This is a genomic window from Faecalicatena sp. (assembly GCF_058819085.1).
This window is the reverse complement of the sequence record NZ_JBZUUL010000049.1, coordinates 1-57671: the sequence shown is the minus strand read 5'-3', so window position 1 is coordinate 57671 and position 57671 is coordinate 1. Positions and strand designations below refer to the sequence as shown.

General features: G+C 47.2%; 50 protein-coding genes (1 of these 50 running past the window's edge). 44 read left to right on the top strand and 6 right to left on the bottom strand.

The window, feature by feature from the left end; translation table 11 throughout:
* The 32 genes from AC4OGX_RS20950 to AC4OGX_RS20795 form a co-directional block, all read left to right on the top strand.
* Positions 1-124 carry the 3' end of a stage III sporulation protein AB gene (locus tag AC4OGX_RS20950; RefSeq protein ID WP_493332802.1) on the top strand. Its footprint begins 395 nt before the window's first position, so only the last 124 of its 519 coding nucleotides appear in the window; its start codon lies beyond the left edge, outside the window; its stop codon occupies positions 122-124.
* Positions 125-165: 41 nt separating this feature from the next.
* Entirely contained in the window at positions 166-360 is a 195-nt protein-coding gene (spoIIIAC, locus tag AC4OGX_RS20945) for a stage III sporulation protein AC (RefSeq protein ID WP_216240776.1), read from the top strand.
* 51 nt (positions 361-411) lie between these two features.
* Positions 412-798: a SpoIIIAC/SpoIIIAD family protein gene (locus AC4OGX_RS20940; RefSeq protein ID WP_493332801.1), complete on the top strand. Its 387-nt coding sequence runs from the start codon at positions 412-414 to the stop codon at positions 796-798.
* Positions 795-2021, top strand: coding sequence for a stage III sporulation protein AE (locus tag AC4OGX_RS20935; protein ID WP_493332799.1), 1227 nt, complete (start codon positions 795-797; stop codon positions 2019-2021). The genes AC4OGX_RS20940 and AC4OGX_RS20935 overlap by 4 nt, the downstream gene beginning before the upstream one ends.
* A 16-nt stretch (positions 2022-2037) precedes the next feature.
* Positions 2038-2403, top strand: a complete 366-nt coding sequence (locus tag AC4OGX_RS20930; protein ID WP_493332798.1) for a stage III sporulation protein AF — start codon at positions 2038-2040, stop codon at positions 2401-2403.
* Positions 2393-3004, top strand: a complete 612-nt coding sequence (locus tag AC4OGX_RS20925) for a SpoIIIAG-related protein (protein WP_493332797.1) — start codon at positions 2393-2395, stop codon at positions 3002-3004. The genes AC4OGX_RS20930 and AC4OGX_RS20925 overlap by 11 nt, the downstream gene beginning before the upstream one ends.
* A gap of 15 nt (positions 3005-3019) precedes the next feature.
* Positions 3020-3640, top strand: coding sequence for a SpoIIIAH-like family protein (locus tag AC4OGX_RS20920; protein ID WP_493332796.1), 621 nt, complete (start codon positions 3020-3022; stop codon positions 3638-3640).
* Positions 3641-3896: 256 nt separating this feature from the next.
* Positions 3897-5489 carry a peptide chain release factor 3 gene (locus tag AC4OGX_RS20915; protein ID WP_493332795.1) on the top strand — a complete coding sequence of 531 codons (1593 nt, stop codon included), beginning with the start codon at positions 3897-3899 and terminating at the stop codon, positions 5487-5489.
* Positions 5490-5575: 86 nt separating this feature from the next.
* Entirely contained in the window at positions 5576-5959 is a 384-nt protein-coding gene (locus AC4OGX_RS20910; RefSeq protein ID WP_493332794.1) for an Asp23/Gls24 family envelope stress response protein, read from the top strand.
* Between the two features lie 444 nt (positions 5960-6403).
* The gene (nusB, locus tag AC4OGX_RS20905; protein WP_493333056.1) at positions 6404-6802 is read left to right on the top strand and encodes a transcription antitermination factor NusB; all 399 of its coding nucleotides are present in this window, start codon (positions 6404-6406) and stop codon (positions 6800-6802) included.
* Positions 6803-6827: 25 nt separating this feature from the next.
* Positions 6828-8042 carry an exodeoxyribonuclease VII large subunit gene (gene xseA / locus AC4OGX_RS20900; RefSeq protein WP_493332793.1) on the top strand — a complete coding sequence of 405 codons (1215 nt, stop codon included), beginning with the start codon at positions 6828-6830 and terminating at the stop codon, positions 8040-8042.
* Entirely contained in the window at positions 8032-8277 is a 246-nt protein-coding gene (xseB, locus tag AC4OGX_RS20895) for an exodeoxyribonuclease VII small subunit (RefSeq protein ID WP_493332792.1), read from the top strand. Before xseA ends, xseB begins: the two co-directional genes overlap by 11 nt.
* On the top strand, positions 8267-9157 hold the full coding sequence (locus AC4OGX_RS20890; protein WP_493332791.1) for a polyprenyl synthetase family protein: 891 nt from the start codon (positions 8267-8269) through the stop codon (positions 9155-9157). Before xseB ends, AC4OGX_RS20890 begins: the two co-directional genes overlap by 11 nt.
* Positions 9158-9180: 23 nt before the next feature.
* Positions 9181-11055: a 1-deoxy-D-xylulose-5-phosphate synthase gene (gene dxs, locus AC4OGX_RS20885; protein ID WP_493332789.1), complete on the top strand. Its 1875-nt coding sequence runs from the start codon at positions 9181-9183 to the stop codon at positions 11053-11055.
* A gap of 2 nt (positions 11056-11057) precedes the next feature.
* Positions 11058-11861, top strand: a complete 804-nt coding sequence (locus AC4OGX_RS20880) for a TlyA family RNA methyltransferase (protein WP_493332787.1) — start codon at positions 11058-11060, stop codon at positions 11859-11861.
* A 10-nt stretch (positions 11862-11871) separates the two neighbouring features.
* Positions 11872-12705 (top strand): NAD(+)/NADH kinase, encoded by an 834-nt coding sequence (locus AC4OGX_RS20875; RefSeq protein ID WP_493333055.1) that lies wholly within the window; start codon positions 11872-11874, stop codon positions 12703-12705.
* Positions 12706-12709: 4 nt separating this feature from the next.
* Complete coding sequence (gene argR / locus AC4OGX_RS20870) at positions 12710-13168, top strand: arginine repressor (protein ID WP_493332786.1); 459 nt, start codon at positions 12710-12712, stop codon at positions 13166-13168.
* Positions 13169-13177: 9 nt separating this feature from the next.
* The gene (recN, locus tag AC4OGX_RS20865; RefSeq protein ID WP_493332785.1) at positions 13178-14854 is read left to right on the top strand and encodes a DNA repair protein RecN; all 1677 of its coding nucleotides are present in this window, start codon (positions 13178-13180) and stop codon (positions 14852-14854) included.
* Between the two features lie 122 nt (positions 14855-14976).
* The gene (gene spoIVB, locus AC4OGX_RS20860; protein WP_493332784.1) at positions 14977-16059 is read left to right on the top strand and encodes a SpoIVB peptidase; all 1083 of its coding nucleotides are present in this window, start codon (positions 14977-14979) and stop codon (positions 16057-16059) included.
* A 93-nt stretch (positions 16060-16152) separates the two neighbouring features.
* Positions 16153-16941, top strand: coding sequence for a sporulation transcription factor Spo0A (spo0A, locus tag AC4OGX_RS20855; RefSeq protein WP_216240791.1), 789 nt, complete (start codon positions 16153-16155; stop codon positions 16939-16941).
* 87 nt (positions 16942-17028) lie between these two features.
* Positions 17029-18477 (top strand): glycogen synthase GlgA, encoded by a 1449-nt coding sequence (glgA, locus tag AC4OGX_RS20850; RefSeq protein ID WP_493332783.1) that lies wholly within the window; start codon positions 17029-17031, stop codon positions 18475-18477.
* Positions 18478-18519: 42 nt separating this feature from the next.
* Entirely contained in the window at positions 18520-19389 is an 870-nt protein-coding gene (metF, locus tag AC4OGX_RS20845) for a methylenetetrahydrofolate reductase [NAD(P)H] (protein ID WP_493332782.1), read from the top strand.
* Between the two features lie 12 nt (positions 19390-19401).
* Complete coding sequence (locus AC4OGX_RS20840; RefSeq protein WP_493332781.1) at positions 19402-20058, top strand: vitamin B12 dependent-methionine synthase activation domain-containing protein; 657 nt, start codon at positions 19402-19404, stop codon at positions 20056-20058.
* Positions 20059-20074: 16 nt separating this feature from the next.
* Entirely contained in the window at positions 20075-22471 is a 2397-nt protein-coding gene (locus AC4OGX_RS20835) for a homocysteine S-methyltransferase family protein (protein WP_493332780.1), read from the top strand.
* 134 nt (positions 22472-22605) lie between these two features.
* On the top strand, positions 22606-24120 hold the full coding sequence (locus tag AC4OGX_RS20830; protein WP_493332778.1) for a 4Fe-4S dicluster domain-containing protein: 1515 nt from the start codon (positions 22606-22608) through the stop codon (positions 24118-24120).
* 234 nt (positions 24121-24354) lie between these two features.
* Positions 24355-26994 carry an alanine--tRNA ligase gene (alaS, locus tag AC4OGX_RS20825; RefSeq protein WP_493332777.1) on the top strand — a complete coding sequence of 880 codons (2640 nt, stop codon included), beginning with the start codon at positions 24355-24357 and terminating at the stop codon, positions 26992-26994.
* A gap of 125 nt (positions 26995-27119) precedes the next feature.
* Complete coding sequence (rpsU, locus tag AC4OGX_RS20820; RefSeq protein WP_004054229.1) at positions 27120-27296, top strand: 30S ribosomal protein S21; 177 nt, start codon at positions 27120-27122, stop codon at positions 27294-27296.
* Between the two features lie 201 nt (positions 27297-27497).
* The gene (locus AC4OGX_RS20815; RefSeq protein WP_493332776.1) at positions 27498-28085 is read left to right on the top strand and encodes a putative ABC transporter permease; all 588 of its coding nucleotides are present in this window, start codon (positions 27498-27500) and stop codon (positions 28083-28085) included.
* Between the two features lie 437 nt (positions 28086-28522).
* Positions 28523-29857 carry an NADP-specific glutamate dehydrogenase gene (gene gdhA, locus AC4OGX_RS20810; RefSeq protein WP_493332775.1) on the top strand — a complete coding sequence of 445 codons (1335 nt, stop codon included), beginning with the start codon at positions 28523-28525 and terminating at the stop codon, positions 29855-29857.
* A 264-nt stretch (positions 29858-30121) separates the two neighbouring features.
* The gene (gene sdaAB, locus AC4OGX_RS20805) at positions 30122-30787 is read left to right on the top strand and encodes an L-serine ammonia-lyase, iron-sulfur-dependent subunit beta (RefSeq protein WP_493332773.1); all 666 of its coding nucleotides are present in this window, start codon (positions 30122-30124) and stop codon (positions 30785-30787) included.
* Position 30788: 1 nt separating this feature from the next.
* The gene (gene sdaAA / locus AC4OGX_RS20800; RefSeq protein ID WP_493332771.1) at positions 30789-31658 is read left to right on the top strand and encodes an L-serine ammonia-lyase, iron-sulfur-dependent, subunit alpha; all 870 of its coding nucleotides are present in this window, start codon (positions 30789-30791) and stop codon (positions 31656-31658) included.
* 277 nt (positions 31659-31935) lie between these two features.
* Positions 31936-34554 (top strand): cation-translocating P-type ATPase, encoded by a 2619-nt coding sequence (locus AC4OGX_RS20795; protein WP_493332769.1) that lies wholly within the window; start codon positions 31936-31938, stop codon positions 34552-34554.
* Positions 34555-34669: 115 nt separating this feature from the next.
* Here AC4OGX_RS20795 and AC4OGX_RS20790 read toward each other — a convergent pair whose 3' ends face one another.
* The 3 genes from AC4OGX_RS20790 to AC4OGX_RS20780 all read right to left on the bottom strand — a co-directional run bounded on the left by AC4OGX_RS20790 (position 34670) and on the right by AC4OGX_RS20780 (position 38498).
* A complete protein-coding gene (locus tag AC4OGX_RS20790; RefSeq protein WP_493332767.1) occupies positions 34670-36088 on the bottom strand; it encodes an APC family permease in 1419 nt (472 codons plus the stop codon).
* Positions 36089-36381: 293 nt separating this feature from the next.
* A complete protein-coding gene (locus AC4OGX_RS20785) occupies positions 36382-37140 on the bottom strand; it encodes a type 1 glutamine amidotransferase (RefSeq protein WP_493332766.1) in 759 nt (252 codons plus the stop codon).
* Positions 37137-38498, bottom strand: coding sequence for a Mur ligase family protein (locus tag AC4OGX_RS20780; protein ID WP_493332765.1), 1362 nt, complete (start codon positions 38496-38498; stop codon positions 37137-37139). Before AC4OGX_RS20780 ends, AC4OGX_RS20785 begins: the two co-directional genes overlap by 4 nt.
* A 234-nt stretch (positions 38499-38732) precedes the next feature.
* Here AC4OGX_RS20780 and AC4OGX_RS20775 point away from each other — a divergent pair, with 234 nt between their 5' ends.
* The gene (locus AC4OGX_RS20775; protein ID WP_493332763.1) at positions 38733-41168 is read left to right on the top strand and encodes a cation-translocating P-type ATPase; all 2436 of its coding nucleotides are present in this window, start codon (positions 38733-38735) and stop codon (positions 41166-41168) included.
* A gap of 76 nt (positions 41169-41244) precedes the next feature.
* Here the strand turns inward: AC4OGX_RS20775 and AC4OGX_RS20770 are convergent, their stop codons facing one another.
* Complete coding sequence (locus AC4OGX_RS20770) at positions 41245-41955, bottom strand: J domain-containing protein (protein ID WP_493332761.1); 711 nt, start codon at positions 41953-41955, stop codon at positions 41245-41247.
* 140 nt (positions 41956-42095) lie between these two features.
* Entirely contained in the window at positions 42096-42275 is a 180-nt protein-coding gene (locus AC4OGX_RS20765; RefSeq protein ID WP_493332759.1) for a hypothetical protein, read from the bottom strand.
* Between the two features lie 204 nt (positions 42276-42479).
* Here AC4OGX_RS20765 and fliB point away from each other — a divergent pair, with 204 nt between their 5' ends.
* From fliB to AC4OGX_RS20715, 10 genes are all read left to right on the top strand, one after another.
* On the top strand, positions 42480-43682 hold the full coding sequence (fliB, locus tag AC4OGX_RS20760) for a flagellin lysine-N-methylase (RefSeq protein ID WP_493332757.1): 1203 nt from the start codon (positions 42480-42482) through the stop codon (positions 43680-43682).
* Between the two features lie 62 nt (positions 43683-43744).
* Entirely contained in the window at positions 43745-44785 is a 1041-nt protein-coding gene (locus AC4OGX_RS20755; protein ID WP_493332755.1) for an alcohol dehydrogenase, read from the top strand.
* 31 nt (positions 44786-44816) lie between these two features.
* Positions 44817-45620 carry a C39 family peptidase gene (locus AC4OGX_RS20750; protein ID WP_493332754.1) on the top strand — a complete coding sequence of 268 codons (804 nt, stop codon included), beginning with the start codon at positions 44817-44819 and terminating at the stop codon, positions 45618-45620.
* Positions 45621-45689: 69 nt separating this feature from the next.
* A complete protein-coding gene (locus tag AC4OGX_RS20745; RefSeq protein WP_493332752.1) occupies positions 45690-46967 on the top strand; it encodes a D-alanyl-D-alanine carboxypeptidase family protein in 1278 nt (425 codons plus the stop codon).
* A 218-nt stretch (positions 46968-47185) separates the two neighbouring features.
* On the top strand, positions 47186-47866 hold the full coding sequence (deoC, locus tag AC4OGX_RS20740) for a deoxyribose-phosphate aldolase (RefSeq protein WP_493332751.1): 681 nt from the start codon (positions 47186-47188) through the stop codon (positions 47864-47866).
* Entirely contained in the window at positions 47859-48749 is an 891-nt protein-coding gene (locus AC4OGX_RS20735) for a metallophosphoesterase (RefSeq protein ID WP_493332749.1), read from the top strand. Before deoC ends, AC4OGX_RS20735 begins: the two co-directional genes overlap by 8 nt.
* A 74-nt stretch (positions 48750-48823) precedes the next feature.
* The gene (locus AC4OGX_RS20730; protein ID WP_493332748.1) at positions 48824-49567 is read left to right on the top strand and encodes a segregation and condensation protein A; all 744 of its coding nucleotides are present in this window, start codon (positions 48824-48826) and stop codon (positions 49565-49567) included.
* A 17-nt stretch (positions 49568-49584) separates the two neighbouring features.
* The gene (gene scpB, locus AC4OGX_RS20725) at positions 49585-50154 is read left to right on the top strand and encodes an SMC-Scp complex subunit ScpB (protein ID WP_493332746.1); all 570 of its coding nucleotides are present in this window, start codon (positions 49585-49587) and stop codon (positions 50152-50154) included.
* Between the two features lie 231 nt (positions 50155-50385).
* A complete protein-coding gene (locus AC4OGX_RS20720; RefSeq protein WP_493332745.1) occupies positions 50386-51585 on the top strand; it encodes a D-alanyl-D-alanine carboxypeptidase family protein in 1200 nt (399 codons plus the stop codon).
* A 114-nt stretch (positions 51586-51699) separates the two neighbouring features.
* Positions 51700-53688, top strand: coding sequence for a 2-isopropylmalate synthase (locus AC4OGX_RS20715; RefSeq protein WP_493332743.1), 1989 nt, complete (start codon positions 51700-51702; stop codon positions 53686-53688).
* Between the two features lie 176 nt (positions 53689-53864).
* Here the strand turns inward: AC4OGX_RS20715 and AC4OGX_RS20710 are convergent, their stop codons facing one another.
* Entirely contained in the window at positions 53865-55208 is a 1344-nt protein-coding gene (locus AC4OGX_RS20710) for a peptide MFS transporter (protein ID WP_493332741.1), read from the bottom strand.
* A gap of 345 nt (positions 55209-55553) precedes the next feature.
* Here AC4OGX_RS20710 and AC4OGX_RS20705 point away from each other — a divergent pair.
* The coding region (locus AC4OGX_RS20705) for a [FeFe] hydrogenase, group A (protein ID WP_493332739.1) at positions 55554-57671 on the top strand (2118 nt) is incomplete at its 3' end.

Genomic DNA, 57671 nt, shown 5'->3' with positions numbered 1-57671 from the left:
GCTTTACTTAAACAGGCTGGAGCTGGAGATTGAAAAAGTGAGGGAAGGGATGGCAGCAAAGAAGAGAATCAGCAACTGTCTTGGAGTGATGGGAGGGATCTTTCTGGTTGTCATACTGTTGTAACGATATAAAATCACAGGAGTGAATAGATACAGGAGGAATCCATGACCATAAATCTGATATTTAAAATTGCGGCAGTCGGGATATTGGTCTCGATCCTAAGCCAGGTACTGAAACACAGTGGGAGAGATGAGCAGGCATTTTTGACAAGCTTTGCGGGGCTGATCCTGGTGTTGTCCTGGGTGCTGCCGTATATCTATGATTTGTTTTCATCTATTAAGCAGCTTTTTTCTCTGTAGGGGGAAGAAGGAATCAGGGAAAGGCTATGTAAGACAAAGGGGAGCATTTTTATGAATATGATCCAGATCGGCGTGATCGGTGTGATCGGGGCACTTCTATCGATCCAGTTTAAAAGTGGAAAATCAGAATATGGGATCTACATGAGCGTGGCGATCAGCATCCTGATCTTTGCATGCATTGTAGACAAGCTGGAGCTGTTTGTGAGAACCGTCTCACAGGTCAGCCAGTATATTAAGATCGATACAAGCTATCTGGCTGCTATGCTCAAAATGATCGGGATCACTTACATCGCGGAGTTTTCATCCAGTGTCTGTAAAGATGCGGGGTATCATTCGATCGCGGTTCAGATCGAGATATTCAGTAAGCTGACGATCCTGGCCCTGGGGCTTCCGGTCCTCTTAGCACTGCTTGAGACCATCAGGGAGTTCCTGGCATGAGAGTAGAGAAGAAAAAAAATTGTCGTCCCCTTTCCTTCCTAATACGAACCCTCCTTTTGGTTTTCTTTCTGGCTTTTTCCGGCTTTTATCCGGGCGCTTCGAAAAGCCTCTTGGTATACGCGGCAGATACGGATACAGACAGCCCGGAAGTGGACTACGAAGCCCTGGAGGATGAGACACAGCAGAAGCTTTTTTCGGAATTTGATTTTACGGAAATAGATGACAGCTTAAAGAAGATTTTCCCTGATAAAAAAATGGGGTTCCAGGAACTGATCTCATCCCTGATCAGCGGTGAAGGGGAAAATGCGGGGCAGATGGTCATGCAGTTTGTGTCAGACCAGCTGAGCTACGAGTTCCGGTATAATAAACAGAATCTTGCTTATATGCTGCTGATCGCGATTATAGCGGCGGTCTTTACAAATTTTTCAAATGCGTTCCAGAACAAACAGGTCTCCGAGATCAGTTTTTATGTCCTTTACATGCTGCTGATCACAATGTGCCTGAATTCATTCAGAATTGCCATGGCAGGGATCGAGGGGCATCTGGAGCTGCTTTTAGATTTTATGCGGGTGCTCTGTCCGAGCTATTTCCTGGCGGTGGCGATCGCATCGGGGAGCAGCAGTTCCCTGATCTTTTATAATATCGTGCTCTTTCTTATTTATGTTGCAGAGACACTGATCTTAAGATTTCTGCTCCCGCTCGTGAATATCTATATCATGGTGCAGGTGATGAATTACCTGGCAGGGGAAGAGTACCTGTCCCAATTCGCTGAGCTTTTAAAGAAACTGATCTCCTGGATCCTAAAAACACTTGTGACCTGTGTGATCGGGATCAATGTGATCCAGGGGATGCTGGCTCCGGCGATCGATGCCCTTAAACGCAGTGCCTTAACGAAAACAGCGGAAGCCATTCCCGGGATAGGGAATGCGATCGGTGGTGTGACTGACGTTGTTTTAGGAACAGCGGTCCTGATCAAAAACGGAATCGGAATGGCTGGTGCAGCGGTATTGATCGCCATCTGTGCGGTCCCCATCCTGCAGATGGCCGTTATGACATTACTGTATAAGCTGGCAGCGGCCCTGGTACAGCCGGTTTCTGATAAAAGGATCACCGGATGTATCGGAAGCGTAAGTGAAGGGTATGAGCTTCTGGTAAAAGTCATCTTTTCAACAGGGGTGCTTTTCCTGCTAACGATCGCGGTCGTGACGGCTTCTACTACATGACAGGAGGGAAGTAAAAGTGTTTGAATTCTTATACGAATGGATCCAGAACCTTGCATTTTATCTGGTCATCATCACAGCTGTGATCCAGATCCTTCCAGGCAGGAGTTACAAGAAGTACATTCAGTTTTTTTCGGGCATGGTTATGATCCTTTTGATGCTGACCCCGATCCTGAAACTGACAGGAATGGAAAGCAGTTTTCACGAGTTATACCACAGCAGGGAATACGAGATGGAAAAGGAGGAGATCCAAAGACAAGAAAGTTATTTCAAGGATTTGGATCTCCTGGATTTTCTGCCGGAAGAATATCAGGCAGAGACCACCGGGGAGCAGGAAGAGGTCCCAAATAAAGTAGAAGTGGAGGAGATACACCTTGGACAATAAGTGGAAGAACCTCTTGGAAAAAATGAAAGAGAAAACTGCACTTCCAAAGAAAAACCAGCTTTTGATCCTTTTGCTGATCGGAATCCTGCTTGTTGTGATCGCGATCCCTGCTCCGGGGAAAAGTAAAAATACAGAGACAGACAGCAGTACGAAAAAGGCATCTGGCCCCTCGGACGGCATTTATCCGGATTCCAGCGAAGAATATGAGGAGTATCTGGAGCAACGCGTTGCCAGGACATTAGAATACGTGGAAGGAGTGGGAAAAGCGGAGGTTATGATCACTTTAAAATCCTCCGGGCAGAAGATCATTGAAAAGGATCAAAAGAACAGCAGCCAGAAGACAAATGAGGAGGACAGCTCGGGCGGGAGCAGGAGTGTGCAGGATAATACTACGGATAAGACCAGTATTTACGAGCAGGGGGCAGACGGTTCACAGTCGCCCTATGTAAGCAAGGAGCTCACGCCGGAGATCGCCGGTGTGGTCGTGATCGCGGAGGGGGGAGATAATGCGGTCGTGGTACAGAATATTACAGAGGCAATTCAGGCATTATTCGGCGTAGAGGCGCATAAAATTAAAATAATGAAAAGGACTGATACATAAAAAGGAGGATTCCAAGTGAAGCGTTTATTTAAGAAGAATCAGATCATCATTACTACTTTGGCAGTTATGATTGCCATTGCCGGATACCTGAATTATTCAGGGCGGCTGTTCGGAGAATCAGACAAAGGTACCACAGAAGCCAATGCAGAGCTGGCAAACAAGGAGCTTTTAGACATTTCGGAGGAGGACATTGAGACAGGAACAAAGGATATCGCCAGCAATGATTCCGATGTGGAAGGCACACCCGGCGAGGCAGTCCTGACAAACAGCGGCGCAGACACCACGGTAGCTCAGGCTAAGGTTGCCAGGGAACAGGTGCGCGCACAGAACAAAGAGACGCTGCAGGCGATCATTGATAACACGAACATCAGTGAAGAGGAAAAATCGGATGCGATCGCTCAGATGGTGAAAATGACAGAGCTTTCCGAGCAGGAGGTGGCGATCGAGACACTGATGGCTTCCAAAGGTTTCTCGGATTCTGTTGTAAGCCTGACGGAGGATTCCGCGGATATCGTGGTGGACAGTGCCGAACTGACGGATGCAAACCGTGCTCAGATCGAAGACATCGTAACGAGAAAATCTGATATTTCTCCGGAAAATATTGTGATCACACCGATCAATGCTACAGCAGAATAGGACGGCTTAAGGGTAGATGGAAATATTTTGCACGATTTGTGGACAGAATACAGGAATGAGTGTAAAAAATCTGGAAATTGGGCAGAATATTTCCAGTAAACAATTGCGGCAGAACCTTACTTATGTTAAAATTATTCAATGTGCCAAGCCAGATACATTTATATAGAAGCATTCCGGCTTAGGACCATAGGATGTATTTTCGGCCGGGACCGTCCGGACCTTTGCTGAAAGTAAGTTAGAGGAGAACAATAAAGCTATGTCAGAGATTACGAATGAAATAAAAAAGAGAAGAACCTTTGCGATCATTTCCCACCCTGATGCGGGAAAGACGACACTGACGGAGAAGTTTCTGCTTTATGGGGGTGCCATTAACCAGGCAGGTTCTGTAAAAGGGAAAGCCACCGCCAGGCATGCAGTCTCAGACTGGATGGAGATTGAGAAGGAGAGAGGTATTTCTGTCACTTCTTCAGTATTGCAGTTTAACTATGGAGGGTACTGTATTAATATCCTGGATACACCGGGACATCAGGATTTCTCGGAGGATACTTACCGTACCTTGATGGCTGCGGATTCCGCAGTCATGGTGATTGATGCCTCAAAGGGTGTCGAGGCACAGACGAGGAAGCTTTTTAAGGTCTGCGTAATGCGCCACATCCCGATCTTTACGTTTATCAATAAGATGGACAGAGAAGCAAGAGACACCTTCGAGCTTCTGGATGAGATCGAGAAGGAGCTGGGGATCGCAACCTGCCCGGTCAACTGGCCGATCGGTTCAGGAAAAGCTTTTAAAGGGGTGTATGACAGGGCACAGAAGGAAGTGGAGCTGTTCTCTGATACAAATAAAGGAACGACCACCGGAGAGGTACGAAAGATCGATGCCAACAACCCGGAACTGGACTGGATCCTGGGAACAGAAGCTAAGATCGCCCTGGAGGATGAGATCGAACTGCTGGACGGTGCATCCGCAGAGTTTGACCAGGACATGGTAAATAAAGGAGAACTGTCACCTGTATTTTTCGGGTCTGCATTAACAAATTTCGGTGTGGAGACATTTTTACAGCATTTCCTAAAAATGACCAGTTCTCCTCTTCCGAGGATGTCAGATCACGGAGAGATCGACCCGATGACGGAACCGGATTTTTCAGCATTTGTATTTAAGATCCAGGCAAATATGAATAAGGCACACAGGGACAGGATCGCATTTATGCGGATCTGCTCCGGGGCTTTTGAGGCCGGGATGTCGGTCTATCATGTGCAGGGGGGCAAAGATGTGCGTCTCTCACAGCCGCAGCAGATGATGGCGAGTGAGAGAAAGATCGTGGAACATGCATACGGCGGAGATATCATCGGTATTTTTGATCCGGGTATATTTTCCATTGGAGATACCCTGACCACCTCCAAAGAAAAATTTGCTTATGAAGGGATCCCGACCTTCGCGCCAGAGCATTTTGCCAGAGTACGCCAGGTGGATACTATGAAGCGGAAGCAGTTCGTAAAAGGGATCAACCAGATCGCACAGGAAGGTGCGATCCAGATCTTCCAGGAGTACAATACAGGGATGGAGGAGATCATTGTCGGGGTAGTCGGTGTGCTGCAGTTTGATGTGCTTAAATACCGTCTGGAAAACGAATACAACGTGGAGATCCGTCTGGAGAACCTGCCGTATGAGCATATCAGATGGATCGAAAATGAAGAGATTAACATGGACAAACTGGTGGGAACCTCCGATATGAAGAAGATCAAGGACTTAAAGGACCGTCCGCTTCTTTTGTTTGTCCACGAGTGGAGCATCCGTATGACGATGGACCGCAACAAAGACCTGATCCTTTCCGAATTTGGCCGTTCCTGATATTTCCCTTTGCAAACATAGGGATATTTGATATAATGGAAAAAGAATAAAACAAAAAGAATTAAACCGACGGGAGGTTTTCACAAATGGCAAAGGATGAAAGAAATACTTATACAATACAGAACGACTCCAGTATGGGAGAGGTTAAGATCGCAGACGAGGTGGTGGCAATCATCGCAGCGCTTGCAGCCACAGAAGTAGAGGGTGTTGCATCTATGGCAGGCAATATCACCAACGAACTGATCAGCAAGCTGGGCATGAAGAATCTTTCCAAAGGCGTAAAGGTGGACGTGCTTGAGGGCGTCGTGACCGTATCTCTTGCGCTGAACCTGAAATATAATTACAGTATCATGGAAATCTCATCCAAGGTACAGGAGAAGGTAAAGAACGCGATCGAGAATATGACCGGACTCGAGGTTGCAGATGTCAACATCAAAGTAGCAGGCGTCGAGATGGAGAGTCAGGAGTAGAAAACGGATTTTCCCAAACCGGAAGCACGCAGCCTGTCATGGAAAAGCCATGCAGGGTGTCAGGGGCGTACCTGCCGGAGCGCAGGCATAATAATGAGCTTAGCAGGACTTTATAAAAATCAGTTGGATCAGCGGAATGAAATTTGTTTTCCAAACAAATTTCAACAAGTGCCAAACTGCGTTTGCATCAGCAAACGGAGTGAATCACTTGGATTTCCGCTGATCCGGCTGATTTTTGTTTAGTCCCGCTTAGCGAATGGTAAGCCGCCGCCCCGGCAGGTACACTCCTGATGCCCTGCATGGCCTTTCTGTCGCAGGCGTACTCTCCCCACCCCCGAAAGTATGTTTTCCAAGAATAGTTGCAAAGAGGTGGGAATTTGTAGTATAATAATCAAAGTCGTAACATGTCCCCGTTTTGAGGAGACATTAATGAAAGGAGCCGATATGGTAAGAAGAGAACTTCGGGAGCACATTTTCAAGATGCTGTTCCAGATTGAATTCAATGATATGAGCGATATGCCGGAGCACTTGATGCTTTATTTTGAAAATTTAGAGAGTGCTACAGATGAAGATAAAGAATACATAAAGAAAAAATTCGAAGCAGCAGCAGAAAAAGTACAGGAGATCGACACTATCCTGAATGAGAAGACCACAGGGTGGAAGACTACAAGAATGAGCAAGGTGGATCTGACGATCCTGCGTCTCGCAGTCTATGAGATGAAGTGGGATGATGATGTGCCGACAGGAGTTGCCATCAATGAGGCTGTGGAGCTGGCGAAGAGATTCAGCGGAGAAGAAGGACCGGCCTTTGTAAACGGAGTGCTTGGAAAGCTGGCAGATTAGATCCGGCTTTTAGGAGGGCACGAAGATGCGTAATGTCTATACGGTAAAGCAGGTCAACACGTATATTAAGAATATGTTCACCCAGGATTTTATGCTGAATCGGATCTATGTGAAGGGTGAGGTATCTAATTGTAAATATCATACGTCAGGTCATATATATTTTTCGCTAAAGGATGAGTCCGGCACGATCGCCTGCGTGATGTTCGCGGGTTCGCGGTCAGGGCTTTCTTTTCGTATGCAGGAGGGCCAGCAGGTTGTCGTATTAGGATCTGTCAGTGTTTACGAAAGAGATGGCAGATATCAGCTCTATGCCCGGGAGATCATCCTGGACGGCGCGGGGCTTCTCTATGAAAAGTTTGAGGCTTTAAAAAGGGAGCTGGAAGAGATGGGGATGTTTGCCAGGGAGTATAAGCAGCCTATTCCTTCCTATGTAAAGACAGTGGGCATCGTGACAGCCCCTACAGGTGCTGCAGTCCGGGATATCATCAATATCGCCTCCCGGCGAAACCCTTATGTGCAGCTGATCCTATATCCGGCATTGGTCCAGGGCGAAGGAGCGGCGGCAAGTATCGTCAGAGGGATCAGGGCGCTTGAGAAAAAGGGCGTGGACGTTATGATCGTGGGACGGGGCGGCGGCTCCATCGAGGACCTCTGGGCTTTTAATGAGGAAGCCGTAGCAAGAGCGATTTTTGAATGCCATGTCCCTGTTATTTCTGCGGTCGGACATGAGACAGATACAACGATCGCGGATTATGTGGCAGACCTCAGGGCGCCTACGCCTTCGGCAGCAGCAGAGCTGGCAGTTTATGAGTATCTGACGGTTGCTGGGGCAGCCAGAGAATACGAGGCCCGCATGAGAAGAAATATGATGCAGCGAATCCAGGCAGAGAGACGCAGATGTGAGCAGGCAGCGCTTAAGCTTAAGCTTTCACACCCCAGACAGAAGCTTCTGGAACAGAGGCAGAGAGCCGTGGATTTGGAACAGAGACTCAGGTATTTGATGGAAGACTGCCTGAATCAGAGGCGGCACCGTTTTGCTCTGTACGTGGAGCAGATGAAAGGGCTTTCTCCTTTAGCAAAGCTGAATCAGGGGTATTCTTATGTGGAAGGGCCCTCAGGTGAAAATGTGAAGTCCATACATCAGACAAAGCCGGGTGATGAGATCCGGATTTTTATGACGGACGGCAGTGTCCGTGCAGAGGTAAAAGAAATTGCGGAGGTGACAGAGGATGGCAGGTAAGACGGCTGGCAAAGAAAAGAAAATGACAGAAGAAAAGAAGCGTTCTCTGGAGGAGCTGTTTGAGGATCTGGATCAGGTGGTCTCTAAGCTGGAGGGAGAGGATATTTCCTTAGAGGAATCTTTCCAGTTATACCAGAGGGGAATGGAGATGCTCAAAGAGTGCAATGAGACGATAGATACAGTTGAGAAGAAGGTCCAGATGTTGGATGAGGATGGTGAGACTCATGAATTTTAAGGAAGCATATCAGAAAAAAGTAGAAGAGATCGAGCAGATTTTAAAGGCATATCTGCCGGAACAAAAAGGATACCAGAGAGTCATTATGGAGGCTATGGAGTACAGCCTGATGGCAGGCGGAAAGAGGCTTCGGCCGATGCTCATGAAGGAAACGTACCGGCTGTTCGGCGGCGGGGAGGTTCTGATCGAGCCGTTTATGGCTGCGATCGAGATGATACACACCTATTCTCTTGTACATGATGATCTGCCGGCCATGGATAATGATGACTACCGCAGAGGCAGGAAGACAACGCATGTCGTTTACGGAGAAGATATGGGGATCCTTGCAGGGGATGCACTTTTAAATTATGCATTTGAGACGGCGGGGAAGGCGTTTGATATGGCTCCTGACGAGGCTCTTAGAATTGGACGGGCCTTGCAGATCCTGGCCGGGAAGGCAGGGATCTACGGGATGATCGGCGGCCAGGTGGTAGACGTCAAATCCACCGGGTCTGCGGTTTCCGGTGAGGTGCTGGATTTTATCTACAAGCTCAAGACAGGGGCGCTGATCGAATCCTCCATGATGATCGGTGCCGTTCTTGCGGGTGCAGACGAGGCGCAGGTGAAGACGGTGGAGGAGATCGCCGGCATGGTGGGACTTGCGTTCCAGATCCAGGATGACATCCTGGATGTTACAAGCACAGCTGAGGTTCTGGGCAAACCGATCCGCAGTGATGAGAAGAATGAAAAGACGACTTATGTAACCTGGAAGGGTCTGGATGAGGCAAAAGCACTGGTGGAGCAGATCTCAATGGAAGCGGTGCAGAAGCTGAAAAGCCTGGATCCGCCGGATCTGTATCTGGCAGAGCTGTTAGAATCCTTGATCCACCGGGATAAATAGAAAGCAGGAAAGAGGAATTCCTTATGATATTAGAAAAAATTCAAAAGGAAAATGATATCAAGCAGTTAGAACCGGAAGAACTGGAACTGCTGGCAGAAGAGATCCGGGAATTTCTGATCGAGAAGATCAGTATGACCGGAGGACATCTGGCATCCAATCTGGGGGTGGTAGAGCTGACCATGGCGCTGCATCTGGCTTTTGATCTGCCGCAGGATAAGCTGATCTGGGATGTGGGCCACCAGGCGTACACCCATAAACTTCTGACCGGACGCAGGGCCGGATTTGACGACCTGCGTAAATACGGCGGGATGAGCGGTTTCCCAAAGAGGAAAGAAAGTGATTGTGATGCCTTCGATACCGGACACAGCTCCACCTCTATTTCCGCGGGACTGGGTTATGTGGCAGCCAGGGACATCCAGGGGCAGGATCATCATGTTGTCTCCATTATCGGGGATGGCTCCATGACCGGCGGGATGGCCTATGAGGCATTGAATAATGCGTCCCGGTTAAAAAGCAATTTTATCATCGTATTGAATGACAATAATATGTCTATCTCTGAGAATGTGGGCGGCATGTCCAAATACCTGAACGGACTGCGCACGGCTGATGCCTATGTGGGATTGAAAAAGGGCGTGGAGGACACGCTTCTAAAGATCCCGGTGCAGGGCGAAAAGATCATCCACCAGATGAAGAAAACGAAGAGCGGAATCAAGCAGCTGATCGTTCCCGGTATGTTTTTCGAGGATATGGGGATCACCTACCTCGGTCCGGTGGACGGCCACGATGTGAAGAAGCTTTATAAAGCCTTCCATGAGGCAAAAAGGGTAGACCATGCGGTATTAGTCCATGTCCTGACCAAAAAGGGAAAGGGATATGAGCCTGCGGAGAAGAATCCGTCCCGGTTCCACGGGACAGGCCCCTTTGTGGTTGCGACAGGGGAACCCAGATCCAAAGGCGGAAAGGACAGTTATACAGATGTGTTTTCTAAGGTGCTGTGTGATATCGGCAGGAAGGATCAGAAGGTTGTGGCGATCACAGCGGCAATGGCAGGCGGAACAGGGCTTGACCGCTTTAAGAAGCATTACCCTGACCGTTTCTTTGATGTAGGGATCGCGGAGGAACATGCACTGACCTTTGCGGCCGGTCTTGCGGCCGGAGGGATGAAGCCGGTCGTGGCGTTATATTCCTCCTTCTTACAGAGGGCATATGACCAGGCGATCCATGACATCTGTCTGCAGAAGCTTCCTGTGGTGCTGGCGGTGGACAGGGCAGGACTGGTTGGAAGCGACGGGGAGACACACCAGGGGTTATTTGATCTGTCCTTCCTATCGACGATTCCCAATATGACAGTGATGTCACCGAAAAACCGCTGGGAAATGGCGGATATGATCCGGTTCGCTGTTGATTTTGACTGCCCGGTGGCACTCAGGTATCCAAGAGGAGAGGCGTATGAGGGATTGAAAGAATTCCGTACTCCATTGGAATACGGCAAAGGAGAGGTTTTGTATGAGGAGGAGGATATCGTGATCTTCTTCGTAGGACATATGGCCTCCCTTGCCGAGAGAGTCCGCATGCGGCTCAAGGAGACCGGATACAGCTGCAGCCTTGTCAATGCCAGGTTTGTGAAGCCTTTGGATGAGGAAATCTTAGAACAGATGGCAGAGGAACATCATCTGTTTGTCACGATCGAGGAGAATATCCTGACAGGGGGATACGGCGAACAGCTTTTAGAGTATGTGTCCAGGGCACATCTGGGTGTCGAGGTACTCAATATCGGTATCCCGGATGATTATGTAGAACATGGGAATGTGGATGTCCTGCGCCATGAGGTCGGCCTGGATGAGGAGACCATTGTAAAACAGATAATTACAGAATATGTGACGATAAGGAAAGAATAGACATGAAGGAACGATTAGATGTTCTGCTTGTGAAGAGGAACCTTGCAGAATCCAGAGAAAAAGCGAAAGCCATCATTATGTCCGGCAGCGTATTTGTAGACGGAGAGCGGGAAGATAAGGCAGGCTCCTCTTTTCCGGAGGATGTACAGATCGAGGTAAAGGGACACACGCTGCCATATGTAAGCCGCGGCGGTCTAAAGCTGGAGAAGGCACTTGAGAATTTTGATGTTACGGTGGAAGGAAAGGTCTGCACGGATGTAGGCTCCTCCACGGGCGGTTTTACAGACTGTATGCTTCAAAACGGAGCGGTAAAGGTCTTTGCCATCGATGTGGGGCGGGGGCAATTGGACTGGAAGCTCCGTCAGGATGAGCGGGTCGTGTGTATGGAGAAGACAAATATCCGGTATGTGACTCCCGAAGATATTGGGGAACCCGTGGATTTCAGTTCCATCGATGTGTCCTTTATCTCCCTGACGAAGGTTTTAGAGCCTATCCGCAACTACCTGACTCCGGAAGGAGAGATCGTAGCCCTGATCAAACCGCAGTTTGAGGCGGGACGGGAAAAAGTTGGGAAGAAGGGCGTAGTAAGAGAGCGCAGCACGCATCATGAGGTTATAGAAAAGGTGGCGTCTTACGCTCATTCTATCGGTTTTGAGATCCTGAACATAGATTTTTCACCGATCAAAGGGCCGGAAGGGAATATTGAATATCTGATCCATTTAAAAAAACGGGAAGAAGGCGCACCTAAGATTGCAGTTGATCTGCAGTCTGTTGTAGATAAAGCGTTCGAAACTTTGGCAAAATAAGAGGTATATGATGGATAATTTTTATATGATAACCAATATGCTCAAAGACGGCGACCTCAAGATCACGAAGGAGATCATGGCTTATATTGAGCAGAACCAGAAACGCTGCATCTTATCAGAAAAGGATGAAGAGGGACACATCATTCCCGGAACCGTGCCCAAAGGGATCGACTGTGCGCTTGTGTTAGGCGGGGACGGAACCCTGATCCGCGCTGCGAGGGAGCTGGAGGGCCATAACATCCCTCTTTTGGGAATCAATCTTGGAACACTGGGCTATCTGACAGAGGTAGAGCTAAGTGACTATAGGAAAGCGCTGGACCGCCTTTTTGAATCCCGGCCTGTCATCGAGGAGCGCATGATGATGCGGGGAAGCGTCGAAGGGCTGATCGATGATGTGGCGATGAATGATATCGTTGTGACAAGAGAGGGAAGCTTAAGAGTCGTTCATTTCAACGTGTATGTCAATGGAGAGATGTTAAACAGCTATCTGGCAGACGGCGTGATCATTTCCACTCCCACGGGAACGACCGGATATAATCTTTCCGCAGGCGGGCCTATCGTAGAGCCCACAGCGAGTATGTTCGTGATCACTCCGATCTGCTCCCATGCATTGAATACAAGCAGTATCGTGCTTTCTGCCGAGGATACGATCGAGGTGGAGATCTGCGAGGGAAGATATGGCAGGACGGAGCATGCGAGCGTCACATTTGACGGTGCCAGCACAGTACCTTTGGTGACCGGTGACCGGATCTTGATCAGGAAGTCAAAAGAAACAACGAAACTGGTGAAACTAAGTAAAGAGAGCTTTATGAAGACTATGCGCGAGAAAATGAAAGGAAACTAAGACAATGAAGGTCAGTCGTCATGCAAAAATAATCGAATTAATCAGCCAGAATAATATCGAGACCCAGGAAGAATTGGCGGAACGCCTGAACAATGCAGGATTTAAGGTGACTCAGGCAACTGTATCCAGAGATATCAGGGATCTAAAGCTTACGAAGGTATCTGTTGACGGCGGGAAGCAGAAGTATGTCGTGCTTAAGCCGGAGGAAGACGGGATGAGCGAGAAGTATATCCGTGTCTTAAGGGACGGGTATGTTTCCATGGATATGGCACAGAATATTCTTGTTATTAAAACGGTCTCAGGCATGGCAATGGCAGTTGCAGTTGCAGTGGATGCGATGAAATGGAGTGAGGTCGTAGGATGTATTGCAGGAGACGACACGATCATGTGTGCGATCCGCAGTGTAGATGAGACAGTGGCTGTCATGGACAAGATCCACAAGATTGTGTCTAAAGGAAATTAGGAAAAGAATATGTTACAATATCTGCATGTGAAAAATTTAGCGTTGATCGATGAAATTGAAGTAGAGTTCCGGAACGGGTTGAATATCCTGACCGGAGAGACGGGAGCCGGGAAGTCCATTATCCTAGGCTCTGTAAACCTTGCCCTCGGAGGCAGATATAACGCGGATATGCTGCGAAAGGGTGCGCAGGCAGGTCTGGTGGAGCTGATCTTTACGATCGGGGATGAAGCCATAAAAAGACAGCTTGAGGCACTGGATATCTTCCCGGAGGACGGTCTTTTAGTACTCTCCAGAAAGCTGATGGAGGGACGCAGCATCAGTAAGATCAATGGGGAGACGGTCACTATGGGTGTCCTTAAAGATGTTGCAAGTATGCTGATCGACATCCACGGGCAGCATGAGCACCAGACACTTCTGCATAAGAAGAACCACCTGGCACTTTTAGATGTATATGCCGGGGAACAGGTGGAAAAACTGAAAAAAGAGGTTGCTGCGTCTTACCGTGAGTATCAGAAATGTAAGAAGGCTCTGGAAGAGTCCGGGATGGATGAGCAAAGCCGGCAGAAAGAGATTTCTCTTACAGAATATGAGATCAATGAGATCGTGGAAGCGAACCTGATCGAGGATGAAGATAAAGAACTGGAAGCTCTTTATCAACGTATGACGGAGAGCCGGCGTTATACGGAAGGGATCGCACAGACTTATCAGTACACAAGTGAGTCGGCCTCTGCTAATGCCAGTGACCTGTTAAGCCGCGCTATCCGTGCATTTTTGGACGTCAGTGAGTGCGATGAGCGCGGGGCCGCCCTGTATGGACAGCTAGTGGAGATTGACAGCCTTCTGAATGATTTTAACAGAGAATTGTCTGAATATGAAAAAAGTTTTGAATTCTCGGAAGAAGAATTCTATGAGACGGAAGCACGTTTAAACCTGGTGAACCATTTAAAAGCAAAATATGGAAACAGTGTCAGTGAAATCCAGGAGTACTGCCGTCAGCGAACGGACAGACTAAATGAACTGAAAGATTATGAACACTATATCGCAGAACTTCATAACAGCCTTTTACAATGTGAGAGAGAGCTTCAAAAGTGTTCTGCGGCATTGAGTAAGGCAAGAAAAAAGGCAAGTGTTTCTTTTGTCAAAGAGATTACTGTGGGATTAAGAGATCTGAATTTCCTGGATGTGCAGTTTGATCTGCGTCTGAATGAATTGGATGGTTTTACCTCAAACGGCAGAGATGAAGGTGAGTTCTATATTTCCACGAATCCAGGAGAGGCCTTGAAACCGCTTGGAAATGTGGCATCAGGAGGTGAGCTTTCCAGGATCATGCTGGCCATCAAGGCAGTCCTTGCAGATAAGGAAGAGACACCGACTTTGATCTTCGACGAGATCGACACCGGGATCAGCGGGATCACGGCTGGAAAGGTGGCAGAGAAGATGCATGTGATCGGCAGAAGCCGTCAGGTAATCTGCATTACACATCTGCCCCAGATCGCAGCAATGGCGGATGCCCACTATATGATTCAAAAAGAAGCAAAAGCCAATACAACGAAGACGGAGATCTTCTGTTTAAAGGAAGAGGAATCCGTCCGTGAGCTGGCAAGGCTTTTAGGCGGCGCGAATGTGACAGGCAAGATATTGGAAAGCGCAGCTGAGATGAAAGAAATGGCAAAGCGTGAAATATAATACCAGAGTGAAAAAAGAGATGTGCACACATACTAAAAACGGATACCAGTTGGTACCCGTTTTTTTCTTTTATTTTAATACGCTTACATCATGATGCAGGCGGATAGAAAGGGTGTGGATGCATGAAGAGGCGCTGGCAGAAACAGATGATTGCTGCGGTATTCTCCGTCTTTTTGGCTTTTGGGGCAGGGTATTTTGGCTGGATGGCAGCCGATGCCGTGGAGCAGACAGAAGTCAGTACCGAGACGATCAGTGAGGATACGGTTCTGCTCGGAGGAATGCCGGTCGGGATCTATATGGAGACAGATGGTGTGATGGTGCTCGATACGGACCATATAAAGGGGGCCGATGGTGTGGAATATGAACCGGCAGGGCATCTGGTAAAATGTGGGGATTATATTACCGGTTTGAACGGAAAAACGATCGACAATAAGAAAGAGTTAATGGAGGCACTAAAAGATCTGAATGGGGAGGATGTTGTCTTAAAGCTCAGGAGAGATGAGGAGACCATCGACGTCAGACTCAAGCCGGTGGAATGCGGGAAGGATGATTATAAGCTTGGGATATGGGTCAGAGATAATGTGCAGGGACTGGGGACCATCACATTTCTGACCGGGAACAGTGAGTTCGGTGCGCTGGGACATGGGATACACGATACGGATACTAATGTCCTTTTGTCGATTGCGGACGGAACCCTGTACAAGACGAGCATTCACTCTGTCCAAAAGGGGGAAAACGGCATCCCCGGGAGCATGGAGGGAATTATTGTCTATAACGGCTATAACAAACTAGGGAGGATAGAAAAAAATACGGATGAAGGGATCTATGGTAAAGTTGACAAGATTGACGAGCTGTTTTCCGAACAGATTCCGATACAAACAGCAACAAAGGAAGAGGTAGAAGTAGGAAACGCGACAATACGTTGCTTTGTCGACAACGAGATCAAAGAGTACAGCATTTTAGTGACAGATATCGACTATTCCGGACGAGAAGCGAACAAGGGCTTAGTTATTCAAGTGACAGACCCTGAACTCCTTGAAAAGACTGGAGGAATCATACAGGGAATGAGTGGAAGTCCGATTTTGCAGAACGGGAAATTGATCGGCGCGGTAACCCACGTGTTTGTACAGGATTCCACAAAAGGCTATGGTATTTTTATCGAAAATATGCTTGAAAATGTTGCAAGTCACACTTTGTCGAATTAGAGAAACAAATTCCCCTTGATTCTGCAATCATTGGCAGATATAATAATCGAGTGGCGTTTCCTTGGATCCGGGTCCTTAGAGGAGAGAGGGATTATGGAACATTTAAACGTGGCCATCGCTGATGATAATGAAAGAATTTTAGACTTACTTGAAGAAATCATCAACATGGACAAGGAGCTGAATGTGGTGGGAAAGGCTAAAAACGGTGAGGAGATGTGTCAAATCATCAAAAATAAGCAGCCAGACGTGGTTCTTCTTGATCTGATTATGCCGAAAATGGACGGTCTGACCGTGATGGAGAAGATCAATCAAGACAAAACCATGACAAAACGCCCAGATTTTATTGTCGTAACAGCAGTTGGCCAGGAAAAAATTACAGAAGACGCTTTCAACAAAGGCGCAAATTACTACATCATGAAACCTTTTAATAACGAGATGTTGTTGAATCGCATAAAAACTGTAAGAAAAGTGTTCCGAAACCACGAAAAGAAAAATGATGAATTATCCGTAAGTACCGGCATCAGAGAAGAGGACCTGGAAAATCGTGTCACAAATATGCTTCACGAAATCGGCATTCCCGCTCACATCAAAGGATACCATTATTTAAGAGACGCAATCATGATGGCTGTTGAAGACATGGATGTACTAAATGCTATCACAAAAGTACTATATCCGACAGTAGCCAAAAAATATCAAACAACATCCAGTCGTGTAGAACGCGCGATCCGTCATGCGATCGAGGTGGCATGGAACCGCGGAAAGTTAGATACACTGGATGAACTGTTTGGCTATACGGTGAGTACAGGAAAGGGGAAACCGACAAATTCTGAATTTATCGCGTTGATCGCGGATACGATCCAATTGGAGTACAAACACAGATAATTCTTCCCTTTGCCCCGAAAATGAGGTATAATAGTCAGTAGCATAAGTCTTCGAAGAAGAACTCGAGGAAAGTGGGAGGGTTTATTTATGAAAAATATTTTATTTGCATCTTCAGAGTGTGTACCTTTTATCAAGACAGGGGGATTAGCTGATGTTGTCGGCTCGCTGCCTAAGTATTTCGACAAGAAGAAGTACGATATCAGAGTTGTCTTACCTAAATATACATGCATGAACCAGAAATGGAAGGATATGCTGGAATATGAGAACCATTTTTACATGGATATCGCAGGAGCAGACCAGTATGTCGGCATCTTAAAGTGTGTATATGACAATATCACCTTTTATTTTATCGATAATGAGCACTATTTCGGCGGATTCGCTCCCTATGACGGCGATCCCAAGTGGAATATTGAGAAGTTTGCATTTTTCTCAAAAGCAGTGTTAAGCATCCTCCCAGTTATCGGTTTCCGCCCGGAACTGATCCACTGCCATGACTGGCAGACAGGCTTGATCCCGGTTTACCTTGATAACTTCCGTTATCTCGGTGAGTACTACAGAGGAATCAAGACCATTATGACGATACATAACTTAAAGTTCCAGGGTGTATGGGATACGAAGACTGTCCAGGGGATCACGGGACTGCCGGAATACTATTTCGCACCGGATAAGATGGAGGCATACAAAGATGCGAATCTGCTCAAGGGCGGAATCGTTTATGCAGATAAGGTGACGACTGTCAGCCAGACCTATGCACAGGAGATCAAGACTCCGTTCTTTGGGGAAGGGCTTGACGGATTGATGCAGGCAAGATCCAATGATCTTTCCGGTATCGTGAACGGACTGGATTATGAAGAATACTGCCCGTTTAAGGATCATAGGATCGCTAAGAAATTTACTGTAGACACATTTAGAAAGAACAAACCGTTAAATAAGGCGGCTCTTCAGGAGGAGCTTGGTCTGGAGAAGGATCCGAAGATCATGATGATCGGAATGGTTTCCAGGCTGACTGACCAGAAGGGATTTGACCTTGTAGATTATATTATGGATGACCTCTGCCAGGATGCGGTACAGATCGTTGTGCTTGGCACGGGGGAAGCAAAATACGAGAATATGTTCCGTCATTTTGCATGGAAGTACTCAGGAAAGGTTTCTGCTAATATCTTTTATTCAGAGGACTTATCACATAAGATCTATGCATCCTGTGATGCATTTCTTATGCCGTCCCTGTTTGAACCCTGCGGGCTGAGCCAGCTGATGAGCTTACGCTACGGAACCATCCCGATCGTAAGGGAGACCGGCGGACTCAAGGATACAGTGGAACCATACAATGAATTTGAAAAGACCGGAACAGGATTCAGCTTCTGCAATTACAATGCGCAGGAGGTGCTGAACACTGTCCGTTATGCAGAACGTATCTATTACGATAAGAAACGTGACTGGAATAAAATTGTGGAACGGGCCATGAATATGGATTTTTCATGGAAGAATTCTGCAAGACAGTATGACGATTTATATAAGAGCCTGATCGGAGAATAAAGACCGGATTTTGGCTATCTATTTTACACAGGAGAAGAAGGCATGAAGATTATAGACAGACTGAAAGAAGACCGGATACATATATCATTTGAGGTATTTCCGCCGAAAACGGATGCAGGATTTGACAAGGTCCTGGCGGCGACAGATAAGATGGCGGGGCTTTCCCCGGATTTTATCAGCGTTACCTACGGCGCGGGCGGGGGAACAAGTAAGAATACTGCAAAGATCGCGAAGCATATCAAGGAAGACTTAGGTGTGGAGAGCTTAGCGCACCTTACCTGTGCATCCTCGACAAAGGAGGAAGTGAGGAAGGTGATCGCAAATCTAAAGGAGCTGGGGATTGAGAATATCCTTGCACTTAGGGGTGACATTCCGGCAGATATGCAGTTTCCGACAGAGGATAGGTTTCACTATGCCTATGAACTGGTTGAGGAGATCAAAAAGTCAGGGGATTTCTGTATCGGGGCAGCATGTTATCCGGAAGGACACGTGGAGAATGAGCATAAAGAAGATGACATCAAGTATCTGAAACAGAAGGTTGACAGCGGTGTTGACTTCCTGACGACGCAGATGTTCTTTGACAATGACATCCACTATAACTTCCTGTACCGTATCCGGGAAGCCGGGATCACGGTGCCGGTACTGCCGGGGATCATGCCGATCACAAGTGCGAAGCAGATGAAGAGAAGCTGCGAGTTGTCAGGGACCGTATTCCCAAGAAGGTTTCAGGCGATACTGGACCGTTTCGGGGACTGCCCGGAAGCGATGCAGCAGGCAGGGATCGCATATGCGACAGACCAGATCATCGATCTGCTTGCAAACGGCGTGAAGAATATTCATATTTATTCCATGAATAAGCCAGAGGTTGCGGAAGCGATCATGGGTAACTTGTCAGAAATTATTAAGTGCTAGGAGTTATAACAGATGGATCAGATGACAAAGGAAGCCATCCGCTATCTGGGGTATGGAAAGCATGCGGTAGATGAAAAGACTCTTGCGCTGATTTCAGATTCCTTTCGGAATCTGGAAAAAGCGGCAGACAGGAGATCCATCTATCGCATCTTTGATTTCCAACAGACAGAGGACGTTTGGCTTAGGATCGGAGAGGTTAAAATACAAAGCAGGAGCCTTTCGAGAAACTTAAAAGGATGCAGCCAGATCGTTTTATTTGGAGCCACACTTGGCACGGCGGTGGACCGCCTGATCACAAGGACTTCCCTTACAGACATGGCGGCGGCAGTTGTGCTGCAGGCCTGTGCGGCAGCAATACTGGAGGAGTACTGCGATGAATGCCAGGCCGCGATCGGGCGTAAGCTTAAGGAAGAAGGTCTTTACCTGCGGCCCAGGTTCAGCCCGGGCTACGGGGATTTTGATATCCGTTTTCAGGAATCACTGATGAGGATGCTGGATTGTGCGAAGCTGATCGGACTTACGATGACGGATAGTTATATGATGACGCCAACGAAATCTGTAACAGCCGTGATCGGTGCAAGCCGGACAAAAGAGAACTGTCATATAAAGGGATGTGAGGTCTGTGATAAGAAGGATTGTATCTACAGAAGAAACGTTCCTGTGACATAAGCAGAAAGGACAAGGTATGATTTTAGACAGATTAGGAAAAGAACTGCTGTTTTTTGACGGCGGAATGGGAACACTTTTACAAGCAGAAGGATTAAAACCGGGCGAACTGCCGGAGACCTGGAATATCACCCACCCGGAGACTGTGATCGGGATCCACAGAAAATATATTGAGGCGGGAAGCGATATCGTGCTCGCCAATACATTTGGGGCCAACGCTATAAAATTTCATGACAAGGACTGTTCATTAAAAGAGATCGTGACTTCGGCGGTCGGACATGTAAAAGAGGCAGTCGGACAGGCAGAGATAAAGGACCGTCCGATCTATACGGCATTGGATATCGGTCCCACCGGAAAGCTGTTAAAGCCGATGGGGGATCTGGATTTTGAGGAGGCCTACCAGGCATTTAAAGAGGTAGTCATATATGGAGAGGAGGCGGGAGCAGACCTGATCCATATCGAGACCATGAGTGATACCTATGAGTTAAAGGCAGCGGTGCTGGCGGCGAAGGAGAACACCAGTCTTCCTGTGTTTGTGACCACCATATTTGATGAGCGGGGCAAGCTTTTAACGGGAGCGGATGTACCGGCAGTGACTGCACTGCTGGAAGGACTGCGGGTGGATGCCATGGGGATCAACTGTGGACTCGGACCGCAGCAGATGCAGCCGATCCTGGATACGATTCTTACCTATTCCTCACTTCCGGTTATCGTGAAGCCAAATGCAGGGCTTCCGAAGCAGGTGGATGGGGAGACGGTATATGATGTCACACCACAGCAGTTTGCCAGCGTGATGCAGGAGATTGTCAGAAAGGGTGCGGCTGTGATTGGGGGATGCTGTGGAACCACACCAGATCATATCCGGGCAATGACCAGTCTCTGCCAGGGGATGCAGCCGAAGGCTGTGGAGCTAAAAAGCTGGACTATGGTATCTTCCTACGGACAGACGGTCTGCCTTGGGGAGGGTTCCAAGATCATCGGTGAGCGGATCAATCCGACCGGAAAGAAGAAGTTCAAGCAGGCCTTAAAGGAACACGATCTGGATTATATCCTGCGGGAAGGTATTACACAGCAGGATATGGGTGCACATATCCTGGATGTGAATGTGGGCCTTCCGGATATTGACGAGACAGCGATGATGAAGGAAGTCGTGACTAAGCTGCAGAGTGTGACGAATCTTCCGCTTCAGATCGATACTGTGGACATAAAGGCCATGGAGGCAGCGCTTCGTATCTACAATGGAAAGGCGATGGTGAATTCTGTCAGCGGCAAACAGGAATCCATGGATCAGGTGTTCCCTCTGATCCAAAAGTACGGCGGGGTCGTGATCGGCCTGACACTAGATGAGGACGGCATTCCGGATACGGCTGACGGCAGGGTAAAGATCGCAGAGCGCATCATTACAGAGGCCGCAAAATATGGAATCGGGAAAAAGGATATTGTGATCGATGTGCTTGCTATGACGATCAGTTCTGAGCCGGAAGGAGCAAAGGTGACTTTGGAAGCTTTGAAAAGGGTGCGTAAGGAGCTGGGAGTCCATACGGTCCTTGGGGTATCTAATATCTCCTTTGGTCTGCCATGCCGTCCGGTCATCAATGCCGCATTCTACACGATGGCGATGTTAAACGGCCTCAGTGCAGGAATTATCAATCCTTCCTCTGAGGAGATGATGAAGTCCTATCATGCATATCATGCCCTGATGAACCTGGATGCGAATTGTGAAAGCTACATTGCCCGGTATGCGGGGACGGCCGCGGAAATGAAGAGCACTTCCGGTGCTGCGGGCATAAAGATGCAGCTGGATACGGCCATTGAGAAGGGGCTTAAGGACGAAGCGCACCATATGAGTGCCGAGCTGGTGAAGACGATGGCCCCGCTGGATATCATCAATGAATTTCTGATCCCTGCCCTGGACCGGGTCGGCAAAGGATTTGAAAAGAATACCGTTTTCCTGCCCCAGCTTTTGATGAGTGCGGAAGCGGCAAAAGCGGCTTTTACAGTTCTCAAAGACTTCCTGGCTGCCAGCGGCAGCGAGGCTGAGAAAAAAGAGAAGGTCCTGCTTGCAACAGTGAAAGGTGACATTCATGATATCGGAAAAAATATCGTGAAGGTACTTCTGGAAAATTACAGCTTTGATGTGGTAGACCTTGGAAAGGATGTGCCGCCGGAGCTGATCGTTGAGACCGTATTGAAGGAGGATATCCGTCTGGCCGGTCTCAGTGCCCTGATGACCACGACGGTTGTCAGCATGGAGGAGACGATCAGACAGCTGAGGGAGAAAGCGCCGGATTGTAAGGTCATGGTCGGAGGAGCTGTTCTGAATCAGGAATATGCGGACATGATCGGGGCAGATTTTTATGGAAAGGATGCGATGCAGTCCGTCTATTATGCACAGAAGCTGCTACAGGGAAAATAGGCATCTATGTACCTGTTTTTGTACAAAGAACGTATTGACTATTTTTTAACAAAACGGTATAGTGATAGTGCAAAGTTAAGAAAAGACGGCCGTAAAAGACTGTTTTTCAAAAGAATACAGGAGGTAGATAACCTATGATGAGAGGACTGCAGACCCCGGTCAGAGCGATTCGGAGACGCGTGTTTACAGAAGTTGCAAAGTTGGGATTTAAAGCGGACGCAGAGACGCTGCTGGCAGATATGGAAGCAATTCCTTATGAGATCGTGAATGATGATACAGAAGTGAAGTACCGCGAGAGTACATACCGTGCCCGCGCGATCGTCAGAGAGAGATTGAGACTTGCGATGGGACTTTCCCTTAGGCCGGAGAATAAACCGGTCCATCTGACAGCAGGAGTGGAGGCAAGTAATATTTCTGAGAAATACTATGAGCCGCCGCTTATGCAGGTCATCCCTTCTGCGTGTGAACGCTGTGAAGAGAATAAATATGAAGTAAGCAATATGTGTAAAGGCTGTCTGGCACATCCATGCCAGGAGGTCTGTCCGAAGGGTGCCATTTCTATGGTAGACGGAAAGTCCTATATTGATCAGGATAAGTGTATCAAGTGCGGCAAATGTAAATCTGCCTGTCCATATGATGCCATCGCGAAGAAGGAAAGACCGTGCAAGAATGCCTGCGGCGTGGGTGCCATTGTTTCCGACAAGCACGGCAGGGCTTATATTGATACGGACAAATGCGTATCCTGCGGAATGTGTATGGTTAGCTGTCCGTTCGGAGCTATTTCTGATAAGTCACAGATCTTCCAGCTGACCCGTGCACTCAAGGAAGGGGGCGAGATCGTAGCAGAGATCGCACCGGCATTCGTCGGTCAGTTCGGAGATAATATCACGCCGAGGAATATCAAGGCTGCGCTGCAGGAGCTGGGCTTCTCAGAAGTATATGAGGTGGCACTGGGAGCAGATATCGGCGCGATCTCAGAGGCTCATCATTATGTGGAGAAGGTCGTTTCCGGCGAGCTGCCGTTCCTTCTGACCTCCTGCTGTCCATCCTGGGCGATGATGGCAAAGAAGTTCTTCCCGGATCTGATCGATCAGATCTCAGAAGAGCTGACACCGATGGTTGCGACGGCACGTACGATCAAAAAGGAACATCCCAATGCAAGAGTGGTCTTTATTGGACCATGTGCTGCTAAAAAGCTGGAAGCTTCCAGAAGAACTGTTCGCAGTGATGTGGATTTTGTTGTTACATATGAAGAGCTTCAGGCTATGTTTGATGCAAAGGAGATAGATCTGACGAAGTATTCGGCAGAGTCATCCTTCCATGATGCAACGGGGGCAGGACGCGGATATGCGTGTGCCGGCGGTGTTGCTGAGGCCATTGAGAAGTGTGTGAATGAATACTATCCAGGGGTGGAAGTCAATATTGAACATGCAGAAGGCCTTGCAGAATGTAAGAAGATCCTGACACTTGCAAAAGCCGGAAGAATGAACGGATGCCTGATCGAGGGAATGGGATGTCCGGGCGGATGTATCGCAGGAGCAGGTACGAATATTCCGGTGCCAAAAGCAAAGAAAGCGCTTGCTAATTATGTGAAGAATTCTACCAATAACCTTCCGCCGAGGGAACTGGCTGAGATCGAGCTGAAATAGGAGCAGGACCATGTGAAAGACCATATAAAGGGGACTCAAATAATATTTGAAAAACCTTGAAAGCTATGGTATGATAGGTTAGACACGCAGAGTGGATGAATATCCACTCTGTTTCTGTTGACTATATATGCATACCGGACCCAGGACCACATAAAGGGCCGGGGACGTGTCAAATACACCTTAGAGCAGAGTGATTCAATCTGCTTTAGATAAAGAAACCGGGAGGACGAGGTTATGCAACCATATGGAGTGAATCAATTAAGAAAGATGTTTTTGGAGTTCTTTGAAAGCAAAGGACATTTGGCAATGAAGAGTTTTTCTCTTGTGCCGCACAATGACAAGAGCCTTCTGCTCATCAATTCGGGAATGGCGCCGCTTAAGCCTTACTTTACGGGGCAGGAGATCCCGCCGCGTAAGAGGGTGACGACCTGCCAGAAGTGTATCCGCACAGGTGATATCGAGAATGTGGGAAAGACTGCACGCCATGGTACTTTTTTTGAGATGCTTGGGAACTTCTCATTCGGAGACTATTTTAAGGAGGAGGCGATCGCATGGTCATGGGAGTTTTTGACCGAGGTGGTAGGCCTTGATGCAGACAGATTGTATCCGTCAGTTTATCTGGAGGATGATGAAGCGTTTGAGATCTGGAATAAGAAGATGGGAATCCCGGCTGAACGTATTTTTAAGTTCGGCAAGGCAGATAATTTCTGGGAGCACGGTTCAGGCCCATGCGGCCCATGCTCTGAGATCTATTATGACAGAGGGGAAAAGTACGGCTGCGGCAGCCCGGATTGTACAGTAGGCTGCGAGTGTGACCGCTACATGGAGATCTGGAACAACGTATTCACCCAGTTCGACAATGACGGAGAAGGTCATTATGAAGAGCTGGAGCAGAAGAATATCGATACAGGCATGGGACTGGAGAGACTGGCAAGTGTCGTTCAGGATGTGGATTCTATCTTTGACGTGGATACGATCAAGGCACTCAGAGACCATGTATGCCGCCTTGCAAAGGTAGAATATGGAAAGGATGAGAACACGGACGTTTCTATCCGTGTGATCACAGACCATATCCGTTCCGTTACATTTATGATCTCAGATGGGATCATGCCTTCCAATGAGGGGCGCGGATATGTGCTGCGCCGTCTACTTAGAAGAGCATGCCGTCACGGAAGACTGTTGAATATCGAGGGGAATTTCCTGCCAGAGCTTGCTTTGACTGTGATCGCAGGATCCAAGGACGGATATCCGGAGCTGGAAGAAAAGAAGGACTTTATCCTGAATGTGATTGCAAAGGAAGAGGAGCAGTTCAATAAGACGATCGATCAGGGACTTGGAATCTTATCGGACATGATCAGGGAGATGGAAGAGAAGGATACGAAGACTCTGTCCGGTGAGGATGTATTCAAATTGTATGATACCTATGGTTTCCCGATCGATCTGACAAAAGAGATCCTGGAAGAGAAGGGAATGGATGTGGATGAGGATGGTTTCCACGCAGCCATGGATGTTCAGCGCAAGACTGCAAGAGCAGCACGCGGTGTGACAAACTACATGGGCGCTGATGTTACAGTGTATGAATCCATCGACCCGAGTATTACGAGTGAATTCGTAGGTTATGAGAATTTGACTTACCAGTCAGAGATCACGGTCTTGACAACCGAGACAGAGCTTGTAGATGCGCTGTCTGATGGAGAAAAAGGAACCATTTTTGTTAAGGAGACTCCGTTCTACGCTGCAAGCGGTGGTCAGGAGGCTGATACGGGCGTGATCCGTACTGCAGAGGGAGAATTCAAGGTAGAGGATACGGTGAAGCTTCTGGGCGGTAAGATCGGCCATGTGGGCCAGGTCGTTAAGGGGATGATCAAGACAGGCGACCAGGCAGAGCTTGCAGTGGACGAAGAAAAGCGTGCGCTGTCTGCGCGCAACCACAGCGCGACTCATCTGCTTCAGAAGGCTCTGCGCACGGTGCTGGGAACTCATGTGGAGCAGGCCGGATCCAGCGTGAATGAGGACAGACTTCGCTTTGACTTTACTCATTTCTCCGCATTGACTCCGGAGGAGCTCAAGAAGGTAGAAGAGATCGTCAATGAGAATATCGCAAAAGGCCTTCCTGTCAATGTACAGAACATGCCGATCGAAGAGGCGAGAAAGACCGGTGCCCAGGCACTGTTCGGTGAAAAGTACGGGGACATCGTCCGCGTAGTGAACATGGGCGGTTTTTCCATCGAGTTCTGCGGCGGTACTCATGTGAAGAATACCAGTGAGATTATGGCGCTTAAGATCATTTCCGAGACAGGAGTAGCGGCAGGAGTGCGCCGTATCGAAGCACTGACATCCAAGGGTCTGTTGAAATACTACGATGCCCTGGAACAGAAGTTAAACGAGGCCGCAAAGGTGCTCAAAGCCACCCCAGAGAACCTGGCAGAGAAGATCAGCCATATGATGTCTGAGAATAAGGCTCTGCATTCAGAAGTAGAGAGCCTAAAGAGCAGACTTGCTCAGGATGCGATGGGTGATGTGATGGATCAGGTACAGGAAGTAAAGGGCGTGAAGCTTCTGGCAGCCGAAGTGGAGGGTGTCGATATGAATGGCCTGCGTGATCTTGGCGACCAGTTGAAAGAAAAGTTAGGAGAAGGTGTCGTTGTTCTGGCATCAGGCAATGACGGCAGGGTAAGCTTAATGGTGACTGCAACAGAGGGTGCTATGAAACAGGGAGCACATGCAGGAAATCTCGTCAAAGCGATCGCCGGACTGGTCGGCGGAGGCGGAGGCGGACGCCCGAATATGGCACAGGCCGGAGGAAAGAACCCGGCAGGCATCAAAGACGCGCTCGAGAAGGCAAAAGAGACACTGGAAGGACAACTTTCTTAGTTTTTTTCGCAGAAATGGTTGACGTTTAGCGAAAATATGATATAATCTTTTGTAGTGCAATAAATATACCCGAACAGTCGTATGATGCACAATACAAGGCTGGAGGGGAGGTTAGGTGTGAGACTATGTCAAATGTAATCGTTAAAGAAAACGAGACGTTAGATAGCGCTTTACGCAGATTCAAAAGAAACTGTGCAAAAGCTGGCATTCAGCAGGAGATTCGCAAAAGAGAACACTATGAAAAGCCAAGTGTAAGACGCAAGAAAAAATCTGAAGCTGCTAGAAAACGTAAGTATAATTAATATGTGCAGGTAAATAGAGTGTTGAGAAACACTCTATTTTTATGCTCATAAAATTGGAATAAGAAACGGAACTGTCAGGAATTCCCTAAAGTTTTAAGATTTGTTTAAGACTTTCCAAAGTTCGTAGCAATGAAGAAAAAGCTGTGGTATGATATTTAAAGTAAAGCGGATCTAGAGAATAAATAAGACGGAGTGATTAGAATGTGGGACAAGATGATTTTAGGAAAAGACATATATCATGTAGTACTTTGGTTCCTTACATACAGCATCCTGGGATGGGTAGTGGAATCGATCTATATGTCTATCTGTAACAGAAAGTGGACAAACCGTGGCTTCTCAAGAGGACCGATCTGCCCGATCTACGGTGTGGGTGCCCTTACCGTATACTTCTTGTTAAGTCCTTACAGCCATAACAGACTGCTGCTCTTTTTCCTGGGGGCCATTCTGGCAACTGCTATCGAGTGGATCACAGCCAGGATCATGGAACGGCTGTTTGGAGAGATCTGGTGGGACTATACGGACAAGCCGTTTAATTATAAGGGGATTCTGTGCCTGGAGAGTACTCTCGCATGGGGGCTGTACACAGTCATTTTATTCGGTGTGCTCCATGGGTTTGTAGAACGGATCGTGAACGCGATCCCCTTCCATATCGGAAGGATCGCGGGGGCAGTATTGATCGTTCTCTATCTGATCGATTTCCTGACAACAGTCTATCAGGAAAAGAAGGAAGAGCTGTCGCCTCAGTTTACAGAGATCAAAGACCGGTTCCGGAATTTTATTGGTCGATAGGACAGACAGAAAGAGAATAATAGAATAGATGCATAAAGAGCAGACAGTGGGATGCAAAGTTCCGCTGTCTGTCTTTTTATACATATATGGGCCTTCTTATATTGAACATTAAATTGATGAAAATGAATAATTGGAATTGGATTCTTGCAAAATCGTGTTTTTAAAAGAGATTTTCTCCATCGCGTCTTTTTAGCTGTGGTCTATAGACATACATGAGAATTGTAATATGAATCCAATTGTGATTTGTAGAATGGAGAGAATAAAAACCTAAATTGAAAACGTTCATTTAGCAGGATAAAGTGATAAAGTTATAAAAAATATGAAATTTCTGATTGACAAAACTGCAATTAGTATTTAAAATAATACGAGTAAGCAGCACAGGTAAATTAAGGAAGGATTTTTACCTTTGATTTTATTGATTTCAGGAGGTATAAGAGATGTCATATGTAGATGAAGTAATCGAATTGGTAGTGAAGAAGAATCCTGCAGAGCCGGAATTCCATCAGGCAGTCAAGGAGGTGCTGGAATCTCTGAGAGTCGTTGTCGAGGCGAATGAAGAGAAGTACCGCAGAGACGCTCTGCTGGAAAGACTTGTTGAACCGGAGAGACAGTTGAAGTTCCGTGTGCCGTGGGTGGATGATAACGGACAGGTGCAGGTAAACACAGGTTATCGTGTTCAGTTCAACAGTGCGATTGGGCCATACAAAGGAGGACTTCGTCTCCATCCATCAGTAAACCTCGGAATCATTAAGTTCTTAGGATTTGAGCAGATTTTCAAGAACTCTCTGACAGGACTTCCGATCGGCGGAGGCAAGGGAGGATCTGATTTTGATCCTAAGGGGAAATCAGACAGAGAAGTGATGGCATTCTGCCAGAGCTTTATGACAGAGTTATGTAAATATATCGGTGCGGATACAGACGTACCTGCAGGTGACATCGGAACAGGCGCCAGAGAGATCGGCTACATGTACGGACAGTACAAGAGGATCCGCGGTCTCTCAGAGGGTGTGCTGACAGGTAAGGGATTAAGCTACGGCGGCTCCCTGGCACGTACAGAGGCAACCGGATATGGTGTGTTATATCTGACACAGGAGATGCTTAAGATGAACGGGATCGAGCTTGCAGGCAAGACCATTGCAGTTTCCGGTTCTGGTAATGTTGCGATCTATGCGACACAGAAAGCACAGCAGTTAGGCGCTAAAGTAGTAACGGTCAGCGATTCCAACGGATGGGTATATGATCCGGACGGCATCGATGTAGAGGCTTTAAAGGAGATCAAAGAGATCAGACGTGCAAGACTGACAGAGTATAAGATGTACCGCCCGAATTCAGAATATCATGAGGGAAGAGGGGTATGGTCTGTTAAGGTTGATATTGCCCTTCCATGTGCGACTCAGAACGAGCTGCTCCTCGACGATGCGAAGGCATTGGCTGCCAACGGATGTATTGCCGTAGCAGAAGGTGCAAATATGCCGACCACTTTAGAGGCTACAGAGTACCTGCAGGCAAATGGAGTATTATTTGCACCGGGTAAGGCTGCGAATGCCGGTGGTGTTGCAACATCCGCTCTTGAGATGTCACAGAACAGTGAGAGGCTGAGCTGGTCATTTGAAGAGGTGGACAGCAGATTACAGAGGATCATGGTGGATATCTGCCACAACATGGCTGATGCGGCAGAGAGATACGATGTAAAAGGCAATTATGTTGTCGGAGCAAATATTGCCGGATTTGAGAAGGTAGTAGATGCAATGATGGCACAGGGAGTTGTGTAAAAGCGCTGCCGTACACAGCGGGTGATTGTGTATACGAACGCAGAATAGAGATAATTTCATAAGACAGAGGCGTTTGAGAGGAAAATTTCTTCTTGGACGCCTTTTTTAATTTCGGATGCTTTGTCTCCTAATCATAATATCCGGCAGGCTTTTTGCAGATCAGCTGTATGAAATTATTTTTTCGGGAAAAGTTATATGGTGAAAACCGGCGAACTCTGTTATACTGATAGGTAAGAAAAAAGGTATGTTATGGAGGTTTGTGGCATGAATATTTTTGATATTTTGGGGCCGGTGATGGTAGGGCCCTCCAGCTCGCATACAGCGGGGGCTGTACGGATCGGCTATATCACGAGAAGTCTGCTGGGGAGCAGGCCGGTGAAGGCAGTGATCGGTCTGCATGGTTCGTTTGCAGCTACGGGAAAGGGACACGGTACGGATCGGGCTATTGTTGCCGGGCTTTTGGGGATGAAGCCGGACGATATGCGGATACCAGACAGCTTTTCTGTGGCAGAGGCAGAAGGCCTTAATTTTACGATCCAGAATACTCAGATCACGGGCGCGCATCCGAATACGGCGCTCCTTAACGTGGTCGGCGAGGATGGCAAGACACTGGAAGTTCAGGCATCTTCCCTGGGCGGAGGACGCATTATGGTGAATAAATTAGACGGGATCATGGTAAACTGTACAGGAGAGAGTCCGACTTTGATCATTTATAATCAGGACCAGCCGGGATATGTGGCAAGTGTAACTTCTATGCTTGCAAAGGATTCGATCAATATTGCGACTTTGCAGCTTTACAGGGGGAAGAGAGGCGGTTATGCAGTGATGGTGATTGAGATCGATCAGAGAGTGCCGGAGAGCTCGATCAAATGGCTGGAAGAGCAGGAAGGAATCCAAAAAGTGACATATTTAGATGGGGAGGGTGCTTAAGATGTCTTATCAGTCTTTAGAAGAGATAAACGAACTTTGTGAAGAACAGCAGATTCCGTTCTGGAGAGCGGTTTTAATAGATGATATGAATGAACGGACGGTCAGCGAGGAAGAATCGCTCCAGACAATGGAGGGCATGTGGAAAGCCATGTTAAGTGCCAGTGATGACTATGATGAGAGACTTCATTCCGGCAGCGGGCTGGTCGGCGGTATCGGCGGAACGATGGAACGTTACCGTGAGAAGGGAGATACCCTGTGCGGGGACTTTGTCTCCAGGGTGATCGTTCAGGCGCTGCAGATGGGAGAATCCAATGCCTGCATGAAGAGGATCGTTGCAGCACCGACAGCAGGAGCATGCGGGGTGATCCCGGCAGTCTTAGTGACGCTGTACAGGGAAGGACACATGAAAGAGGAACAGATCATACAGGCATTGTATGTGACAGCAGGGATCGGACAGGTGATCGCATCCCGTGCTTTCATCGCAGGTGCAGCCGGAGGGTGCCAGGCCGAGATCGGCACTGCATCGTCCATGGCCGCCGGAGCATTGGCATTTTTAAAGGGCGGGGATAATGAACAGATCGTCCATGCCGCTGCCATGGCTCTAAAGAACCTGCTGGGCCTGGTATGCGATCCGGTCGCGGGCCTGGTGGAGGTCCCTTGTGTCAAGCGTAATGTCATTGGAGCTGTCAATGCTCTGTCTGCCGCAGATATGGCATTGGCGGGAATCAGAAGCCAGATCCCTCCGGATCAGGTGATCGATGCGATGAAGGAAGTAGGCGAGTCCATGCATGTATCTCTCCGCGAGACAGGAGAGGGCGGTGTTGCCAACACACCGAGGGCAAAAGAGATCGCAGCCAGACTGGGCAGATAACCCGGTTAAGAGACGGTTAAAAAATCGGAAAAATCAAAGTTTTTCCTTGACATAGCTTTTTTGATGTATTATAGTTGGTTTTAGTAAAAGGGAGTAACTGGCGCTTGATAAAAGCGTTCACGATGTCGTCAGTACGATGGTATATCATCCGTATCGTGATTAAATGGTGAGACTTTTATTGCATTACATACAGTGCAATAAGAGTCTCTTTTTGTATTACAAAGGAAACAGTACAAAAGAGGAAATCGGATTGCGCGGAAGAAATGGAGGATCATACATGAAAGAATTTTATCAGATTACCAGTGAAGAAGCGAAGCAGAGGGTGAATGGTACTTTGGAGCCCCTGACTGCCGAGGAGGTGCGTAAGCATCAGGAAAAATACGGGCCTAATGAACTTGTAGAGGGAAAGAAAAAGACAACAATACAAATTTTTCTGGAACAATTCAAGGATTTCCTTGTCATCATATTGATCGCAGCGGCGATCGTCTCCGGCTTCCTTGGAGACGCAGAGAGTGCCATTGTTATTCTGATCGTGATCACGATCAATGCGATTCTGGGAACGGTGCAGACAGTAAAGGCAGAGCAGTCCCTTTCCAGCCTGAAAAAGCTGTCAGGGCCGGAGGCGAAGGTGCTGCGCGGCGGGAATGTGGTGCCGATCCCTTCCACAGAAGTGACAGTGGGGGATATTGTTATGCTGGACGCGGGGGATTACATCCCTGCGGATGGACGCTTATTAGAAAGTGCCAGCCTGAAGGTGGACGAAAGTGCGCTGACAGGGGAAAGTCTGGGTGTTGAGAAACAGATCAGCCCGATCGAAGGCGAGGTGCCTTTGGGAGACCGGGTGAATATGGTATACTCTGGAAGCTTTGTCACCTATGGTCGGGGATCTTTCCTTGTAACCGGGATCGGTATGGAGACAGAGGTTGGTAAGATTGCAAGCCTGTTGAAGACCACCTCAGAGAAGAGGACACCGCTTCAGATCAATCTGGATCAGTTCGGGCAGAAGCTGTCTATTATTATTTTAATCTTCTGCGGAATCTTATTTGGGATCAATGTACTGCGCGGTGGAAATATAGGTGATGCGTTCCTGTTTGCGGTTGCGCTGGCTGTAGCGGCGATACCGGAGGCATTAAGCTCCATCGTAACCATCGTACTGTCCTTTGGAACACAGAAGATGGCAAGAGAGCATGCGATCATTCGGAAGCTTCAGGCAGTGGAAGGACTGGGAAGTGTTTCTATCATCTGCTCTGATAAGACAGGTACACTGACTCAGAATAAGATGACTGTGGAGGATTATTATGTCAATGAGGTCAGGATTCCTTCCGGGGAGATCGACGTCAGTCGTCCTGCCCACAGTATGTTACTGTTATGCAGCATCCTGTGCAACGATTCTACGAATGTAGATGGGGTGGAGATCGGGGATCCGACAGAAACGGCTTTGATCAATCTGGGAAGCAGACTCGGTGTATTTGCCCAGGATGTCAGAGCCAAGTATCCGCGTGAGAGTGAGAATCCTTTTGACAGTGACCGGAAATTAATGTCTACCCTCCATACCATCGATGGAAAACGTGTCATGGTCGTAAAGGGCGCCGTAGATGTACTGCTGGAGCGTATGAAATCAATCCAGATCCGGGATGAGGTCCGTGACTTCACTGAGGAGGACCGGGAAAAGATCGAGGCACAGAATCAGGAATTTTCAAAAGGCGGGCTGCGTGTTTTGGGATTTGCATATAAGGAGATACCAGAAAGCCGTGAGCTGACGCTGGAGGATGAACAGGATCTGGTATTTGTCGGCCTGATCTCCATGATGGATCCTCCGCGTGAGGAATCCAAGGCTGCAGTAGAAGAGTGTAAAAGGGCAGGCATCCGCCCGATCATGATCACAGGAGACCATAAGGTGACGGCTGCTGCTATCGCGAAAAGGATCGGGATCCTAAAGGAGGAATCTGAGGCATGCGAGGGTTCCGAAATTGATAATATCTCAGATGAAGATCTCAAGGACTTTGTGGAGGGCATTTCTGTGTATGCCAGGGTCTCACCAGAGCATAAGATCAGGATCGTCAGAGCCTGGCAGGAAAAGGGTAACATCGTCTCCATGACCGGAGACGGCGTCAATGATGCCCCGGCCTTAAAGCAGGCAGATATCGGTGTAGCCATGGGGATCACGGGCAGCGAAGTATCCAAGGATGCTGCATCTATGGTGCTGACAGATGATAATTTTGCAACCATTGTTAAGGCAGTCGAGAATGGACGTAATGTTTACCGCAATATTAAGAGCTCTATCCAGTTTTTACTTTCTGGTAACTTCGGAGCCATACTGGCTGTGCTGTATGCGTCGATTGCAGGGCTTCCGGTTCCGTTTGCACCGGTACACCTTCTGTTCATCAACCTTCTGACAGACAGTCTTCCGGCAATCGCGCTGGGGCTGGAGCCGCATTCCAAGGATGTTATGTCCGAGAAACCAAGACCGATGAACGAATCGATCCTAACGAAGGATTTTCTGCTCAAGATTGGTACGGAGGGACTTTCCATTGGTGTTACCACAATGATCGCATTTATGATCGGATACCAGACGAATTCCCTGCTGGCCAGTACAATGGCTTTTGGAACACTCTGTACAGCCCGTCTGGTACATGGCTTTAACTGTAAAGCAGACCATCCGGTTCTGTTCAAGAAGATGTTTTTCAATAATATATATCTGATCGGGGCATTTCTCCTGGGACTGGTCTTGATTACAGGCGTGATGGTCATACCGGGCCTGGAAAACATATTCAAGGTGCAGACATTGAATGCGGGACAATTATTTACTGTATACGGCCTTGCGCTGGCAAACCTTCCGGTCATACAGCTTATGAAAGCTGTTAAAACGGCCTATAGAAAGAGAAAACAGAGTTAAGCATATCCTAACGGGGATAAGATTTTCTACACAAAAACAGAGACTGTGCACCGATGTGGTGCAGCAGTCTCTGTTTATTTTTGAATGAGATGCATCGTTCTTTGAACAGCCTGTCCTACTCTTTCACAGCTTCCTTAAGCTCAATGTTGAGCACTCTTCCGAATTCCGGGAACTTCTTCTTTGCGTAGGCATAGAATACGATTCCAAGGAGCGCCCATATACCGATAATGAGCCATTCAGGGATGCTCAGTCCGGAAGGCATTCCAGGCATATAGAGGATCAGCATCAGTCCGCTTAAGGCGATAGCCATGAAGCCGACAAAGCGGTGATTCTTTACCTTATATGGACGGTTCAGTCCAGGCTCCTTTTTGCGAAGAACAAGGAAGGAGATAGAGACCATCATATATGCAGTTACAGCACCTACGCCGCCTGCATTGGTCAGCCATTCCATCATAGCACGTCCGAAGAACGGGGCGATGCATGAGATAGCTCCGATCAGAAGAACTGCGTTGGACGGAGTCTTATACTTCGGATGGATCTTTGTCAGGAAAGCCGGAAGGCATTTGGCTTCTGCTAAAGCATAGATCGCACGGCTGCCGCCCATGAAGAAGGAATTCCAGCTGGACAGGATACCGGCCATACCTCCGATGATCAGGATATCTGCCATGATCGTGTAACCGCCGTATGCTTTCTTCATCGCATCAGCAGTGATCAGTACACTTGATTCCATCTCGCCTTTTGACATCATCAGGGAAACTGCCAGGATGATCAGTGCATACCATGCAACAGCAGAAGCGATGGAGATCAGAATGACCTTGCCGATCTGCTTGAACGGGATCGCGATCTCTTCCGCGGCCTGCGGGATAACATCGAAACCAACGAACATGAACGGGGTCATGACAGCAACGGACAGAAGACCGCCGAAGCCATGGTCAAATAATGGCTTTGTATGTGCGATGTCGCCTTTAAAGGCAGAGCCGAACATCAGGACAACACCAATTCCTACAATAATAAATGTAAATACGCCCTGCATGTAAGCAGCCGGCTTGACTCCGACATAGTTTACGATCGTAATGACGATGGAACTCACCACACCGATCGCCACCCAGGTACCATAGATATCAAAACCTTCTACTGAATACATGTAGCCCTTCATGATCCCCGGTGCAATGTATTCCAGGACAGTCGGCAGTGCACATGCTTCGAATGCTACAACGCCCACATATCCCAGGATGATAGCCCAGGTACAGAGGAAGGACCAGTTTGGTCCAAGTGCACGGAGGCTGAAGATCTGTTCGCCACCGCACTGAGGCATTGCTGAGGTCAGCTCAGCATAGGTCAGCCCCACGAACATGATCATGATGCCGCCCATTACGAAAGCAAGCATGGCTCCAGCCGTACCAGCTTTCATGATCCATTGACCCGCCATAACTACCCAGCTCCAGCCGATCATTGCACCGAAAGCGATGGAAAAGACGTCTTTTTTCCCAAGGACGCGGTCAAACTTACTTTTTTGAGTTTTGGGACTACTCATTTAATCACTCCAATCAATTTTTTTGTATCCCCCAGTCATATTATATAGGGTATAAGTGAGAATAATCATGGTATAATCTCAGCTTATACAACTATATTCTAACATTATACACAACTTTTCGATTAGACTCTAGTACTAATTGAAGTCTATTTTTATAAACCGGTAAAATATAAAAGGCATCCATGAGAGTTGATTTACTCTTGGATGCCTTTTATATCCATATCCAACGGCTGATTTCTCTGCCGCTATATTGGACGAAGTAACACTTTAGATGCATTAAAATGCAGGAAATTCTAGGTATGTCTTTTGATTGTTTCTTTCAGGATATACTTTTTATCACTGTACCGGTCCACGATATAACTGTTAGCCAGATGCTCTAATTCATCGGGGAGGGGCTCAAGCCGTACATCCTCACCATACTTTCTCTTCAATGCCCGTTCCAGCAGATAATCACACACATGCGGGTTCTTCGGTAGAAGAGGGCCATGCAGGTAGGTCCCGATCACATTTTTATATACCACGCCCTCATAGCCGGATTTTCCGGTATTTCCAAGTCCGTAAAAAACTTTTCCAAAGGGGGTGTGGTCCCCGATATAGGTGCGCCCGCCGTGGTTTTCAAAACCTACCACAGGAGTGTCAAACAGGGGGCTGTTCAGTACGATATTGCGGATCAGACGCTCCGGCTCCCATTCTGTGGTAATATCCAGGATAGAGAGGCCTTCGATCATTTTTTTCTCGGTCTTATAATACTTTCCAAGGAGCTGATAGCCGCCGCATACGGCCAGTACAACTCCATCATTCTCTACATAATCCTTAAAATCCTCTTGGATATCCTTTAAATGCCCGCAGACAAGCTCCTGTTCCCGGTCAGATCCTCCTCCTAAGAGGACGATATCTAATTTCGAAAAGTCGATCAGATCCCCGGAAAGGAATGGGATGACCTCAGCCTCCATTCCTCGCCATTTCAGACGCTTTAAAAAGCACTGGATATTCCCGCGGTCACCATATAGATTCAGAAGGTCGGGATATAAATGTCCTATTGTCAATTTCATGCCTGATTCCCTCCTTTTGATGCTTTTTCAAGTTCATTCAGCAGATGGTTGGTCCGGTACAGCCCGGAATAATTCACGATCACATACAGATTTCCCGTGCCGTTTTTCGTCCGGTCGAGGATGGTGGAGCGCATATCTGTCGTAGAATCACAGGGGATATCCTCATATTTGAGACGCAGCCCCATATCATGCCGCCGTGTACCGTTGGTCGTGATCGTTGCAGCCTGCGCGTCTGCGAGATATTGGAAATCCACATCCCAGAGCCAGGAGATATCTTCCCCATCCTGGTAAGTATCATTGATCTGGATGATGATATCCTTCGGTTTCTTGTCCTTGAGTACCAAAGAGATCTTCTGCTGGAAGCCGATCGGATTCTTTGCCAGGTGCAGCTGGACCCTTGCACCGTTGATGGTGAAAATATCCTCGCGGTTGTTTCCGTAATCAAAGGATTCGATCATCTCCTTGAAATGCTCCCTCTTTGCACCCAGTGCATTCAATGCTGCGTAAGCAGAGAGAGTGTTGTAAATATTATACGGTGTACGGGCGGTGGATCGGATCTGCATGCCGTTCATCCGGAAGGTATACAGCTCATCATGCAGCTCGATCTCTGTCGCCGTAAAGTCAGGCTCCGGGCGTTTTAAGCCACAGTTCGGGCAGTGATAGATCCCCAGCTGTCCATAGTGGAAAAAGTCATATTCCAGCTTTTTGCCGCAGGAACGGCAGAAAATACTTTCCCGGATCTCAGAGCGGGAAATATCATCAAAAATCTGTTCGCTGATGCCGTAAGTAACGAAAGGATTCTTACTCTCTGATGCCAGTGTATAAGATAAAACATCGTCACAGTTAATGATCAGCGTGGTATCCGGCACACTGGTCACACCGGTCTTTAGCTTTTGGAATGTGATATCCACCTCACCAAAACGGTCAAGCTGATCCCTGGATATATTGGTCAGCAGGGCGCAGTCAGGCTTTAACTGCGGAAGTACATTGACAGATGCGATCTCGTCCACCTCGATACACGCATAATCTGCATCCAGGCGGCAGTGCTTGTCCGTTGCAAGGACGAACGCAGAAATAATCCCGTTTAACATATTGGCTCCGGTCCTGTTAATGATCACCTTTTTTCCTTCTGCTTTCAAAGCCTGGTACAGAATGGCATTCGTGGTGGTCTTGCCGTTGGTTCCCATGGTAACGATTGTCTTCTCTCTGACCATTTCAGACATGGCAGAAAGAATCTTCGGGTCGATCCTGCGGGCAACATATCCGGGCAGGGTGACACCGCTTCCTCTATTCAGTTTTTTGATCAGATAACTTGTGCATTTAGCACATTTAATTGCAAATACAGTTCTTAATCTCATAATATCAATCCAACTTTATCCTTTTTTCTCAAATACCTGTATCATTATAATAGAAAAAGGAATAGAAAACAAGGAGTCTGAAGAAATTATAAAGATTTTGTTAAGGCCCTGGAATTTCGATATGAGTGTGTTAAAATAGAGAAATCAGAAAGTACAAGGAATTTCCTGGAAAGAGGTGTATGGATCAGGAAATTCCCATATGATAAAACTGGTAAATGGGGTGAAATTTATTACATGCAGAGAAAAAGCAGGCAGCAAGTGATCGAAGAGAAAAAGGACAGGAGGATACCGACGACCCGGTATCAGCCGGATTATAAGACAGGCTTAACAGGACAGCAGGTGCAGGAGCACAGACTTCACGGATGGACGAACCAGGCAGTGGACCCTCCGGCGAAGTCGACGAGGGAGATCATCCATGACAACGTGTTTACATACTTTAACTTGATATTTACCATTCTGGCTCTGCTGCTTTGTGTAGCAGGATCTTTCAGAGACCTGACCTTCCTGCCGGTCATTATTTTGAATACATTGATCGGTATCGTACAGGAGGTGCGGGCCAAGAAGGTATTAGATAATCTGACCATGCTCAATGCCCCGCATGCGACAGTGGTGCGGGATGGGGAGAAGACAGTCATTGATGCAGAAGAGCTGGTATTGGATGATATCGTCATCTTTAAGGCCGGGAATCAGGTCTGTGCGGATGCAGAGGTCTGTGCAGGAGAGGTGCAGGTGAATGAATCGCTTCTGACTGGCGAATCGGATGAGGTGACAAAGCATAAGGGCGACCAGCTGATGTCCGGGAGCTTTATTGTTTCAGGGAAGTGTCACGCCAGGCTGGACAAGGTCGGGATGGATTCCTATATCTCTAAGCTGACGATTGAGGCAAAGGAGATGCAGGAGGGCGAGCAGTCGGAGATGATCCGTTCTTTAGACAAGCTGGTCAAATGTGTGGGGATCGCTATCATTCCGATTGGTATTGTTCTGTTCGTGCAGGCGTTTTTCTTTCAGAATGAAGGGATCCGGTCCAGCATTACGTCTATGGTGGCGGCTGTCATTGGCATGATCCCGGAAGGACTTTATCTTTTAGCCAGCGTGGCGCTTGCAGTCAGTTCCGTGCGTCTGGCGCAGAAAAAGGTCCTGCTCCACGATATGAAATGTATCGAGACATTGGCCAGGGTGAATGTACTCTGTGTGGATAAGACAGGAACGATCACAGAGAATACGATGAAGGTCGAGGAGGTCATAACAGCCCCCGGATATGACGGCGAAAAGATGGAGCCGCTTGGTATGCTGATCGGTGATTTTGCGGCGGCTATGGATTCAGATAATATCACGATGGCAGCAGTAAAGGAGCATTTCCGGACGGCTTCAGGGAAAAAGCCTGTGAGCAGAACAGGCTTCTCATCCGCGACGAAATACAGCAGTGTGACCTTTGAGGAGGGCTCTTATGTTTTGGGAGCGCCGGAGTTTGTCTTGTTGGATCAGTTCGCAGAGTATGAGGAGGAGATCACGGGATATGCCTCAAGAGGTGCCCGTGTCCTTGTATTCGGGTCCTATGATGATGAGATTGACGGTAAAGCATTGACAAAGCCGGTCACACCGCTTGGATATATCCTTCTTGCCAACCCGATCAGAAAGGAAGCAAAAGAGACCTTTACTTATTTTAAAGAACAGGGAGTGGAGGTCAAAGTCATTTCCGGGGATAATCCGGTAACGGTCTCTGAGGTGGCGAAAAAGGCAGGGATCGCCAATGCGGAGAATTATGTAGATGCCTCCACATTGAAGACGCAGGAGGAGCTTCGTAAAGCAGTCCTTGAAAATACTGTATTCGGCCGCGTGACCCCGAACCAGAAGCGGCAGTTTGTCCAGATTTTAAAGGAGGAGGGGAAAACAGTAGCCATGACCGGGGATGGTGTCAATGATGTCCTGGCCCTGAAAGATGCGGACTGCAGTATCGCCATGGCATCGGGCAGCGAGGCCGCAGCCCAGGCATCCCAGCTTGTTCTTTTGGAATCGGATTTTTCCTGTATGCCTCAGGTTGTATTGGAAGGCAGAAGGGTGGTAAATAATATCCAGCGCTCAGCCAGCCTGTTTCTGGTGAAGAATATTTTCTCCTTCCTCTTGTCCTTGTTCTCAGTTGTGTTTATGGTAACCTATCCGCTGGAGCCGTCACAGGTATCCCTGATCAGTATGTTTACGATCGGTGTGCCGGCGTTCTTCCTGGCACTGGAGCCGAATAAGAATATCATCAAGGGACATTTCCTGACCAATGTATTCTTAAAGGCGCTGCCGGCCGCTCTGACAGATGTTCTTGCGGTCGGTGCCCTGGTCGTATTCGGACAGACCTTCGGCGTGAATCCGACGGATATCTCTACCGCTGCGACCATGCTTTTGGCGATCGTAGGATTTATGATCCTGTATAAGATCAGTGCGCCGATGAACATATTGAGGACGGCTGTGGTAGGCGGGTGTATCGCCGGGCTTTTATTCTGCAGTATTTTCCTGCACCAGTTGTTCGCGATCACCTCAATGTCCACAAAATGCATCATGCTTTTTGTTGTTTTCTCTATTGCGACAGAGCCTGTCCTGCGTTATCTGACGGCATTGGTTGGAAAGCTCAGGCTGTATTATCTGCGTCTGCCCGGCCGGATCGTGGAAGTTGAGGGATAGAATTGCATCGAAAAGGTATGAAATGCGAAGAAAAGAGCCTGGAACATATGCAGATAACATATGTTTCAGGCTCTTTTTATGATTGGATCGCGTAGTTGAGCAGTTTTTTCAGGTTATTGTGAAATTGTCTGCTCTGTGCTTTTAGACGCATTTTTTCGGCACTGCTTTTGGTCCGCTCGATATGAGCGTCATATTTTGCAAAAAGTGTACGGTAATCCATGTTTTGTTTCTGCCCCCAGCGGACTAAGATCCAATTCATTGCATCCGGTGTCCAATAGGTCATAGGGATCTCAGCCATCTTTAAGGTCGTGATATATTGGATCGCCTTGAGGGAGAGGGCATTTAGCTGCTCTGTTATGTTCTCGTCATTGTGGTTTGGTTTTCCAAGCCTCTTAAAGATCTTAAGGGGCAGTCCTTCCCGCTTAGAAGTAGATTCCATGAGACTGCTGCTTTTGCTTACGATCTCGTTTAGCTTGCAGGCGGCATTCCAATAGGTGACAAAGGATGTGGATTTTTCACTTCCAGGTTCCGGGCCCACCGTATAGGTGCGAAATACACGGTTTGAACCGCCGGACAGCTTTGAATTATATTTTTTACGCTTGTCCGGGTTGGAAAGTATCCGGTATGCTTCCAGTATTTCCTGCATGTAGGCAGTGGTGTCTATGTTATTATGAACGTTGGCATCAGGATGGTATACTTTTGCCAAAGCATTTTTTGCATTTGTGATCTCTTCAAGGGTCGCTTCTCTGGATACGCCGAGAATATCATAATATGTACGGGTTCCCATCGTTTCCTCCTTATTCATTTCCATTATTTATTCTTCCCACGTTTTATATTACGATATGGAAGAGGAAAAATCAAGAAATTATATGCGGACATAAAAAAGAAATGTCGGAGAGAGATCCATCCGACATTTTGGGTATTTTCCTATCCCTGGAACATATTTTCCACGTAGTCTCTCATTTCTTCTCTGCTGTGCTTCTCCTTTGCCCCGTTGATCACCTTTTCCTGCTCTGCTTTCGAAAGATGGGAAAAATGGTTCAGTGCATCGGAATGCTGGGCGAGTGCCATTGTAAAGCCAATAGGAAGTTCTTCATTATCGATCATCTTAACCGCTCCTTTTTTCTTTATGTTAAAGTTGATAAAAATGCCGGATGCTTTCGGGGAGATCCGGTATTTCTTCCGGCTGTGCCTTAGTTAGTATGCACGGATTTTTTCGTATTATACCTGTTTTTTGAGTATGAAAAATGATATACTTTAATTCAGAGCGCAGCCGAAAAAGCCTGTCAGGGTAAGAGCTGCGGATGTCTTATGGACATGTTGATATTTTCGTATTATTTGCAGACAGAGAGGAAAGAGAAGATGCAGTATACAGCACCACACTACTACAGCCGGTTCGCATGTATCGCAGGGGAATGTCCGGATACCTGCTGTGCGGGATGGCAGATCGCCATTGATCAGAAGTCGTTAAAGGCATATAAGAAGCAGAAAGGAATGATCGGCAGCCGGCTTCATAATGAAATAGATTGGAAGGAGGAGGTGTTCAGGCAGTATGACGGACGCTGCGCCTTTTTGAACGAAGAAAACCTGTGTGACCTCTATTTAGAGGGGGGCAGCAGGATGTTCTGCCGGACCTGCAGGATGTATCCGCGGCACATCGAGGAATATGAGGGGCTCAAAGAGATTTCCCTGTCCCTGTCCTGCCCGGCTGCGGCAGAGCTGATCCTGGGATGTGAGGAGCCGGTCAGGTTTCTTACGAAGGAGGCAGAAGACGGTAAGGAAGAGGAATATGTAGATTTTGACTACCTTTTGTTTACAAAGCTGGAGGATTCCAGAGATCTGATCTTTCAGATCCTTAAGGACCGTAAGATCAGGATAGAGGTACGCATGGCTATGGTACTGGCGCTTGCGCACGACCTGCAGCAGCGGATCGATAAGAATGCATTATTTGAAGCAGACAGTCTTTTGGAAAGGTATCAAAAAGAAGGGGCAGCGGCATGGTTTGAAGAACGGCTTCGTGATTGTGTTAAAGACGGGGAGAAGGAAGAGAAAAGAGTAGAAGCGCTGAAAGAAGCCTTTTCGCTTTTGGACGGCCTGGAAGTTTTGAGAAAGGACTGGGGGGAATATTTGTCTGAGATCAGGAGGACCTTGTTTACAGACCCCTTGGCTAAGCAGTGGGAGATGCCGGAGGGCTTTGATGTGAAATGGGAGCAGCTGATGGTCTATTTTGTGTATACATATTTCTGCGGGGCGGTCTACGATGGGAAGGCCTATGGAAAGATGAAGTTTGCTCTGATGGGAACCCTTTTGATCCGGGAGATGACAAGGGCCTTATGGGTCCAAAATGGCAGGAAGAAAGAGGAGAAGGAAGCTCTTTTTCAAGATCTTCTAACGGCAGCCCGCCGTTATGCCAGGGAGATTGAGCACTCGGATCTGAATAAAAATACAGTAGAACAACGTCTCGAAGAAGAACAACGGTTCGGGATCGATACTTTTTTGCGGATCCTTTCATAAGCTGCAGGCAGGATACTGCTGTACTTATAAAGTGGTTTTAAAGGCAGAAGGAGGAAAGGGGTATGAAGGCAGTTGTTTATAAAGGAAATGGGAGGATCTCGCTGGAAGAGCGTCCGGTCCCGGAGATTCAAAAGGATACGGATGCTATCGTAAAGGTGACATTGACTACGATCTGTTCCAGTGATATCCATATCAAGCATGGGGCGGTTCCCCGGGCACGGACAGATACGGTTCTGGGACATGAATTTGTCGGGGAAGTCATCCGTGTCGGACACTCTGTCAGGAAGATCCGTCCGGGGAACAGAGTCGCCGTGAATGTGGAGACGTTTTGCGGAAAATGTTATTTCTGCAGAAGGGGATATGTCAATAATTGCACAGACAAATATGGCGGCTGGGCTTTGGGCTGCAGAATTGACGGAGGGCAGGCCGAATATGTCAGGATTCCTTTTGCGGATAACTGTCTGACAAAGATACCGGATACCGTGAGTGATGAGGCCGCACTTTTTACCGGAGATCTGCTTTCAACAGGATACTGGGCAGCTAAAATGGGAGACATCAAGCTGTCTGATACGGTTGCAGTGATCGGCGCCGGGCCGGCGGGGATCGCGGTGATGATGTGCGTCAGCCTGTATAATCCGTCCAAGATCATAGGGATCGATATTGATGATTCGAGGCTGGAGCTTTTAAAGAATAATCATATTGCAGATGTAACCTTAAACCCGTTAAAAGATAATGTAGAAGAGGTGATCCGGGATATGACCGATCAGCATGGTGCGGATTCCGTAATGGAGGTGGCAGGGACCAGGGAAAGCTTCGAGATGGCATGGAGGATCGCGAGGCCCAATGCCGTGGTCGGTGTGGTCGCTATGTATGAGGAGGATCAGATCCTGCCGCTGCCGGCAATGTATGGGAAAAACCTGACGTTTAAGACGGGCGGGGTAGATGCAGCCAACTGTGAGGATATCCTTCGTCTTATTGAGAACGGGAAGCTGGATACAAGCTGCATGATCACACACAGAACATCTCTGGACCATATTATGGAGGCTTATGATATTTTTGAGCATAAGAAGGACGGCGTGGTCAAATATGCGGTAACCGTGTGATCGGGGACGGGAAAGAGATGAAATACAAAAGATGATGTATATAAAGAGAGTGATGAGCTGCTTTTTGGCAGTGCTGTTTACTGCTGTTATAACATGGTACGGCTTCAAATCCGCTTCCGGGAAGGTCTTTGAGGAGGAGAGGGGGAAAAGCACGTCAGTAATTTCTCTGAACAATGTTGAGGAGAACGGAAGCAGCCCATATATTTTTGAAAAAAGTATAGAGGATGCGATCACAGATATCGAATTAAAAGAGCTTCCGCCCAGCTGCATCCTGGAGGTACCCCTTGTTTTACAGGAGCCGGAGCTTCCGACGGGATGTGAATCGGTGGCTTTGACCATGCTTCTTATGTATGAAGGATATGAGCTTGAGAAAACAACAGTCGCCGACGAATATCTTCCCTATAGCGCCAACGGAGATTTTTCGGAGGGGTATATCGGAGATCCCTATACTTATGAGGGGGCGGGATGCTTTCCGCCTTCTCTGGTGGAGGCTGCTGATCTTTTTCTGGAAGAACACCATTCTGCAAAGCGGGCAGTGAACCTGACAGGCAGAAGCTTAGAGGAGCTGTTTCATTATATCGCGGACGGTATTCCGGTTGCAGTCTGGGGAACTCAGTATATGACAGACACCTGGCTCTATGAAGAGGGATTTTCGGAGGGCGGGATAGAGTATCGCTGGTATGAAAATGAGCATTGTATCGTATTATCTGGATATGACCTGGAAAAAGGAATTCTTATGGTGAATGATTCCCTGGTAGGAGTGATAGAGAGAGATCTGAGAGGATTTGAAGAGCTGTATGATATGACTGGGCAGCTTGCAGTGGCGATTTTATGAGTTTTAGTTCTAATCAGGAACTCCTTTTACTATATTGGTAATAGACGATATAGCAGAGGGAGTTTTTTTATGAGATCAGTCCTGGCGTTACTATTGAGCGCATTACTATGTGTGCAGAATGTATATGCGATGCCGGCAAAAGAGTATATTGTCTATGAGGATACACAGGAGGAAGGCCCGGATACAAACGGGACTGCAGAAACAGAAGGGACAAAAGAGACAACAGGAACGGCAGATACAGAAGATACGAAGAAACAGGATACCGCCGGACCAGAGGTCAGCGCTCCTTCTGCTATTTTGATGGAGGCCTCGACTGGGGATGTGATCTATGAGAAGGATGCCGATACAGCACGGCCTCCGGCAAGTGTAACGAAGATCATGACCATGCTTTTGATCTTTGATGCGCTGTCGGAGGGGAAGATCAAGCTGGATGACCAGGTGGCGACCTCTGAATTTGCAGCTTCCATGGGCGGCTCGCAGGTGTTTCTGGAGCCCGGGGAGACACAGAGCGTTGATACCATGCTGAAATGCATTTCTGTTGCCAGTGCCAACGACGCCTGTGTGGCTATGGCGGAATACATATCCGGAACCGAAGAGGAATTTGTAAACCAGATGAACAAGCGGGCAGAGGGCCTGGGAATGAAAAATACACACTTCGTCAACTGCAATGGATTAGATACCGACGGACATGTGACAACGGCCAGAGATATCGCACTGATGTCCAGGGAAATGATCACGAAATATCCGCAGATCCACGATTATTGCATGATCTGGATGGAAAATATCACCCATACGACTAAAAAAGGCACCACAGAATTCGGTCTGACAAATACAAACAAGCTGGTTCGTCAGTATGAGTATGCGACCGGATTAAAGACGGGGTCTACCGGGCTTGCCAAATTCTGCGTATCTGCTACAGCGAAGAAAAATGATATCGAACTGATCGCAGTCATTATGGCGGCGGAGGATTCAAAGGCCAGATTCCGTGATGCCACATCGCTGTTAAACTATGGGTTTGGAAAATGTCAGCTCTATCGGGATGATAAGCCGGAAAAACTAAAGGATATTGAGGTGAAGGGCGGTGTACAGGACAAAGTGTCCTGTGAGTATGCGGGAACATTCCGATATCTGGATACTACAGGGGCCAATCTGACAGGCATTACAAAGAAATTAAAGATGAAAAAAAGCCTTGAGGCGCCTGTGAAGAAGGGGACAGTTGTCGGAAGCCTGGTCTATGAGATGAACGGAAAGGAGATCGGAAAGCTTGACATTATTGCTACGAAAAGTATAAAGAAAGCAGGCTTTGCAGATTATCTGAAAAAGGTCCTGAGCAGATTCAGGACATAAGCTTTCCGCTTTAGAAGAGAACAGCCGCTGTATACCTCATGTTATGGAAGAGGGGAGCAGCGGCTTTCCCATAAAACAAAGGATTGTACAATAATGACGAATGTCTTATAATTGAAAAGAAGCATAAATCTACTGCAAAATGATTTAAAAAGATTCTATATGCAGATACAATACATATTTGCATGCAAGAATACTTGTATACAATAAGGAGGCTGAATATGGATTTTGCAAAAATGATCGATCATACAATATTAAAACCAGATGCAACAAAGGAGGAAGTGAAGAAGCTCTGTGAGGAAGCGGCAGAATACGGCTTCTGTTCCGTATGTGTGAACTCCAGCTTTGTGTATTATTGTGCACAGCAGTTAAAGGATACCGATGTGAAGGTCTGTACAGTAGTGGGATTTCCATTGGGGGCTATGTCTACGGATGGCAAGGTATCGGAAACGGTGGCCGCCATCGAGGATGGGGCAGAGGAGATCGATATGGTGGTCCATGTCGGTATGATCAAAAGCCGGGACTGGGACTATGTCAAACAGGATGTTGCCTCTGTTGTAGAAGCAGCAGGCGGCAGGGCGGTTGTCAAGGTGATACTGGAGACATGCCTTTTGACAGAAGAAGAGATCGTGACTGCGTGTCAGATCTGCAAAGAGGCAGGTGCAGCTTTTGTAAAGACATCAACAGGATTTTCCACAGGAGGAGCTTCTGTCAAGGATGTTGCCCTGATGCGAAAAACAGTGGGGCTTGTCATGGGAGTGAAGGCCTCCGGCGGGATTAGGACCCTGGATAAGGCAAAAGCCATGGTGGCAGCAGGGGCAGACCGGCTGGGGACAAGTTCCGGTGTGGTGATCGTGAGGGCGCAGAGAGAAGAACAGATGGCAGGAAAATGTCATGATTAAAGCGCTTCTTATTTTAATGGCTGTCGGCCTGCTGATTCTGGGGATTGTTATTGCGGAGGGAAGAAGAGAGCTTAAGTTTTTCAGGATGAGGAGATACCGGCTGCGGGTTCCTAAATTTCAAGCCTTGGATTCTCCAAAAAGAGTGATCCTGCTCGCAGATCTACATAATAAGGTCTATGGAAAAGAAAATGAGGAGCTTGTGGAGGCTGTGCGCAGGGAAAAACCAGACATGATCCTGGTGGCAGGAGATATGCTTGTGGGTAAGGAAAAGATGCATTATGAAGAGGCAGTACAGTTTCTGATACAGCTTCCCCGGATCGCACCTGTCTACTACAGCCTGGGAAATCATGAACAGCGTTTAAAAGAATATCCGGAGAAATATGGGGCCGGTATTTTTAAAAAATACAAGGATACCTTAACAAAGGCGGGGATACGCTTCCTGGAAAATGAGGGGGCCGACTGTATGCTGGACAGGCTTGCTGTGCGCATTACCGGGCTTACCCTTCCTATGGCTGTTTACGAGAAGTTTAAGAAGCATACGGTAACATCTGAAGATATCAGCCGGTGTCTTGGGAGCGCAGACCGGGAAAAATATCAGATCCTGTTGGCCCATAATCCGGTTTATTTTCCGGCTTATAAGGAGTGGGGAGCGGATCTGACTGTATCCGGGCATCTGCATGGCGGAATTATACGCCTGCCTGTCTTAGGGGGTGTGATCACGCCCCAGTTCGCCTTTTTTCCCAAATATTCAGGGGAGATGACCGTGGAAGGAGATCAGGCGGTGGCAGTCAGCAGGGGGCTGGGGACACATACAGTCAATCTGCGTTTCTTGAATTACGCGGAAGTGGTTGTGATCGATCTGATGCCATTTGATATACCGTAAAAACTGCTTGTGCAATTGTTTGAATTCACGTATAATAGGAAACGGCGCGAATATTCACAGCGGAGAGTGAAAGAATGGGAATACCAGTAAAATTGGAAGTGTTTGAAGGGCCTCTGGACCTTCTTCTTCATTTAATAGATAAGAACAAAATTGACATCTATGACATACCGATCGTAGAGATCACAAATCAATATATGGATTATATCCGGGATATGCAGCAGGAGGATCTGAATATTATGAGCGAGTTTCTCGTCATGGCAGCGACCCTTCTGGACATCAAGTGCAGGATGCTGCTTCCCAAAGAGGTCAATGAGGACGGGGAAGAGGAGGATCCGCGTAAGGAGCTGGTGGAACAGCTCCTTCAATATAAAATGTACAAGTATATGGCGTACGAATTAAGAGACCGCCAGGTTGACGCGGATCAGGTGCTTTATAAGTTTCCTACGATCCCGGATGAGGTCCAGGAATATGTAACGCCTGTTGATATTGATGAGCTTTTGGACGGACTGACACTGACGAAGCTTAATAAAGTGTTTAAAGATGTCATGAGGCGGCAGGACGATAAGATCGATCCGGTCAGAAGTAAGTTCGGAAAGATTGAAAAGGAGGAAGTTCCCCTGCCTTTGAAGCTTACATATGTAGAGGAATATGCCAGGACACATAAGAGGTTCAGTTTCCGGCATCTCCTGGAGGAACAGAAGAGCAGGATGCATGTGGTGGTGACATTCCTTGCGATTCTGGAATTGATGAAAATGGGGACCATTCGGGTAGAACAGGAGGAAATATGCGGGGATATCATGATTGACTCGCTGATTTGAAAGGAATGGAAGAAGAGATGGAAATAGAAAAACTGCAGGGCGTCATTGAGGCGATACTCTTTACCATGGGTGATTCTGTGGAATTGAGTAAGATTGCAGCGGCTATAGAGCATGATGAAAAGACGACAAAGAAGATCATTCATAATATGATGGACCGTTATGAGGCAGAAAACAGAGGGATCCGTATCATTGAATTAGAAGATTCTTTTCAGATGTGTACCAAGAAGGAGACTTATGAATATCTGATCAGAGTTGCAAAACAGCCGAAGAAATATGTTCTTACGGATGTCCTTCTGGAGACCTTATCGATCATTGCCTATAAACAGCCGGTCACAAAGCTGGAGATCGAGAAGATCAGAGGAGTAAAATCAGACCATGCGGTCAATAAGCTTGTTGAATTCGGGCTTGCAGAAGAGGTGGGAAGAATGGATGCACCCGGAAGGCCTCTTTTATTCGGGACTACGGAGGAATTCCTGCGCAGGTTCAGTGTACAGTCTTTAGATGAGCTGCCTACCATCAACCCAGAACAGGTTGAGCGTTTTAAAGAAGAGGCAGAGGATGAGGCCCAGCTAAAGCTGGAGATTTAACCTGATCCAGAAGGCGGTGGAGGAGAGTTTGAATATCCGCTTTGATCCGGTAAAATAGTGAAAAGATGATCTGTCAGGTTCTAAGAGAAGTGATCCGCACATAAATACTTAATAACATAGTATGATGTGGAGTGCGTTGGTGTGAGGAAGGGACAGACAGAAAAATGGCAGGGGACAGTTGTTCCCCATAGAATAAGGAAGAAAATGATGGTAATTCTCCTGGTTTTCTGTATGATATCTACAGGAATTCCCGGCTGGCTGCAGCTTGTGATGAATGTGGAGGCAAAGGAAGAAGGAGAGCCTGGTAATCTATACGCCCAGTCGGCAGTTTTGATGGATGCAGACAGCGGGCGTATTTTATTTTCCAAAAATGGACAGACAGAACGGGCCAATGCGAGCACGACAAAGATCATGACCTGTATTCTGGCCCTGGAATATGGCGGACTGGATGACGTGGTGACAGCCAGTTCTTATGCGGCATCACAGCCAAAAGTACATTTGGGGGTGACTGCGGGGGAGACATTTCATCTCAGGGATCTTTTGTATTCCCTGATGCTGGAGTCCCACAATGACGCTGCGGTCATCATTGCAGAAAGCGTGGGAAAAAGCGTGGAGGGGTTTGCCGATATGATGAATGAAAAGGCAAAAGAAATTGGATGCATGTATACATATTTCATTACCCCCAATGGACTCGATGCAGCAGATGACAAGGGGGCTCATCACACGACAGCAGAAGACCTGGCAAGGATCATGAAATACTGTATTATGGATTCGCCTCAAAAAGAGATGTTCCTGGAGATCACACGGACTCCTAATTATCAGTTTACGGACTGCTCAGGGAAAAGAAGCTATTCCTGCACCAATCATAATGCATTTCTGCAAATGATGGATGGTGCTCTGTCTGGAAAGACAGGATTCACGGCAGATGCAGGATATTGTTATGTAGGAGCGCTTAAAAGAGACGACCGCACCTTTATTGTTGCTCTTCTTGCCTGCGGATGGCCTAATAACAAGACGTACAAATGGGCAGATACCAAAACATTGATGAAGTATGGGCTGGAGAATTATCAGTACCGCGATATCTGGCAGGAAGCAGATGTTGGAAGCATAAAAGTGGTCCAGGGGATTGATGATAAGCATCCCTTTGATACCACAACAGAGATCAGGCTTAAAGTAGCTGGTGATGATAAAGACTGGCGGATGCTTTTAAAGGAAGAGGAACAGGTCAAGGTGGTCTGGAAAGCGGAAAAAGTACTAGAGGCCCCTGTCACAAAGGGGCAGAAGTGTGGCGAGGTCCAGTACCTTTTAGACGGCAGCTTGTTAAGGTGCTATGATATTGTGACAACGAGAACGGTAAAAGCGAAAGATACAAAATGGTATATAGGAACAATTTTTGGACGGTATTTTTTGCAAATCCCAAAGAAAGATTAAAATACATCAAGGTAAATGATTAATAACGTCACTAGATAATGATTGATTCTTGTGTTACTATAGTAAAAGATAAAAAAAGACAATCAATTTGATAAAATATAAGGAGACGTTATTATGAAAAATTACCAGAAGTATGAAAGAACGTATTTTATGCCGCCTGAAGAATGCTATGACTGGGCGAAAAAGGATCATATCGAGACGCCGCCTGCATGGTGCAGCGTAGATTTGAGAGACGGCAACCAGGCACTGATCGAACCGATGAGCCTGGATGAAAAGATCGAGTTTTTCCAGCTTCTGCTTGATGTTGGATTCAAAGAGATCGAGGTTGGTTTTCCGGCAGCGTCCGAGACAGAATATCAATTCCTGCGTACACTTATCGAACAGAATATGATTCCTGATGATGTAACGATCCAAGTGTTAACGCAGGCAAGGGAGCATATCATAAGAAGGACCTTTGAGGCTGTGAAGGGTGCGCCGCATGCAGTTATACATGTATACAATTCCACTTCGGTGGCACAGCGGGAACAGGTTTTCAAGAAAAACAAAGAAGAGATTAAGAAAATTGCAATAGACGGAGCAAAATTATTAAAGAAGCTTGCAAAGGAGACAGAAGGAAACTTCACCTTCCAGTACAGTCCGGAAAGCTTTCAGGGGACAGAGGTTGATTATGCATTAGAGGTATGCAATGCGGTGCTTGAGGTATGGAAGCCTACGAAGAAGAACAAAGCAATCATTAACCTTCCGACCACTGTTGAGAATGCCATGCCGCATGTATTTGCAAGCCAGGTAGAATATTTTAACAGGCATCTCTACAGCCGTGAAAACGTCATTCTTTCCCTTCATCCGCATAACGACCGCGGGTCAGGAGTCAGCGATGCGGAGCTGGGGATCCTTGCAGGAGCAGACAGGATCGAAGGAACCTTATTCGGAAATGGTGAGCGTACGGGAAATGTGGATATCATTACGCTGGCTATGAATATGTTTTCGCAGGGCGTAGATCCTCATCTGGACTTTTCCAATATGAGCGATATCTGTGAGACATACGAAAGACTGACAAGGATGAAGGTATCTCCTCGCCAGCCATATGCCGGGGAGCTTGTGTTTACAGCATTTTCAGGATCCCATCAGGATGCTATCGCCAAGGGGATGGCATGGAGAGAAGAGAAGGAATGTGACATCTGGACGGTTCCTTATCTGCCGATCGATCCGAAGGATGTGGGAAGAAGGTACGATTCCGATGTGATCCGTATCAACAGCCAGTCAGGAAAAGGCGGTGTTAATTACATACTGAAACAAAGCTTTGGCATCAGTCTTCCGGAGAAGATGAAAGAAGAGGTGGGATACCTTGTAAAAGATGTTTCAGATAAAGCACATAAGGAATTGGATCCGGACTGGGTATACCATATTTTCGAAGACCATTACATCAATGCAAAAACAATCTTTACTGTTGATGAATGCCATTATAAGCAGGAAGACGGGATCGTGGCAGAGGCGACGATCCACCATGCGGGAAGCAGCCGTACGATCACAGGAGTCGGAAACGGACGTTTGGACGCGGTCAGCAATGCGATCAAACATTACTTTGATATCAGCTATGAGCTTGCCTTTTACGAGGAACATTCACTGACAAAAGGATCATCTTCCAAGGCAGTCGCATATGTGGGTGTGATCTGCAATAAGAAAAAATACTGGGGTGTCGGGATCGACGCAGATATTATCAAGGCCTCTGTAGAAGCACTCGTCGTAGCGGTAAATAAGATCGAGGAGATCAAGAATTCAGATACATGTAAGGACGAGAGATTGTTAGAGATCACGAATTATATTTATGCAAACTATAAAGATGTGACACTGGATGACCTTTCTGAGAAGTTCTTCCTCTCCAAACCGTATCTTTCCAAATACATCAAGGAAAAGTCGGGAATGACCTTCGGCGATATCTTAAAAACGGTAAGGATGAAGAAAGCAAGAGCGATGCTAAAGAGCAGTAATACAACGGTGGAGAGCATTGCAGAGTCGGTCGGATATCAGAATGTAGAGCATTTTAACAGGATATTCAAGAAGATGTATAATATGACTCCGGTACAGTTTAGAAATAAGAAATAGAGTAATAAGTAGTGGAATAGGGAATGAGAAATAAATAATAAGGATGCGGTTTTCTGGAATTGATTCCGGGAAGCCGCATTTTAAAGTTGCAGCTTACGATTTATAAGTATAGATTTATAAGTATAAAAAAGAGTATTGAGACGATTCCCAATACTCTTTTTATGTAGACCTTCTGATTATTTTTCGTTAGCAAGGTGATCAAGGTTCTTACTTGCAACCCAAAGGATAACACCTAATACGATTACAATAACACCAAGTCCGCCGTAGCCCATCCAGAAAGTAGTTGTCTTTAACCATGCATATAAGTATGGATATGTCAGGTTTGCAATAAATACAGCGATTGGCCAGAAACCTAACAGAAGTCCGAGTACCTTTGCAGGTGCGATCATTGTGATGAATGAGTTACCAAGTGGTGAGAAGATCATTTCACCAACTGACATTAACAGAGCAACAAGAACGATCCAGATCAAGGATGCCTGTCCGTCGCCTCTGATCAGGTCAGCAGCAACCATTGCAACGAATGCAAGACCAACTAACATCATACCAAGAGCAGTTTTCTTAAACATACTCATATCGCCCTTCGGACGCTTAGCCATCTTAGCCCAAACTACAGCGAGTACAGGTCCTAAGATGATACATGTCAGAGCATTGATAGAGTCGAACCAAGATGTCGGAACTGTGAAGCTTCCGATTACCCAGTTAGCGTGGTTCAGGAACGCATCTCCATCGCCGTGTCCGAAGTAGTAGTATACAGGCATGTAAGCCAGGTACCATACGAACCAGAATACAGCTGAGAACAGTGTTACTAATACGATAGCGAAGATACGCTTCTTGTCTCCACTTGAAAGAGGCTGGCTTTCTTCTGCTTTTTTCTTGTCTTTGTCAATAAACTGTCTCTGGTCATGCTTGAATGGTTTCTTACCAGCTTCTCCCAGAGCTTTCTGGTTAACCATGAACCAGATTGCATCTACAAACAGGAAGATTGCACAAAGCAGGAATACGAAGTTGAATCCTTTAGGTCCGATAAGAAGTACAACGAAAGTTGTTCCGATGAATGAACCAATATTAACAAATGAATACTGAATGGAGAATGCACTGTTCAATTCATCTTTGTCTTCGAATAACAGACCGTTAACACCTGAAAGGTTACCTTTGAATAAACCTGTTCCTACAGAAACAAGGATGATCATAACCCAAACAAGTGTCATGGAATGAGCCTGCCATGTACATAAGTAACCAAGACCCATTAAGATCATACCTGCGATAACACAGATTCTTGGGCTTAACCAGTAGTCAGCGATGTATCCACCAAACATAGGTGTGATGTATGTAGCTGCTACGAAGAAAGCTGAGATCTCTGCTGCGTAGGTATCTGTTAAACCTAATCCGCCGCCTGCTGCGTTTGTTGCGATCCAGATTGCAAGCATGTACTTCACAACATAGAATGCGCAACGCTCAAATGTGAAACCTAAGGCACATACATAAAAGCCAAATGGTCTCTTCTTTTTTGCTGTTTCCATAATAAAAACCCTCCAATTAGTTTTTTGATGTGTGCACTGTCCCGTGCCGGGGTGAGAATATTAATATATATTCTCGTTTACCTTTAGAAAAACCTCCTCCTTTGTGAAAATTTTCTCCATGAGGTGATTGTACCATAGTTTATAAAAAAGGACAAATAAAACTTTATATTTTATTAATAAATTTTTACAGGGATTTTATAACTATTTTCTTCCAATGCATCCTTATGGTGAAAAAAATGTAGAAATATCAGAAAACGTGCAGAAATATGTTGACAAAATGTGGGAATTATGACACTATAATAATAGGAATCGTTACTATTAATATTACGAAAGAGAGGAGTTTATATGCATCAGTTTACCGAAATCAGAATTCCGATTGAGCCTGATAATCCTTCTATAAGAAGACAGGAGGATCTATGTATTAAATGCGGACAGTGCAGAAGGGTCTGCGAGGAAGAAATCGGGGTCGGCAGGCTTTATTCTCTGAAAAGCACGCAAGATAAAGCAATCTGTATCCATTGTGGGCAGTGTGCGAACGTCTGTCCCGCGGGATCGATCACGGAGGTTTATGAATACCAAAAGGTGAGAGAAGCTGTGAAGGATCCGGAAAAGATTGTTATTTTCAGTACGTCTCCTTCTGTCAGAGTGGGACTGGGCGAAGAGTTCGGGATGCCGGCAGGAAGCTTTGTGGAAGGTGAGATGGTCGCTGCTTTGAGAAAGCTGGGTGCAGACTATGTTCTGGATACAAATTTTGCGGCGGATCTGACGATCATGGAGGAGGCCTCAGAGCTGGTAGAGAGGATCACCAAAGGGGAAAAACCTCTGCCGCAGTTTACGAGCTGCTGTCCCGGCTGGGTAAAATTTGTGGAAACCTTTTATCCGGAGGTGATGCCGCATATTTCCAGTGCAAAAAGTCCGATCGGCATGCAGGGACCAACGATCAAAACTTATTTTGCGAAGAACAAAGGAATCGCACCGGAAAAGATCGTGAATGTAGCAGTCACACCTTGTACGGCAAAGAAATTTGAGATCAGAAGAGATGAAATGAAGGATTCCGCTTCCTACTGGGGAGAGGAAAAGCTCCGGGATATGGATCATGTGATCACGACCAGGGAGCTGGCCCGCTGGATGCGCGAGGAAGGTCTCGAACTGGGGAACATAGGAAAGAGTGAATACGATGAGCTGATGGGAAAAGCGTCAGGAGCCGGCGTGATTTTTGGAAACACGGGCGGAGTGATGGAAGCGGCAGCCCGGACAGCGCATTTCCTCGTGACCGGAGAGAACCCGCCGGAAGATTATCTGAATCTGACACCGGTTCGCGGAATGGACGGGCTGAAAGAGGCACAAGTACAGATTGCAGATGTGAAGCTGAGACTGGCGGTCATTCATGGGGCAGAGAATGCAAGAGTATTCCTTGATAAATGGAAAGATGGGGAAGCTCCATATGATTTTATAGAAGTTATGGCCTGCAGAGGAGGATGTATCGGAGGCGGAGGACAGCCCAAGACAGAGGTCCCGATGACTGATGAAATTCGGAAAGCAAGGATTGCATCCTTGTATACAAAAGATTCTGAGATGCAGCTGCGCTATAGTCATGAGAACCCGGAGATTAAAAAGCTTTACCAGGAGTTCTATGAGGCTCCGTTGAGCGGCCTTGCAGAAAAAATGCTTCACACCTCATATAGGGACCGTTCAAAAGATCTTGGCCCGGAAGGTAAAATAAGTGTTATTAATATAGAAGAGACACAGAGTCAATATACAAAGGAAGAGGAGACAGGAAATATGAAGAAATGGAAATGTACAGTATGTGGTTATATTCATGAAGGCGAGAATGCGCCGCAGCAGTGCCCAATCTGTAAAGTACCTGCTGACAAGTTTGTAGAAATGGAAGCACCGGCAGCTTTGAAGACACCGGCGGCAGAAGCTGTGAGACCGAAGGATGCACCTGCACCGGGATCTAAGACAGAGAAAAACCTTATGGATGCATTTGCCGGAGAATCTATGGCGAGGAACAAGTATACATACTGGGCAGATGTGGCGAAAGAGAACGGTCTTGAGCAGATGGCGGCTATTTTCCTTGAGACAGCAGAGCAGGAAAGAGAGCATGCTAAGATGTGGTTCAGGGCATTCCATGGGATCAATGGTGTAGAGCAGAACCTGATCGATGCTGCTGCAGGGGAAAACGAAGAATGGACACAGATGTACAAACGCATGGCAGAAGAAGCCAGAGAAGAAGGATATGATGCTATTGCAGCGAAATTCGAACTGGTAGCGAAAGTGGAAGCTCAGCATGAAAAGAGGTATCTGCGTCTGCTCGAGAATTATAAGGCTGACAGGACCTTTGCAGGGGAAGCTCCTCTTGGATGGAAGTGCCGCAACTGTGGATATATTCATGAAGGTCCGGAGGCACCGGAGGTATGTCCTGTATGCATGTATATATCCACAGTTGCGGCACTTCCATCC

Excerpts from the sequence above, each read along its gene's own strand:
- spoIIIAC (WP_216240776.1), top strand. The coding sequence starts at position 166 with ATGACCATAAATCTGATATTTAAAATTGCGGCAGTCGGGATATTGGTC.
- AC4OGX_RS20940 (WP_493332801.1), top strand. The coding sequence starts at position 412 with ATGAATATGATCCAGATCGGCGTGATCGGTGTGATCGGGGCACTTCTA.
- AC4OGX_RS20935 (WP_493332799.1), top strand. The coding sequence starts at position 795 with ATGAGAGTAGAGAAGAAAAAAAATTGTCGTCCCCTTTCCTTCCTAATA.
- AC4OGX_RS20915 (WP_493332795.1), top strand. The coding sequence starts at position 3,897 with ATGTCAGAGATTACGAATGAAATAAAAAAGAGAAGAACCTTTGCGATC.
- AC4OGX_RS20910 (WP_493332794.1), top strand. The coding sequence starts at position 5,576 with ATGGCAAAGGATGAAAGAAATACTTATACAATACAGAACGACTCCAGT.
- nusB (WP_493333056.1), top strand. The coding sequence starts at position 6,404 with ATGGTAAGAAGAGAACTTCGGGAGCACATTTTCAAGATGCTGTTCCAG.
- xseA (WP_493332793.1), top strand. The coding sequence starts at position 6,828 with ATGCGTAATGTCTATACGGTAAAGCAGGTCAACACGTATATTAAGAAT.
- xseB (WP_493332792.1), top strand. The coding sequence starts at position 8,032 with ATGGCAGGTAAGACGGCTGGCAAAGAAAAGAAAATGACAGAAGAAAAG.
- AC4OGX_RS20890 (WP_493332791.1), top strand. The coding sequence starts at position 8,267 with ATGAATTTTAAGGAAGCATATCAGAAAAAAGTAGAAGAGATCGAGCAG.
- dxs (WP_493332789.1), top strand. The coding sequence starts at position 9,181 with ATGATATTAGAAAAAATTCAAAAGGAAAATGATATCAAGCAGTTAGAA.
- AC4OGX_RS20880 (WP_493332787.1), top strand. The coding sequence starts at position 11,058 with ATGAAGGAACGATTAGATGTTCTGCTTGTGAAGAGGAACCTTGCAGAA.
- AC4OGX_RS20875 (WP_493333055.1), top strand. The coding sequence starts at position 11,872 with ATGGATAATTTTTATATGATAACCAATATGCTCAAAGACGGCGACCTC.
- argR (WP_493332786.1), top strand. The coding sequence starts at position 12,710 with ATGAAGGTCAGTCGTCATGCAAAAATAATCGAATTAATCAGCCAGAAT.
- recN (WP_493332785.1), top strand. The coding sequence starts at position 13,178 with ATGTTACAATATCTGCATGTGAAAAATTTAGCGTTGATCGATGAAATT.
- spoIVB (WP_493332784.1), top strand. The coding sequence starts at position 14,977 with ATGAAGAGGCGCTGGCAGAAACAGATGATTGCTGCGGTATTCTCCGTC.
- spo0A (WP_216240791.1), top strand. The coding sequence starts at position 16,153 with ATGGAACATTTAAACGTGGCCATCGCTGATGATAATGAAAGAATTTTA.
- glgA (WP_493332783.1), top strand. The coding sequence starts at position 17,029 with ATGAAAAATATTTTATTTGCATCTTCAGAGTGTGTACCTTTTATCAAG.
- metF (WP_493332782.1), top strand. The coding sequence starts at position 18,520 with ATGAAGATTATAGACAGACTGAAAGAAGACCGGATACATATATCATTT.
- AC4OGX_RS20840 (WP_493332781.1), top strand. The coding sequence starts at position 19,402 with ATGGATCAGATGACAAAGGAAGCCATCCGCTATCTGGGGTATGGAAAG.
- AC4OGX_RS20835 (WP_493332780.1), top strand. The coding sequence starts at position 20,075 with ATGATTTTAGACAGATTAGGAAAAGAACTGCTGTTTTTTGACGGCGGA.
- AC4OGX_RS20830 (WP_493332778.1), top strand. The coding sequence starts at position 22,606 with ATGATGAGAGGACTGCAGACCCCGGTCAGAGCGATTCGGAGACGCGTG.
- alaS (WP_493332777.1), top strand. The coding sequence starts at position 24,355 with ATGCAACCATATGGAGTGAATCAATTAAGAAAGATGTTTTTGGAGTTC.
- rpsU (WP_004054229.1), top strand. The coding sequence starts at position 27,120 with ATGTCAAATGTAATCGTTAAAGAAAACGAGACGTTAGATAGCGCTTTA.
- AC4OGX_RS20815 (WP_493332776.1), top strand. The coding sequence starts at position 27,498 with ATGTGGGACAAGATGATTTTAGGAAAAGACATATATCATGTAGTACTT.
- gdhA (WP_493332775.1), top strand. The coding sequence starts at position 28,523 with ATGTCATATGTAGATGAAGTAATCGAATTGGTAGTGAAGAAGAATCCT.
- sdaAB (WP_493332773.1), top strand. The coding sequence starts at position 30,122 with ATGAATATTTTTGATATTTTGGGGCCGGTGATGGTAGGGCCCTCCAGC.
- sdaAA (WP_493332771.1), top strand. The coding sequence starts at position 30,789 with ATGTCTTATCAGTCTTTAGAAGAGATAAACGAACTTTGTGAAGAACAG.
- AC4OGX_RS20795 (WP_493332769.1), top strand. The coding sequence starts at position 31,936 with ATGAAAGAATTTTATCAGATTACCAGTGAAGAAGCGAAGCAGAGGGTG.
- AC4OGX_RS20790 (WP_493332767.1), bottom strand. The coding sequence starts at position 36,088 with ATGAGTAGTCCCAAAACTCAAAAAAGTAAGTTTGACCGCGTCCTTGGG.
- AC4OGX_RS20785 (WP_493332766.1), bottom strand. The coding sequence starts at position 37,140 with ATGAAATTGACAATAGGACATTTATATCCCGACCTTCTGAATCTATAT.
- AC4OGX_RS20780 (WP_493332765.1), bottom strand. The coding sequence starts at position 38,498 with ATGAGATTAAGAACTGTATTTGCAATTAAATGTGCTAAATGCACAAGT.
- AC4OGX_RS20775 (WP_493332763.1), top strand. The coding sequence starts at position 38,733 with ATGCAGAGAAAAAGCAGGCAGCAAGTGATCGAAGAGAAAAAGGACAGG.
- AC4OGX_RS20770 (WP_493332761.1), bottom strand. The coding sequence starts at position 41,955 with ATGGGAACCCGTACATATTATGATATTCTCGGCGTATCCAGAGAAGCG.
- AC4OGX_RS20765 (WP_493332759.1), bottom strand. The coding sequence starts at position 42,275 with ATGATCGATAATGAAGAACTTCCTATTGGCTTTACAATGGCACTCGCC.
- fliB (WP_493332757.1), top strand. The coding sequence starts at position 42,480 with ATGGACATGTTGATATTTTCGTATTATTTGCAGACAGAGAGGAAAGAG.
- AC4OGX_RS20755 (WP_493332755.1), top strand. The coding sequence starts at position 43,745 with ATGAAGGCAGTTGTTTATAAAGGAAATGGGAGGATCTCGCTGGAAGAG.
- AC4OGX_RS20750 (WP_493332754.1), top strand. The coding sequence starts at position 44,817 with ATGATGTATATAAAGAGAGTGATGAGCTGCTTTTTGGCAGTGCTGTTT.
- AC4OGX_RS20745 (WP_493332752.1), top strand. The coding sequence starts at position 45,690 with ATGAGATCAGTCCTGGCGTTACTATTGAGCGCATTACTATGTGTGCAG.
- deoC (WP_493332751.1), top strand. The coding sequence starts at position 47,186 with ATGGATTTTGCAAAAATGATCGATCATACAATATTAAAACCAGATGCA.
- AC4OGX_RS20735 (WP_493332749.1), top strand. The coding sequence starts at position 47,859 with ATGATTAAAGCGCTTCTTATTTTAATGGCTGTCGGCCTGCTGATTCTG.
- AC4OGX_RS20730 (WP_493332748.1), top strand. The coding sequence starts at position 48,824 with ATGGGAATACCAGTAAAATTGGAAGTGTTTGAAGGGCCTCTGGACCTT.
- scpB (WP_493332746.1), top strand. The coding sequence starts at position 49,585 with ATGGAAATAGAAAAACTGCAGGGCGTCATTGAGGCGATACTCTTTACC.
- AC4OGX_RS20720 (WP_493332745.1), top strand. The coding sequence starts at position 50,386 with ATGATATCTACAGGAATTCCCGGCTGGCTGCAGCTTGTGATGAATGTG.
- AC4OGX_RS20715 (WP_493332743.1), top strand. The coding sequence starts at position 51,700 with ATGAAAAATTACCAGAAGTATGAAAGAACGTATTTTATGCCGCCTGAA.
- AC4OGX_RS20710 (WP_493332741.1), bottom strand. The coding sequence starts at position 55,208 with ATGGAAACAGCAAAAAAGAAGAGACCATTTGGCTTTTATGTATGTGCC.